The organism is Yoonia tamlensis (genome assembly GCF_900115105.1).
Lineage (GTDB): Bacteria > Pseudomonadota > Alphaproteobacteria > Rhodobacterales > Rhodobacteraceae > Yoonia > Yoonia tamlensis.
The window spans coordinates 1,773,417-1,831,087 of sequence record NZ_FOYP01000001.1; the positions used below are offsets into that span (position 1 = coordinate 1,773,417).

At 57.4% G+C, this 57,671-nt stretch carries 51 protein-coding genes (2 of these 51 cut by a window edge); 14 read left to right on the top strand and 37 right to left on the bottom strand.

The window, feature by feature from the left end; translation table 11 throughout:
• Nucleotides 1-681: the 3' portion of a ketol-acid reductoisomerase gene (ilvC, locus tag BM320_RS09200; protein WP_090199234.1), read on the top strand. The gene continues 342 nt to the left of window position 1, outside the view; the window shows 681 of its 1,023 coding nt (coding positions 343-1,023); its start codon lies beyond the left edge, outside the window; it ends in the stop codon at nucleotides 679-681.
• Nucleotides 682-733: 52 nt separating this feature from the next.
• On the opposite strand, the gene BM320_RS09205 is transcribed toward ilvC, so the two are convergent.
• Complete coding sequence (locus BM320_RS09205) at nucleotides 734-2,113, bottom strand: aldehyde dehydrogenase family protein (protein ID WP_090199236.1); 1,380 nt, start codon at nucleotides 2,111-2,113, stop codon at nucleotides 734-736.
• 94 nt (nucleotides 2,114-2,207) lie between these two features.
• Here BM320_RS09205 and BM320_RS09210 point away from each other — a divergent pair, with 94 nt between their 5' ends.
• Entirely contained in the window at nucleotides 2,208-3,107 is a 900-nt protein-coding gene (locus BM320_RS09210) for a DMT family transporter (protein WP_090200516.1), read from the top strand.
• On the opposite strand, the gene glmM is transcribed toward BM320_RS09210, so the two are convergent.
• The 8 genes from glmM to BM320_RS09250 all read right to left on the bottom strand — a co-directional run bounded on the left by glmM (nucleotide 3,104) and on the right by BM320_RS09250 (nucleotide 13,521).
• Nucleotides 3,104-4,447: a phosphoglucosamine mutase gene (glmM, locus tag BM320_RS09215; RefSeq protein WP_090199238.1), complete on the bottom strand. Its 1,344-nt coding sequence runs from the start codon at nucleotides 4,445-4,447 to the stop codon at nucleotides 3,104-3,106. The genes BM320_RS09210 and glmM overlap by 4 nt on opposite strands.
• A gap of 3 nt (nucleotides 4,448-4,450) precedes the next feature.
• On the bottom strand, nucleotides 4,451-5,455 hold the full coding sequence (folP, locus tag BM320_RS09220; RefSeq protein ID WP_090199240.1) for a dihydropteroate synthase: 1,005 nt from the start codon (nucleotides 5,453-5,455) through the stop codon (nucleotides 4,451-4,453).
• The gene (locus BM320_RS09225; protein WP_090200518.1) at nucleotides 5,452-6,369 is read right to left on the bottom strand and encodes a dihydroneopterin aldolase; all 918 of its coding nucleotides are present in this window, start codon (nucleotides 6,367-6,369) and stop codon (nucleotides 5,452-5,454) included. Before BM320_RS09225 ends, folP begins: the two co-directional genes overlap by 4 nt.
• Nucleotides 6,370-6,472: 103 nt before the next feature.
• A complete protein-coding gene (locus BM320_RS09230; protein ID WP_090199241.1) occupies nucleotides 6,473-7,141 on the bottom strand; it encodes a cell wall hydrolase in 669 nt (222 codons plus the stop codon).
• 177 nt (nucleotides 7,142-7,318) lie between these two features.
• The gene (locus BM320_RS09235; RefSeq protein ID WP_090199243.1) at nucleotides 7,319-9,871 is read right to left on the bottom strand and encodes a putative PEP-binding protein; all 2,553 of its coding nucleotides are present in this window, start codon (nucleotides 9,869-9,871) and stop codon (nucleotides 7,319-7,321) included.
• A gap of 88 nt (nucleotides 9,872-9,959) precedes the next feature.
• Nucleotides 9,960-12,077 (bottom strand): glycine--tRNA ligase subunit beta, encoded by a 2,118-nt coding sequence (glyS, locus tag BM320_RS09240; RefSeq protein ID WP_090199245.1) that lies wholly within the window; start codon nucleotides 12,075-12,077, stop codon nucleotides 9,960-9,962.
• A complete protein-coding gene (locus BM320_RS09245; protein WP_242650986.1) occupies nucleotides 12,077-12,565 on the bottom strand; it encodes a DUF6446 family protein in 489 nt (162 codons plus the stop codon). The genes glyS and BM320_RS09245 overlap by 1 nt, the downstream gene beginning before the upstream one ends.
• 35 nt (nucleotides 12,566-12,600) lie before the next feature.
• Nucleotides 12,601-13,521: a glycine--tRNA ligase subunit alpha gene (locus tag BM320_RS09250; protein WP_090199249.1), complete on the bottom strand. Its 921-nt coding sequence runs from the start codon at nucleotides 13,519-13,521 to the stop codon at nucleotides 12,601-12,603.
• Between the two features lie 178 nt (nucleotides 13,522-13,699).
• Between BM320_RS09250 and BM320_RS09255 the strand changes: the two genes are divergently transcribed.
• Entirely contained in the window at nucleotides 13,700-15,427 is a 1,728-nt protein-coding gene (locus BM320_RS09255) for a serine protease (RefSeq protein ID WP_090199251.1), read from the top strand.
• On the opposite strand, the gene BM320_RS09260 is transcribed toward BM320_RS09255, so the two are convergent.
• The 4 genes from BM320_RS09260 to BM320_RS09275 form a co-directional block, all read right to left on the bottom strand.
• Complete coding sequence (locus BM320_RS09260; RefSeq protein ID WP_090199253.1) at nucleotides 15,428-16,876, bottom strand: TrkH family potassium uptake protein; 1,449 nt, start codon at nucleotides 16,874-16,876, stop codon at nucleotides 15,428-15,430.
• Between the two features lie 107 nt (nucleotides 16,877-16,983).
• Nucleotides 16,984-17,748 carry a gamma-glutamyl-gamma-aminobutyrate hydrolase family protein gene (locus BM320_RS09265; protein ID WP_090200520.1) on the bottom strand — a complete coding sequence of 255 codons (765 nt, stop codon included), beginning with the start codon at nucleotides 17,746-17,748 and terminating at the stop codon, nucleotides 16,984-16,986.
• Between the two features lie 180 nt (nucleotides 17,749-17,928).
• On the bottom strand, nucleotides 17,929-18,357 hold the full coding sequence (locus BM320_RS09270) for a GlcG/HbpS family heme-binding protein (protein WP_090199255.1): 429 nt from the start codon (nucleotides 18,355-18,357) through the stop codon (nucleotides 17,929-17,931).
• A gap of 38 nt (nucleotides 18,358-18,395) precedes the next feature.
• Nucleotides 18,396-20,522: a malate synthase G gene (locus tag BM320_RS09275; protein ID WP_090199265.1), complete on the bottom strand. Its 2,127-nt coding sequence runs from the start codon at nucleotides 20,520-20,522 to the stop codon at nucleotides 18,396-18,398.
• A 195-nt stretch (nucleotides 20,523-20,717) separates the two neighbouring features.
• On the opposite strand from BM320_RS09275, the gene pepN reads away from it, so the two are divergent.
• The 3 genes from pepN to BM320_RS09290 all read left to right on the top strand — a co-directional run bounded on the left by pepN (nucleotide 20,718) and on the right by BM320_RS09290 (nucleotide 25,297).
• A complete protein-coding gene (gene pepN / locus BM320_RS09280; RefSeq protein ID WP_090199267.1) occupies nucleotides 20,718-23,270 on the top strand; it encodes an aminopeptidase N in 2,553 nt (850 codons plus the stop codon).
• A gap of 62 nt (nucleotides 23,271-23,332) precedes the next feature.
• Nucleotides 23,333-24,847, top strand: coding sequence for an Asp-tRNA(Asn)/Glu-tRNA(Gln) amidotransferase subunit GatB (gene gatB, locus BM320_RS09285; protein ID WP_090199269.1), 1,515 nt, complete (start codon nucleotides 23,333-23,335; stop codon nucleotides 24,845-24,847).
• Nucleotides 24,848-24,928: 81 nt separating this feature from the next.
• Nucleotides 24,929-25,297, top strand: coding sequence for a hypothetical protein (locus BM320_RS09290; RefSeq protein WP_090199271.1), 369 nt, complete (start codon nucleotides 24,929-24,931; stop codon nucleotides 25,295-25,297).
• Here BM320_RS09290 and BM320_RS09295 read toward each other — a convergent pair whose 3' ends face one another.
• A complete protein-coding gene (locus BM320_RS09295; RefSeq protein WP_090199273.1) occupies nucleotides 25,298-25,549 on the bottom strand; it encodes a BolA family protein in 252 nt (83 codons plus the stop codon).
• A gap of 78 nt (nucleotides 25,550-25,627) precedes the next feature.
• Between BM320_RS09295 and BM320_RS09300 the strand changes: the two genes are divergently transcribed.
• A complete protein-coding gene (locus tag BM320_RS09300) occupies nucleotides 25,628-26,263 on the top strand; it encodes a J domain-containing protein (protein WP_090199275.1) in 636 nt (211 codons plus the stop codon).
• 45 nt (nucleotides 26,264-26,308) lie between these two features.
• Here BM320_RS09300 and BM320_RS09305 read toward each other — a convergent pair whose 3' ends face one another.
• The 4 genes from BM320_RS09305 to BM320_RS09320 all read right to left on the bottom strand — a co-directional run bounded on the left by BM320_RS09305 (nucleotide 26,309) and on the right by BM320_RS09320 (nucleotide 29,208).
• Nucleotides 26,309-26,857: a hypothetical protein gene (locus BM320_RS09305; protein WP_165615017.1), complete on the bottom strand. Its 549-nt coding sequence runs from the start codon at nucleotides 26,855-26,857 to the stop codon at nucleotides 26,309-26,311.
• Nucleotides 26,858-27,152: 295 nt separating this feature from the next.
• Entirely contained in the window at nucleotides 27,153-27,614 is a 462-nt protein-coding gene (msrB, locus tag BM320_RS09310; RefSeq protein ID WP_090199279.1) for a peptide-methionine (R)-S-oxide reductase MsrB, read from the bottom strand.
• 125 nt (nucleotides 27,615-27,739) lie between these two features.
• A complete protein-coding gene (locus BM320_RS09315) occupies nucleotides 27,740-28,309 on the bottom strand; it encodes a fasciclin domain-containing protein (protein WP_090199281.1) in 570 nt (189 codons plus the stop codon).
• Nucleotides 28,310-28,656: 347 nt separating this feature from the next.
• Nucleotides 28,657-29,208, bottom strand: a complete 552-nt coding sequence (locus BM320_RS09320) for a TetR/AcrR family transcriptional regulator (protein WP_090199283.1) — start codon at nucleotides 29,206-29,208, stop codon at nucleotides 28,657-28,659.
• Nucleotides 29,209-29,314: 106 nt separating this feature from the next.
• Between BM320_RS09320 and BM320_RS09325 the strand changes: the two genes are divergently transcribed.
• Nucleotides 29,315-30,244: an alpha/beta fold hydrolase gene (locus BM320_RS09325; RefSeq protein WP_165615018.1), complete on the top strand. Its 930-nt coding sequence runs from the start codon at nucleotides 29,315-29,317 to the stop codon at nucleotides 30,242-30,244.
• A gap of 198 nt (nucleotides 30,245-30,442) precedes the next feature.
• On the opposite strand, the gene BM320_RS09330 is transcribed toward BM320_RS09325, so the two are convergent.
• Together BM320_RS09330 and BM320_RS09335 are read right to left on the bottom strand one after the other, a co-directional pair.
• Entirely contained in the window at nucleotides 30,443-31,117 is a 675-nt protein-coding gene (locus BM320_RS09330) for an anti-sigma factor (protein WP_090199287.1), read from the bottom strand.
• Nucleotides 31,114-31,656: a sigma-70 family RNA polymerase sigma factor gene (locus tag BM320_RS09335; protein WP_242650987.1), complete on the bottom strand. Its 543-nt coding sequence runs from the start codon at nucleotides 31,654-31,656 to the stop codon at nucleotides 31,114-31,116. The genes BM320_RS09330 and BM320_RS09335 overlap by 4 nt, the downstream gene beginning before the upstream one ends.
• Nucleotides 31,657-31,808: 152 nt before the next feature.
• On the opposite strand from BM320_RS09335, the gene cobS reads away from it, so the two are divergent.
• The 5 genes from cobS (at nucleotide 31,809) to BM320_RS09360 (ending at nucleotide 37,482) form a co-directional block, all read left to right on the top strand.
• Nucleotides 31,809-32,795, top strand: a complete 987-nt coding sequence (gene cobS / locus BM320_RS09340; protein ID WP_090199291.1) for a cobaltochelatase subunit CobS — start codon at nucleotides 31,809-31,811, stop codon at nucleotides 32,793-32,795.
• 92 nt (nucleotides 32,796-32,887) lie between these two features.
• Nucleotides 32,888-33,250 (top strand): hypothetical protein, encoded by a 363-nt coding sequence (locus BM320_RS09345; protein ID WP_131802364.1) that lies wholly within the window; start codon nucleotides 32,888-32,890, stop codon nucleotides 33,248-33,250.
• An 81-nt stretch (nucleotides 33,251-33,331) separates the two neighbouring features.
• A complete protein-coding gene (gene cobT, locus BM320_RS09350) occupies nucleotides 33,332-35,212 on the top strand; it encodes a cobaltochelatase subunit CobT (protein ID WP_090199295.1) in 1,881 nt (626 codons plus the stop codon).
• Nucleotides 35,213-35,286: 74 nt separating this feature from the next.
• Nucleotides 35,287-37,071 carry an aminopeptidase P family protein gene (locus BM320_RS09355; protein ID WP_090199297.1) on the top strand — a complete coding sequence of 595 codons (1,785 nt, stop codon included), beginning with the start codon at nucleotides 35,287-35,289 and terminating at the stop codon, nucleotides 37,069-37,071.
• A 69-nt stretch (nucleotides 37,072-37,140) separates the two neighbouring features.
• Nucleotides 37,141-37,482: a DUF427 domain-containing protein gene (locus BM320_RS09360; protein WP_090199300.1), complete on the top strand. Its 342-nt coding sequence runs from the start codon at nucleotides 37,141-37,143 to the stop codon at nucleotides 37,480-37,482.
• Here the strand turns inward: BM320_RS09360 and BM320_RS09365 are convergent.
• The 13 genes from BM320_RS09365 to ftsW form a co-directional block, all read right to left on the bottom strand.
• A complete protein-coding gene (locus BM320_RS09365; RefSeq protein WP_090200522.1) occupies nucleotides 37,479-39,167 on the bottom strand; it encodes a chloride channel protein in 1,689 nt (562 codons plus the stop codon). The two genes, BM320_RS09360 and BM320_RS09365, sit on opposite strands and share 4 nt — an antisense overlap.
• A gap of 671 nt (nucleotides 39,168-39,838) precedes the next feature.
• The gene (gene recN, locus BM320_RS09370; protein WP_090199302.1) at nucleotides 39,839-41,494 is read right to left on the bottom strand and encodes a DNA repair protein RecN; all 1,656 of its coding nucleotides are present in this window, start codon (nucleotides 41,492-41,494) and stop codon (nucleotides 39,839-39,841) included.
• Between the two features lie 24 nt (nucleotides 41,495-41,518).
• The gene (locus BM320_RS09375) at nucleotides 41,519-42,367 is read right to left on the bottom strand and encodes an outer membrane protein assembly factor BamD (protein ID WP_090199305.1); all 849 of its coding nucleotides are present in this window, start codon (nucleotides 42,365-42,367) and stop codon (nucleotides 41,519-41,521) included.
• A 125-nt stretch (nucleotides 42,368-42,492) separates the two neighbouring features.
• Nucleotides 42,493-43,410: a UDP-3-O-acyl-N-acetylglucosamine deacetylase gene (gene lpxC / locus BM320_RS09380; protein ID WP_090199307.1), complete on the bottom strand. Its 918-nt coding sequence runs from the start codon at nucleotides 43,408-43,410 to the stop codon at nucleotides 42,493-42,495.
• 200 nt (nucleotides 43,411-43,610) lie between these two features.
• Nucleotides 43,611-45,188, bottom strand: coding sequence for a cell division protein FtsZ (gene ftsZ, locus BM320_RS09385; RefSeq protein ID WP_090199309.1), 1,578 nt, complete (start codon nucleotides 45,186-45,188; stop codon nucleotides 43,611-43,613).
• Between the two features lie 174 nt (nucleotides 45,189-45,362).
• Nucleotides 45,363-46,697: a cell division protein FtsA gene (ftsA, locus tag BM320_RS09390; RefSeq protein WP_090199312.1), complete on the bottom strand. Its 1,335-nt coding sequence runs from the start codon at nucleotides 46,695-46,697 to the stop codon at nucleotides 45,363-45,365.
• A complete protein-coding gene (locus tag BM320_RS09395; RefSeq protein WP_090199315.1) occupies nucleotides 46,697-47,593 on the bottom strand; it encodes a cell division protein FtsQ/DivIB in 897 nt (298 codons plus the stop codon). Before BM320_RS09395 ends, ftsA begins: the two co-directional genes overlap by 1 nt.
• Complete coding sequence (locus tag BM320_RS16295; protein ID WP_131802366.1) at nucleotides 47,581-47,778, bottom strand: hypothetical protein; 198 nt, start codon at nucleotides 47,776-47,778, stop codon at nucleotides 47,581-47,583. Before BM320_RS16295 ends, BM320_RS09395 begins: the two co-directional genes overlap by 13 nt.
• A gap of 76 nt (nucleotides 47,779-47,854) precedes the next feature.
• Complete coding sequence (murB, locus tag BM320_RS09400) at nucleotides 47,855-48,793, bottom strand: UDP-N-acetylmuramate dehydrogenase (protein WP_090199317.1); 939 nt, start codon at nucleotides 48,791-48,793, stop codon at nucleotides 47,855-47,857.
• Complete coding sequence (locus BM320_RS09405) at nucleotides 48,793-49,050, bottom strand: DUF2484 family protein (protein ID WP_090199319.1); 258 nt, start codon at nucleotides 49,048-49,050, stop codon at nucleotides 48,793-48,795. The genes murB and BM320_RS09405 overlap by 1 nt, the downstream gene beginning before the upstream one ends.
• The gene (gene murC, locus BM320_RS09410; RefSeq protein WP_090199321.1) at nucleotides 49,047-50,450 is read right to left on the bottom strand and encodes a UDP-N-acetylmuramate--L-alanine ligase; all 1,404 of its coding nucleotides are present in this window, start codon (nucleotides 50,448-50,450) and stop codon (nucleotides 49,047-49,049) included. Before murC ends, BM320_RS09405 begins: the two co-directional genes overlap by 4 nt.
• A 15-nt stretch (nucleotides 50,451-50,465) precedes the next feature.
• Entirely contained in the window at nucleotides 50,466-51,566 is a 1,101-nt protein-coding gene (locus tag BM320_RS09415; protein WP_090199323.1) for a UDP-N-acetylglucosamine--N-acetylmuramyl-(pentapeptide) pyrophosphoryl-undecaprenol N-acetylglucosamine transferase, read from the bottom strand.
• The gene (gene ftsW / locus BM320_RS09420; protein ID WP_090199326.1) at nucleotides 51,563-52,732 is read right to left on the bottom strand and encodes a putative lipid II flippase FtsW; all 1,170 of its coding nucleotides are present in this window, start codon (nucleotides 52,730-52,732) and stop codon (nucleotides 51,563-51,565) included. Before ftsW ends, BM320_RS09415 begins: the two co-directional genes overlap by 4 nt.
• A gap of 178 nt (nucleotides 52,733-52,910) precedes the next feature.
• Between ftsW and BM320_RS09425 the strand changes: the two genes are divergently transcribed.
• Nucleotides 52,911-54,086, top strand: coding sequence for a BaiN/RdsA family NAD(P)/FAD-dependent oxidoreductase (locus BM320_RS09425; protein ID WP_090200523.1), 1,176 nt, complete (start codon nucleotides 52,911-52,913; stop codon nucleotides 54,084-54,086).
• Nucleotides 54,087-54,104: 18 nt separating this feature from the next.
• Here BM320_RS09425 and murD read toward each other — a convergent pair whose 3' ends face one another.
• The 4 genes from murD to BM320_RS09445 form a co-directional block, all read right to left on the bottom strand.
• Nucleotides 54,105-55,502, bottom strand: coding sequence for a UDP-N-acetylmuramoyl-L-alanine--D-glutamate ligase (murD, locus tag BM320_RS09430; RefSeq protein ID WP_090199328.1), 1,398 nt, complete (start codon nucleotides 55,500-55,502; stop codon nucleotides 54,105-54,107).
• 124 nt (nucleotides 55,503-55,626) lie between these two features.
• Entirely contained in the window at nucleotides 55,627-56,634 is a 1,008-nt protein-coding gene (locus BM320_RS09435) for an alpha/beta hydrolase (RefSeq protein WP_165615019.1), read from the bottom strand.
• Entirely contained in the window at nucleotides 56,627-56,905 is a 279-nt protein-coding gene (locus BM320_RS09440) for a DUF4389 domain-containing protein (RefSeq protein WP_090199332.1), read from the bottom strand. Before BM320_RS09440 ends, BM320_RS09435 begins: the two co-directional genes overlap by 8 nt.
• Nucleotides 56,906-56,914: 9 nt before the next feature.
• Nucleotides 56,915-57,671, bottom strand: partial view of a Gfo/Idh/MocA family protein gene (locus tag BM320_RS09445; protein ID WP_090199334.1) — the 3' portion only. 212 nt of this gene lie beyond the right edge of the window; the window shows 757 of its 969 coding nt (coding positions 213-969); the start codon falls outside the window, past its right edge; the stop codon is at nucleotides 56,915-56,917.

Sequence of the window (57,671 nt, forward strand, 5' to 3'; positions counted from 1 at the left end):
GGCCTGATCGAGCCAAAAGAAGGCGTCGACGTGATCATGATGGCGCCAAAAGGCCCCGGTCACACGGTACGCGGCGAATATACCAAAGGCGGCGGCGTGCCCTGCCTGATCGCTGTCGACACTGACGCATCTGGCAAAGCCCAAGAAATCGGCCTGTCCTACTGTTCTGCCATCGGTGGCGGTCGTTCCGGCATTATCGAAACCAACTTCCGTCAGGAATGCGAAACTGACCTGTTCGGCGAACAAGCCGTTCTGTGTGGCGGCATCGTTGAACTGATCCGCATGGGCTTTGAAACCCTGGTCGAGGCTGGTTACGAACCTGAAATGGCTTACTTTGAGTGCCTGCACGAAACCAAGCTGATCGTTGACCTGATCTATGAAGGCGGCATCGCGAACATGGATTACTCCATCTCGAACACTGCAGAATACGGTCAATACGTCACCGGCCCACGCATCCTGCCATATGACGCCACAAAGAAAGCGATGAAAGAAGCGCTTGCTGACATTCAGTCCGGTAAATTCGTGCGTGACTTCATGCTTGAAAACGCCGTTGGCCAGCCAACAATCAAAGCATCCCGTCGTGCCAACGACGAGCACCAGATCGAACAGGTCGGCGCAAAACTGCGCGCAATGATGCCTTGGATTTCCGAAGGCAAAATGGTCGACAAATCAAAGAACTAATCCGGTTCAGACTGGATTTAAGGGGCTGGCGGAAACGCTGGCCCCTTTTGCATTACCGCCGCACAAACCGAACCACAAACTTCACCAATTTTTCGACAGTCGCCGTATAGGGCGGGAATATCAGGGGTAGCGGGATGAAGCGATTGCGCAGCAATGGGCGCATATGGCTGAATGCGTCGAACCCGTGTTTTCCATGCGCGGCCCCCATCCCTGAATTCCCGATGCCCCCAAAGGGCAGGTTTGGATGGATAAAGGGCAGGATTGTCAGGTTGACCCCAACAGACCCCGAGGTGGTCGCGGCTGTGACCTGATCGGCAAGGGATTTCCCGCCAAACACATACAGCGCCAGCGGATGCGGCGCGTCGTTGATCTGCCCCAGCACGCTGTCCAAATCATCGTAGCTGAGGATAGGTAACACAGGCCCAAAAATTTCTTCTTTCATGATCTCCATATCAGGGGCCGCACCCGTCACGATGGTTGGCATGATCCGCCGCGATTCACGGTCGGTATCGCCGATCACCGTTGCACCCTTGGCCTTGGCATCCTCGATCAGCGCTGTGATCCTGTCCCAATGGCGGGCGTTGATGATCTTGGCCAATGCCGCGTTGCCTGCGTACATTTTGGCGATCTGCGCGTATAGTGCTGCGACAAATTCATCATGCACATCCGCATGCACATAGGCATGGTCGGGCGCGACGCAGGTCTGCCCCGCATTGAAAAACCGCCCCCATACGATCCATTTGGCAGCCTTGGCGATATCGGCATCCGGCCCCACGATAACGGGCGATTTTCCCCCAAGCTCGAGCGTCACACTGGCCAGCGTTTTCGCGGCTGCGGCCATGACAATTTTGCCAACCGCGGGGCTGCCAGTGAAAAAGATGTGGTCGAATGGCTGCGCCAGCAATGCATTCGCGACATCCGGCCCGCCTTGCACCACAGCCACCAGTTCAGGATCGAAATTGTCGGCAATCATTTCCGCGATCAGCGTCGATGTCGCAGGCGTCATCTCGGATGGTTTGACAATCGCAGAACAGCCCGCGGCAAGCGCCGAAACCAGCGGGCCAAGCGCGAGATTAAACGGAAAATTCCACGGCGCAATGACCAGCGCCACCCCTTTGGGCGTCGGGCGCAACCGTGCCGAAGTGCCGATCATTGTCAGGCCAGGCATGACCCGCTTGGGCCGCATCCAGCGGCTCAGATGGCGCAGGGCATGGTTAATCTCTTGATAGACAGGCAGAATTTCTGTCAGCCGGACTTCGGCGGGATGTTTCCCAAAATCAGCCGCAAGCGCCGCGATGATCGCATCTTCGCGCGTATGTACCGCATGCTTCAAACGGCGCAGGGTATCACGCCGCGCTGCAAGGTCAAAATGCACCCTGCGGTGGGCGACGCAAGTTTTGTGGCGTGCAAAAAGGTTTTCGATGTCAGTCATTGGTTCAGATTGTCAAAGCATGCTAAGGACGCAAGCAGAACGCCGCGTCACGCGGCGCGCACCGAGCACCAACCATTTTTTCGCGGACACCCCTATGACCACCCAGCCCAGCCTGTCAAACTGGCTTTCCATTCTTGCGCTTGGCCTGATTTGGGGCGGCACGTTTATGGTCGTATCTATCGCCTTGCGCGGATACGGTCCGTTAACTGTCGCCTGCGCGCGCACGACATTGGGGGCCGTGGCGCTTTTGACATTGATGGGGGCGATGCGCCGACCGCTGCCCGCATTCACCCCGAGGATGATCAAATATCTGGTCGTAATCGGGCTGCTGAACACGGCTATTCCCTTTGCCTTGCTCAGTTGGGGGCAACAATATGTGCCTTCTGCATTTGCGGGCATTTCAATGGCCGCTTTGCCACTTTTTGTGCTGCCGCTGTCACATGCGTTTACCGATGAAAAGATGGACCTGCGCAATAGTCTTGGCGTGGTGCTTGGGTTTATCGGGGCAGCGGTACTGATCGGCCCGGGGGTCTTGCGGATTGGCACCGGACTGGAACCGCTGGGGCAGATTGCCTGCGTGCTTGCGTCGTTTTCCTATGCGGTGTCCAGCATCATGACCCGCCGCTGCCCGCCCATTGACCCGATCACGCTGGCCGCACTTTTGCTGGTGGTCGGCGCCTGCGCGCTGATCCCGGCGATGTTGATCGTCGAAGGGGTGCCGCAAGTGGCGGATATGACAACGACGTTTGCGATCATTTTCCTTGGCTTCGTGCCAACAGCGCTGGCCGCATTGATCCGGGTCACGGTGATCCGGTCGGCAGGCAGCATATTCATGACGCTGGTAAACTACCAAGTTCCGGTATGGTCGATGATTTTCGGCGCGCTGATCCTAAGCGAAACCCTGCCGCTGCGATTCTTTGCGGCGCTCGGGTTAATCATGTGCGGGCTTGTAATCAGCCAGTGGAACAGCCTGCGCAAATTGCGCAGGGCCTAGATCACGGCGGCGACCTCGGCGCAGATGCCGTCAACGACCTGCACCAGAAGCGCGTCATCTTCGCATTCTGCCATCACGCGGATCAAGGGTTCCGTGCCGGATTTGCGGATCAACAAGCGACCCTTGCCTTGCAATGACGCCTCTGCCGCTGCAATCGCATCGCGCACGGATTGCGCCGCAAGCGGGTCCTGCCCTGCGCCATAGCGCACGTTCTTAAGCATCTGCGGCACGGTTTCAAAGCTTTTGCTGAGCGCGCTGGCCTTTTTGCCTGTCTCGATCATCGCGGCCAGATATTGCAGCCCCGCAAGCAGCCCGTCACCCGTGGTTGCATAATCGGTCATCACGATATGACCTGATTGTTCGCCGCCAAGATTCCAGCCGTTCGCGCGCATTGCTTCGACCACATAGCGGTCACCAACGGCGGTGCGCGCAAGGTGTAACCCGCGCCCTTCAAGGTGGCGTTCAAGCCCGAGGTTCGACATCACTGTGGCCACCAATGTGCCACCGTTCAACCGCCCCTGATCCGCCCAACGCCCCGCCAAAAGCGCCATCAGCTGATCGCCATCCGCAACCTTGCCAGTTTCGTCGATCATCATCACGCGGTCGGCGTCACCATCCAGACAAATGCCGACATCTGCACCGGTTTCCAAGATCTTGGCAGCGGCCGCCTGCGGGCTGGTTGACCCGCAATTTTCGTTGATATTCAGACCATTGGGGGCAACCCCGACAGGGATCACCTCGGCGCCCAATTCCCACAACACTTCGGGGGCAACGCGGTGCGCAGCCCCGTTGGCGCAGTCAATCACCACTTTTAGGCCGTCCAGACGCATCCCGCTTGGGAAGGTGGATTTGACCCGTTCCGCATAGCGGAAACGCCCGTCATCAACACGTTTTGCGCGCCCGATATTTTCAGCCTTAGCGGGGATGATTTCGCTTTCGATGAGCGCTTCGATCTCGGCCTCGGCTGTATCGGACAGTTTGAACCCGTCGGGGCCAAAGAATTTGATGCCATTGTCGTGGTGCGGGTTGTGGCTGGCGGAAATCATGATGCCCAGATCGGCGCGCATAGACGTGGTCAACAACCCCACGGCTGGCGTCGGCACTGGCCCCAGCAACAGCACGTTCATGCCCGTACTGGTCAGCCCTGCAGTCAGCGCGTTTTCGAACATATAGCCCGACAGCCGCGTGTCTTTGCCAATTACAACGCGGTGCCCGTTGGACCCGTCATTGCGGAAATAACGGCCCGCCGCCGCACCGATTTTCAACGCCATATCCGCCGTCATCGGATAGATGTTTGCCTTGCCGCGCACGCCATCCGTGCCAAAGAATTTACGTGCCATGATCTAACTGCCTTGGTTAATTGCCCATTCCAGGTCAAGCGCCTGTTTGGTTGCACTTATATCGTGAACCCGCAGCAGTTGCACCCCTTGGCGTGCGCCGTGCAGCGCCACCGCGACCGACCCCGAAGTGCGATCCGCTGACAGATCGCCGCCAATCGTGCCGATGAATTTCTTGCGCGACGCCCCCAGCAAAATCGGGCATCCCAGCGCATGAAACAGCGACAGACCGCGCAAAAGCGCCAGATTGTGGTCCAGCGTTTTGCCAAATCCGATACCGGGATCAATCACGATCCGGTCGCGCGCGATCCCTGCGGCGGTTGCATGGGCAATGCGCTGTTCCAGATAATCATAAACATCCAGCAGCACGTCGTCATAGGCCGGATTTTGCTGCATGGTCGCGGGGTCACCTTGGGCATGCATCAGGCAAACGGGGGTGCCCGCCGTTGCGGCGACCTGCGCGGTGCCGGCGTCATAGCCAAGCGCGGAGACGTCATTCACCAGATCGGCGCCCGCCGTGATGGCGGCCTGTGCTACGGGGGCTTTGCGCGTGTCGATCGAAATCGGGATCGGGCTTTGCGCACGAATGGCAGTGATCACCGGTAGAACGCGGGCGATTTCATCGGCAATGGGGACAGTCTTGGCGCCGGGGCGCGTGCTTTCGCCGCCGATATCAATGATCGCGGCACCCGCCTGCACCATGGCAAGCGCATGGGCCACGGCAGCCTTTGTGGCTGCGAACTGCCCGCCATCCGAAAAACTATCGGGCGTGACATTCAAAATGCCCATCAGCTGCGGGCGATCCATCGCCATGCCCGCAATCGGGGCCCGCGGGCGCGTGAGCCGGTCCAGCACATCAGCTGGAACTGCATCCGCCGTGATCCAGCGATCCACCTGCCCCCGTGCGCGCAAGGTGACACGATCAAACCAACAGAAACCACCCGCAAGCGGGTAAGCCCCCGCAGGCCGATCCGCGCCCCAACGCACCGCCGGCTGGTAGTAGCGGCTCACAACAATACCTTTGACTGCCCGTCGCTCATGCGGGTGGGCAGATCGGAATCAGGGGCTGGCGCGCCAATGACCAACAGTTCCTTTGCGGTGATTTCCTGCGCGAACCACGCAGCAAGCCGCGCGGCATCACGGGGGCTGACCGATGGGCTTTCGACCGCATCAAGCACAATTTTTGACGGTGCCCAGATACAAATCTGGCCGTTTTTCATTGCCCAATCCAGTTCCGTGCGGGTGCCAACGACCATGCAGCGGCTGTCACGGCTGGCCAGCGCCCAAGCATTTTGTTCGATGGCGAGCAGATCAATACGGCGCTGTGCAAGCGCGTTTTGCGACTGCGGCGCAGGCACATCAGCGGGACCGACGCAGATAATCAGGGGCGCAGCGCGATCGACAAGTTGGTCGATCCACGCGCTAAAATGCGGTGATTGCATCGTATCATTTGACAGGTAGACAACACGCGGATGCGGGGTTTCGACATGGGTCTGCCCCGCGCGCGCCACACCTTCGCGCGCACGCATGATTTCGACACCAAGCGAAAACGGCCCGCGATCCAGCTTTTCAATGCGCACAAAGACCCGTTCGGCTTGGGGCTCCAGCAAAATCCGTTCTGCAACACGCGCGGCAAGCGTTTCAAGCAGATTGATCCGCTCTGCCTCTAGCTCGATCCCGATGGCTTCGGTGACTTTATCGTATGAAAGGATGCGGTCGACATCATCGTCAATCACGCCCAAAGGCGAGACTTCGACGACCACGTTAAAGCGCACCCGCTGCAAATGCCCGCGTTCTTGCTGGAACGCGCCGATTTCGACCTGCACAACATAGTCACGCAGGGAAATACGGTCACAAGGGGTTTGGCTGCTGGCCTCTGCGCGTTCGCTGGGGTGTGCAAACGCAAGCCGGATTTCATCAGTCATTTGCGCGCGCGTCCCGTCTATCAGCATGTGTTGCGGATCAATTATAGATCAAACGCCGTGCCGACAACCGTTAGCCACGACACGCGCCGTGACAATGGCGACGTTATTTCGACGCTGTACGCACAGGCTGGCGATAGAAATAATGCGACCCGATAGATGCAGTCCGCGGGAAACGCTGCGCCCAAGAAGGGTTAACCGCCTTTGTGTGGTAATGCGTTGCACCGCCGGTCAATACGCGCGGCGCGCCGTCGATCAATATCCGTGCGACCTTGCCAACGCGTTCCCATGCGCGCGGTTCATTGATGACCTCGGCGCGGCCATCACAGGTATAGGTAAACTGGCAGGCGTATTGACGCCCCGTGCCTTGGTTAATCACACCGCACAGCGTGGCCGGATAATCACTGCTATCGACGCGGTTCAAAATCACTTCTCCGACGGCAAACAAACCTTCAACAGTTTCGCCGCGCGCCTCGAAGTAGAGCGCCTCGGCGAGGCATTGCCATTGGTCGCCGCCCTGTGCTTCGGCTTGTGCGGCAAGATATTCCGCGCTGTAAATTTCGTCGGTAAGGGTTGGCACGCCACGTTCATCAGCTGGGGGCAGGCTCGTCAACAGGCTCAGACGTGTATCGGGCACAATCGATAGCGCATCGCGCTCTTGTCCCAAAATCGCACCCAGGCGGCTTGCCAATACTTCGTCCGCAAACGCCGCAGGTGCGCCAAAGGATACAGATGCCGCAATAACCGCGGCCCAAACTGATTTCGAAAACGTCATGGTGATCCATCAAAGCGACTACGCAGAAAAGCCCCACGCCAGCGTCGGTTTCTTTAGGGGAAAGAATGCAATCCGTCTACCCCTGGGTCAGGGCGCGCGCGAAAAGACGCCGCGGAAAAGCAACATTTGCCTTGATGGACGTAATAATTGAACTATTTCAACGGGATTGCAACAACATTATGTGTCAGTTTTGTTGTTAACGCGCGCAGCAAGCGCCAGTTGTGCGGCAGTTAGTCGCGCAACGGGCACACGAAAAGGTGAACAGGACACATAGTCGAACTTGTGTTCGCGGCAAAACGCGATCGCCGTCCGGCTGCCCGCGTGTTCCCCGCAAATCGACAGGGTCACATCCTTGCGCCCCTTACGCCCGCGCTCGGCCCCCATGGCCACCAGTTCACCGACACCTTCGACATCCAGCGTGTGAAACGGATCTTCGGCATAGACGCCCTGCTGCACATAGGCCGACATGAACCGCCCAGCATCATCGCGCGACAAACCATAGGTCATTTGGGTCAAATCATTGGTACCAAAAGATAAAAATGATGCGTGTTCCGCAATATCTTCGGCACGCAAGGCCGCGCGCGGTGTTTCCACCATCACCCCGAGCCGGTAATCGAGCGCCGATTTGCTTTTGCTAAGCACGGTATTGGCAACCGCATCGACGCGGGCCTTAACCAGTTCGACCTCGCGCATCGCGCTAACGAGCGGGATCATGATTTCGGCGGAAATGGCAACACCCGCTTCGCCGACGGCGACCATCGCTTCAAAGATGGCCTGCGCCTGCATGTCGTAAATCTCGGGGATCGCGATCCCCAGCCGTACGCCACGCATCCCCAGCATCGGGTTATATTCAGACAGCGCATGCACGCGATCCGTCACATCCGACAGCGGCAGCGCAAGCTGCTCGGCCAGATCACGCAGCCCCGCCTTGTCCGAAGGCAAGAATTCATGCAGCGGCGGGTCAAACAGGCGCACGCAAACGCTTTTGCCGGCCATGATGGTAAAGAGCGATATAAAATCGTCACGCTGCATCGGCAACAGCCGCTCAAGCACCGCGCGCCGGTCGTCAGAGCTTTCGGCAAAAATCATTTCCCGCATCACGCCCAAACGATCGCCGTCAAAGAACATATGTTCCGTGCGGCAAAGTCCGATACCTTCGGCGGCAAAATTCTGGGCCGCTTGGGCATCGGCGGGGGTATCCGCATTTGCGCGCACCCCGATATCACGAAACTCGTCCGCCCATTCCAGCAGGGTTTGAAACGCGCCATCAAGTGCGGCCTCGAGCATCGCGGGCGCGCCTGCCAGCACCTGACCGGTCGTGCCGTCCACCGTAATCACATCGCCCACGGCAAATTTGCGCCCGTCCGGCCCGCTGATTTCGGATTTCTTGCGATCAATTGTCAGATCAAACGCCCCCACGACACAGGGCAGACCCAAGCCCCGCCCGATCACCGCGGCATGGCTGGTGACACCGCCGCGCATGGTTAATACGGCTTGGGCGGCATGCATACCGCGAATATCTTCGGGGGTGGTTTCACGGCGCACAAGCACACAAGGCTCTCCGCGCGCGGCACTTGCCTGCGCTTCGGCGGCGGTCAGCACAATACGGCCCGACGCAGCACCGGGGCTAGCGGCAATACCGCGCACGATAAGATCGCGTTTGGCCTTCGGGTCCACCTGACGGTGCAGCAATTCGGACAGGGCCGCAGGTTCGACCCGCATCACGGCTTCTTCGCGCGGAATGATCCCGTCATTAGCCAAAGCCACGGCAATCCGGACCGTTGCACGCGATGACCGCTGCACGCGAATACCGTCAAGAATATGCAAGACACCGCTTTCCATGGTGAATTTGATCTGCATTTCCTCGCGCAACTTACGCCGGATCAGCGCGCCATATTCGATCAGCTCGGCAAAGGCTTCTGGGCATTGTTCCTCGAACGAAGGACCACGATCATCGCGCGTCAAATAGATCGCACCGGCGACATCCTGAATACGTTCGCGCCCTTGGCTTTGGTTCACGTAGCGGCCGACAATTTTGGGCAGTCCGGAATTGGCGTCAACAAATTCGATCACGCCGGTGCCACAATCGCCCTGCCCCACGCCCAGCGCCATACGCTGCACAACGAGCCCAAGCCCCGCGTCAACCGGCGCGCCTTTGGCCTGCCGCAAAAGCCGCGCAGTGGTGCCATCCCATGCCCGCGCCATGGACCGCAAAACTTCGCCCAACTGCACTTTGGCCTGTTGGGGAAAGGGTTCGTCTGTCTCGAATTCATAGGTTGCCAGCATTGCGTGCAGGCTTTCTACGGTGGCCACATCGGGCAGATAGAATTCATCCGGATCCAGACGCGCAACATGGATCGCATAGGATTGCACAAACCGCATGTAAATTGCGGTTGCCGCCGTGACGCCGATGTCTTTGCATAACTGCGCATAACGCGCGTCATTCATGCCAACATTCAGTACCGCACTAGGCCCGCCCCAATCGGGGTTCAGGCTGGACGGGCGCACCGACAAGAGCGGCTGATCCCCGAACGGGGCCATCAGCGCCTCCATATCGGGCATTTGCCCGTGGGCAATTCCGTTCACCGCCCCGAACGACAGCGCCACGGTCGTGGGCACCGGCATTTCCAGACGGATCAGCCGTTGCAGGCATTTCGCGCGCCCCCCATGCACACCTGCCGACATCGGTGCCGTCGGCGTGATCAGGGTGAGTGGCTGTATATCCGTCATTTGCTGCACTGCGGCGCACCTCCATACTGTGGATGCAGCATAGAGGGTTGCCTACCGATTAAGCAAAGGAAACTTAAACGTTTTGTAACTAACCTTCGATCTTGGTCAGATCGGCAACCGAAAGACATAGATTGCGGATGCGCGACAAGAGGTTAAGCCGGTTGCGGCGCAGCACTTGGCTATCCGCATTGACCTGCACATCGGTAAAGAATGCATCAACAGCGGGCCGGATTGCCGCCATCGCGGCCATGGCAGTGCTGAAATCTTCAGCAGCCATCGCAGGGGCGATTTTTGCATCTGCGGCATCAAGGGCAGCAAACAGCGCCTTTTCGGCGTCGTCTTCGGCGAATTTGATGTCAGCGCCATAGGAATATTCAACACCGTCTTTTTCTTCGGCCTGCGTCAGAATGTTATTGGCGCGCTTGAACCCTTGAATAAGGTTTTCACCATCATCCGTGGCCAGTGTTTCCGCCAAAGCCTCTGCCCGTTTAACCAACAACGTCAGATCATCATTGCCCGGCATCGCAATGCAAGCGTCGATGATGTCGTGACGAATGCCTTTGTCTTTGAGGAAGACTTTCAGGCGGTCATGGAAGAACGAGAGGAGGTCAAAAGCGTTCGCAGAAATTGTTTCAGTCAGCGATCGATCTTTGTGTAAAGGGATTCCGACCATACTAAAGCGTTGCTGGCCGTGCCCGTCAATCGCAGCAGTTAAAGGAACTTTATTGCCATTTTCCAAAACCAATCGAATAACACCAAGCGCAGCCCTACGCAGCGCAAACGGGTCTTTTGACCCTGTCGGCTTTTCATCAATCGCCCAGAACCCGGTCAGCGTGTCGACCTTATCGGCGAGCGCCACGGCCACGGATAAAGGTGCCGTTGGCACATCATCTGATGGACCAAGCGGGGAATAATGTTCTTGGCAAGCGGCGGCGACGGATGCGTCCAGCCCTGCTTCGGTTGCGTAGTAGCGGCCCATCAACCCTTGCAGTTCAGGGAATTCATAGACCATTTCAGACGACAGATCGGCCTTGGCCACACGTGCGGCCTGTTCAGCCAAATCCGGGTCCGCGCCAACGGCTGGCGCGATTTCGCGCGCAAGTGCCGCGATGCGCTCAATCCGGTCTTTCTGGCTGCCCAGTTTGTTGTGGAATGTGACGTTTGATAGGCCTTCCAGCCAAGGCTCCATCCCCGCCTTAGCCACGCGCAGATCATTTTCCCAAAAGAATTTTGCATCCGCCAAGCGGGCGAACAGCACCTTTTGGTTACCTGCAAGAATGGTCGCGCCATTGTCCGCTGTGACCATATTGGCGACGGTCACGAACCGTTCAATCCGGCCCGTTTTCGGGTTGCGCACGGAAAAGAACTTTTGGTGTTCTTTCATGGATGTTTGCAGCACCTCGGGCGGCAGCCCAAGGAAATCATCGGCGATCTGCCCCAGCAGGACAACGGGCCATTCAACCAGTCCTGCAACCTCTGCCAACAATCCGCGATCTTCGACCACCTCAAGCCCCAGCGCAAAGGCTTGGTTTGTGGCGTCATGCCAAATGAGTTCGGCGCGTTCATCGGCGCGCAGGATCACATTGGCGCGCTTCAGCTTTGCCTCGTAATCGTCAAACCCGTTGACCGAAAACGCATCGGGCGCAAGAAAGCGGTGCCCGCGCGTCGTATTGCCCGCACTGATGCCGTCAATATCCAGCGGCACAACCTGCGCGCCGCCTTCGTCCGATAGGATACAAATAATCGAATGCAGCGGGCGCACCCATTTCAGCGGAGCGTCGCCCCAGCGCATGGATTTCGGCCAAGGGAAATTGCGGATCGTGTTGTCCAGCACTTCGGCAATGATATCGGCCGCCAAACGCCCCGGTTTTTCGATCACGGCAAAGTACACCTGACCTTTTTTGTCGTCGCGGATTTCAAGCGCGTCGCGTGTCACCCCTGCCCCGCGCAAGAACCCTTCGATCGCTTTATCAGGCGCGCCGACCTTTGGGCCTTTGCGTTCTTCGCGGGTGGCTTTGCTTTCTGCTGATAACCCGTCAAGCGACAGCGCAAGACGGCGCGGTGTCGAAAACGCCGCGGCACCCGCATAGGTCAATCCGGCCTCGACCAGACCATCCGTGACCAGTTTTTTCAGATCATCCGCCGCGCGCGTTTGCATACGGGCGGGAATTTCTTCGGAGAAAAGTTCAATCAGCAGATCAGGCATCAGTTCTGGCTTTCGGGTGGGCAGGTTTCGGGGGCTGGGTTTCCGTCAAAGACGACCTCGCCACATGCATTGATTTGGTGCCACGCATAGGCGCGGCCATCGGGGTAGACGGCAACAATGCGGTCGATCCCGTAGTGGATGTTTTCGGTTCCCAGAAACGCAATCGCATTTCCGGTTTCAAGGTCCGCGCCGATTTGTTCGGCGTCAAAGCAATCAAACCAATCGGGTGCGATGCGCGGCTCTGCTTCGTCGACAATGACATAGGTTTCGGTCAGCATGGCCTGGCTTAACACGGTGGTAAAACAGGCGCGGTAGCGGATCGGGCTGCTGTCGGAATCGATGGCGTCAAAGCTGTCATAGATGATCGGCTCTGCCTCTCCGGTCACGACAGAGGTCAGTTCGACCTGCGCGTCTGCCGCGTCAACTTCGACGTAATAAGCGTAAACCTGAAGGTAATAAAGCGCGGCACCTGCGATCAAAGCTGACATGACAATCCCCACAATTGCGATACGGACCCCCGACATCAGGCCGCGGCCCCGGCGGCACCGGTTTGCATAAACGCGTCGGCGCATTGTTTGGCCAGCGCGCGCACGCGTCCGATATAGGCTTGGCGTTCGGTGACCGAAATCACGCCGCGCGCGTCAAGCAGGTTGAACAAATGGCTGGCCTTGATGCATTGGTCATAGGCGGGGTGCGCCATGATGATGCGTTTGCCGGTTTTGGGGTCTTGGGCAGGTTGTTCAAGGATACGTTGGCATTCGGCTTCGGCGTCTTTGAAGTGCTGCAGCAGGATATCGGTGTCGGCCACGTCAAAATTCCAGCGCGCGTATTCTTCTTCGGTCTGTTTGAACACATCGCGGTAGGTCAGCGGGTTTGGCGCGTCGGGATCGTTGAACGGCATGTCCATCACATGATCCACGCCCAGAATATACATCGCCAGACGTTCCAGCCCGTAAGTCAATTCGCCGGACACAGGTTTGCAGTCATAGCCGCCAACCTGTTGGAAATAGGTGAATTGCGAGACTTCCATCCCATCGCACCAGACTTCCCAGCCGAGGCCCCACGCGCCCAATGTCGGGCTTTCCCAGTCGTCTTCGACAAAGCGGATGTCATGCAGGGATGCATCAACCCCAATCGCCTTGAGCGAGCCAAGATAGAGTTCCTGCAAATCCGGCGGGCTTGGTTTGATCAGGACCTGATATTGGTAATAATGCTGCAAACGGTTCGGGTTTTCGCCGTAACGCCCATCTGTCGGGCGCCGTGAAGGCTGCACATAGGCGGCGGCCCATGCTTTGGACCCAAGCGCACGCAGGGTTGTGGCCGGATGGAACGTGCCCGCGCCGACTTCCATGTCGTAGGGTTGCAAGATGGCACAGCCCTTGCTGGCCCAATAAGTCTGAAGCCGCAGGATAATGTCCTGAAAACTGCGTGGTTTGTCTGCCATGGTGCCCCTCGTCTACAATCATGCGTTCAATAGGCTGCTGCGCCCAAAGGGTCAATTGGGCAACGGGTTGCAAGAAAAAGTCATAATTGTGTAAAAACTGTGGCAACACGTCTTGCACCGAACATGATCCCACGCCAGTCATGGGGTATTGGTTCCAAAATTTGCCTGCGGAGTAGAAATGATCAAAGTAATTATTGCATTTGTGCTATTCAGCGTTTCAGCGGTTTCCGCGACAGCACAAGACAATTTTTGGGTTCAGGTCGAAGCCCAGACATCGTTGACCGGCGCGCAGGACCGCGCCCGCGATTATGCGGGCACGCTTGACAGTGTGCATGGATATTATCTGGGCAACGGCTTTTATGGCATCTTTATCGGCCCCTATTCCGAAACCAATGCTGAAACCGCGCTGCAAACATTGCTCAGCCTTGGCGTGATTCCTTCAGACAGTTTTGTAAAAGAAGGAAGCCGGTTCCAACAGCAATTCTGGCCAATCGGCGGGCGCACGGTCCAGTCGGTGCAAACCACGGCTGACACGCAACCGACCCCAACGGATACGGCTGTTGCGATTGCCGCCCCTGCCGATGAAACCGTCGCCGAAGCCCGCGCGAGCGAGGCCGCACTTGACCGCCCCGCCAAGGAAGACTTGCAAATCGCGCTGCGCTGGGCGGGTCATTACGATGCGGCAATCGACGGTTCATTCGGGCGTGGTACCCGCGCGGCAATGGAAGCATGGCAAATTGCCAACGGCGAAGAACCGACAGGTGTTTTAACCACGCGCCAGCGCGCCAGATTGCTTGAACAATATGACAGCATTCTCGAAGGAACCGATTTGCGTCTAGTGCGCGATGACGCCTCTGGCATCCAGATGCAAATCCCGACAGGGCTTGTGGCATTTACCGAATATAAACCGCCTTTCGTGCGCTTTGACCCCAGTGCTGATGAACCGCATGCGCAAGTCTTGTTTATTTCGCAAACCGGCGACGCGGGCCGGCTTGTCGGGCTCTACGAGATCATGCAGGTGCTTGACATCGTGCCCACCGAAGGCCCGCGCAATCTGACCAGCACAGGGTTTGAAATCGAAGGCATCGACACTGAGCGCCATTCTTACACATCGGTCACGCTGGAAGGTAACGATATCAAGGGGTTCACGCTTGTCTGGCCTGCGGGCGATGACGCGCGCCGCATCCGCGTTCTTGAGATCATGAAAGACAGCTTTGAACGGCTGGACGGCACGCTTGATCCGGCGATTGCCCCCCCGGGCGAAGACCAATCCATTGATCTGGTTTCAGGTCTGACCGTGCGCCAGCCCAAGCTTTCACGTTCGGGGTTCTATGTCTCTGACGACGGGGTAGTCGTCACCACAGACGAGGCGGTCGCGCAATGCGCGCAGATCACCGTGGACCGCGATACCGATGCAGAACTGATTGCAATGGATGCCGACCTTGGCATCGCGCTGTTGCGCCCGACCTCGGCGATCACGCCACATGGCACCGCCGCGTTCCAAACCGGCACCCCGCGTCTGCAGGATCAGATTGTTGTCGGCGGCTACCCCTATAGCGGCGCACTTAGCGCGCCAACGCTCACCTTCGGGCAGGTCGTTGATATCCGCAGCCTGACCGGCGACGACCGCCTTGTGCGCCTGTCGATTTTGCCGCAACCCAGCGATGCTGGCGGTCCGGTGTTCGATAAATACGGCGCTGTCATTGGCATGCTCTTGCCACGGATCGACGGCAATTCGCAGGTGCTCCCGCCCGAGGTCAATTTTTCCGCAGATGCGGCGCAAATCATGGCACTGCTCGAGACCAACGCAGTTTCAGCGCAGGTCAGCACAGACCTGACCGAAGTCGGCCCCGTACAAATGACCCGCCACGCGGCAGATATCACTGTTTTGGTCAGCTGCTGGTAATCAGTTTTTCCAGAACTTGATCGAAAGAATGGTCAGCACGACCATAATCTCGAGCCGCCCCACAAACATCGCAATGGACAATATCCATTTTGCGCTGTCGTTGATGTGCACAAAATTGCCGGCGGGCCCGATTTCAGAGCCAAGCCCCGGACCGATATTTGCAATTGCCGTCGCGGCACCTGAAATCGACGTGATAAAATCAAGTCCAGTTAGCGCAAGCAGCGTGGCAGTAACCCCCAAAAGCAATACAAAAGCCACAAAAAACGCCATAACAGAGTTCATGACATCTTCGCTGATGGCGCGCCCTTCAAACCGCGGCGTGAATATGCCGTGCGGTGAATGGATCTGACGGATATGAGATTTGATCGACGCAAAAAGGATCTGGTAGCGAAAAACCTTGACCGAACAGGCCGTCGACCCCGCGCAGCCGCCAATCAGGCCGACAAAAAAGAATAGAACCACGGGAAAAGTGCCCCAAGTCATATAGTCCGCGCTTGAATAGCCGGTGCCGGACATCACCGAAACAACGTTGAACAGCGCTTCACGAAATGCGATTTCGGTAAATGTGCCTTCGCGCCCCCAAACCCAAGCCGTTGTGAGCAGCACGCAAACGCTGATAACCGATAGAAAAGCACGTATCTGGCTATCGCGCATCAGCGGCTGCGCAGTGCCTGCCATCAGTTGCACAAAGCGCACGAATGGCAGCGCCGCGAGGATCATGAACACGGTTGCAATATAGTGCGCTGCGGCACCAAAGCCACCGAACGAACTATCGTAGTTGGCCATCCCTCCTGTCGAAACAGTTGTCATCGCATGGACCATTGCATCAAACGGTTCCATTCCGGCGAACCCATAAGCCAACCCGCACGCAACGGTTAACCCGATATAGATGACAGAAATACGGCTCGCAATTTCACCTGCGCGCGGCAAGATTTTCCCCATTGTATCAAAGGCTTCTGACCGGAAAATTTGCATACCCCCAACCCGCAGTTCGGGCAGGAATACCATTGCGACAACGATGATCCCGACACCGCCCAACCATTGTAGGATTCCGCGCCAAAGCTTGAGCCCGTCAGGCAACGCATCAAGCCCTTCAAAGGTTGTGGACCCTGTTGTCGTCAGCCCTGACATCGCCTCGAAAAACGCGTCTGTAAAGCTGGCTTCGGGCACGCCCAACATGAAGGGCAAAGCGCCAAAAATCGGCAAGGTCAACCAGACCAGCGATGTCAGCAAGAATGTCTGGCGCAGCGACAACCCTTCCCCGACCCCGTTGGCACAGGCCATGGCCATCACGCCGCCGGTCAGGATTGTAATGATCGCGCATTCAAAAAACACCGACCAATGCCCGTTTTGCGCCACCAGATCCGCAGCTAGTGCAGCAAGCATGGTCACACCAAGTGCGGCAACCAGCAGCCCGACAACATATCCAATGGGTCGAAAATCAATCATAATGCAGCGTTGGACTGACGCGGCTTGCGTGTCAAGAATAGGTCGCAAAATGACAGGCAAACGCTGTCGCTTGGCCCGCGCAAGATGGGTTGACGCAACAGCTTTGCCTAAATTGCCATCGGCACCGGACGCGCGGCCCAATCACGACAGGCCGCGCCAAAGGCTTCGAACAAGGGGCGCGAAACCGGATCATCACCCGCATTCCATTCAGGATGCCATTGCACCGACAGGGTGAACCCAGGCGCATCGGCGATGTAGATCGCTTCGGGGGTGCCGTCGGGTGCATGCCCGTCGATAATCACGCGCGCACCGGGCTGCTTGATCCCCTGACCGTGCAGCGTATTTGTCATCACCTCTTGCGTACCCAGCAATGCGCGAAACGGGCCGTCGTGGGTGAATGCAACCTTATGGCGGAGCGCAAATTTCTCCTCCAACGTCCCGTCTGGGGGCATGCGGTGATTATCGCGGCCCGGCAGATCGCGGATTTCGGGATAAAGTGTGCCGCCCATGGCAACGTTAACCTCTTGAAAGCCGCGACAAATTCCCATGATTGGCTGTCCGCGTTCAACACAGGCGCGGATCAAGGGCAAGGCGATCCCGTCGCGCGCACGGTCAAACAGCCCATGCGCGGGGGTTTCTGGTTCGCCGTATTCTTCGGGATGCACATTGGGCCGCCCGCCGGTAAACAAAAAACCGTCGCAACGCGCCATCAGTGCTTCAAGACAGACCATCCCCGCGCCCGCGGGTACGATCAAAGGCAACCCTTGCGCCACATCCGCGACAGCCCGCACATTCATTTCAGCGGCTGCATATGCAAGATATTCATCATTGATCATATGGCTGTTGCCGATAATTCCGATCACTGGTTTCATGACGCCTGCCCCTTCTTTCAGGGATTCAATACCGCGCCCGTCAAAGCAACAAAAGAGGTTTGCGCGCACAACCGGCCCGTCCGAAATGCACAGCCAACCCTTTGGGCAGCCATCCGCAGAAATGCTAAAAGCCGCGCCTTTTTGCAAAAAGCGCGGCCTATCTCGTGTGGTTCGGGTGGATCAGGCTTCTCCGGTCAATCCGGCCCCTTCGAGCCCCGCCAGCCCTGCGATGACATCATTGTCAGATGTATCACCGGTAACGCCGATCGCGCCAATCACAGCACCGCGTTTGTCGCGCACCAGAATACCACCCGGTACAGGCACAACCTGTCCGCCGTAAACACCGTTTACCGCTGCCATGAAATAGGGTTGCTGTTCGGCGCGCGCCATTTGGGCCGTGCCCGCCATGCCCAGCATCACAGCGCCATAAGCCTTGCCATGCGCGATGCCAAAACGCCCGGGCGCAGACCCATCCGCGCGTTCAAACGCCTTCACATGCCCGCCCGCATCCAGCACCACAATCGACAAGGGCTTAAGCCCCATTTCGTCACCCTTTGCCATTGTCTTGCGGATAATTGTGCGGGCTTTACTGGCTGAAATCTCTGCCATTTCTCTCTCCTCGTAGGGTGGATCTTGATCCACCCGCGTTAATGGTTGCGTTGCGCTTTCAGTTCAAGCCGACGTTGATGCAACACAGGTTCGGTATAGCCCGAGGGCTGGATGCGCCCTTTGAACACCAGATCACAGGCGGCTTGAAACGCGATCCCGTCAAAATTTGGCGCCATCGGACGATACGCCGCGTCCGCGACGTTTTGCCCGTCAACAACCACAGCCATTTTGCGCATGGCATCCATAACCTGCTCTTGGGTCACAACATCGTGGTGCAACCAATTGGCCAAAGCTTGGCTCGAAATCCGGCAGGTTGCGCGGTCTTCCATCAGCCCAACATCATGAATATCGGGCACTTTGGAACAGCCTACCCCCTGATCCACCCAGCGCACAACATAGCCCAAGATACCTTGGGCGTTGTTTTCAATCTCTTGGGTGATCACATCCTCCGGCCAATTGGCATCAGCCGCAAACGGAATAGTCAGAAGATCAGTCAATGTGCCACGCGCACCGCCTGCCTTGATCTCGTCCTGGCGGGCGATCACGTCAATGGCGTGATAATGTGTAGCATGCAGTGTGGCCGCCGTGGGCGACGGCACCCACGCACAATTCGCGCCCGCATTCGGGTGGCCAACCTTGGCCACCAGCATATCCGCCATCAGATCAGGCATCGCCCACATGCCTTTGCCGATCTGCGCCTTGCCCTGCAAACCGCAGGCAAGCCCGATATCAACATTGCGATCCTCATAGGATTTGATCCATGCGCTGTTTTTCATCTCGCCTTTGGGCACCATTGGACCGGCTTCCATACTGGTGTGGATTTCGTCACCCGTGCGATCAAGGAACCCTGTGTTGATAAAGGCGACCCGTGATTTCGCCGCGCGAATGCATTCTTTCAGGTTCACCGATGTGCGGCGCTCTTCGTCCATGATCCCGAGCTTGACGGTATTGGCAGGCAGGCCCAACGTGGCCTCTACACGGTCAAAAATTTCGCAGGCAAATGCGACCTCTTCGGGGCCATGCATTTTAGGTTTCACCACATAGACCGATCCATGCAATGAATTGCCACCATCGCGCTGCAAATCATGCATCGCAATCAGGGTTGTGCACATGGCGTCCATCAGGCCTTCGCCGACCTCATGCCCGTCAGCGTCCAGAATGGCGGGGTTGGTCATCAGATGGCCCACGTTGCGCACCAACATGAGCGAACGGCCCTTATGTGTCTGTGCGCTGCCGTCGGGGGCCGTATAGGTCACATCGGGGTTCAGCTTGCGGGTAAATGTCTTGCCGCCCTTGCTGACCTCTTCCTCAAGATCGCCGCGCATCAGCCCCAGCCAGTTGCCATAGGCTGCGACCTTGTCTTCGGCATCCACAGCCGCAACGGAATCCTCGCAATCCATGATCGTGGACAGCGCCGATTCCAGCACGATATCAGAAATCCCTGCCCCGTCCGCGCTACCAATCGGGCTGGTCGGGTCAACGACAATCTTGATTAGCAGGCCGTTGGCGCGCAGGAAAATTTCCGCATCGGCGTTATGGCCCGCAAATTGGGTCACGTCCTTTAGCGCAGGCGTCAATGCGCCACCCGCAACCGACAGGCCGCTGATATCGGCCCAAGACCCGTTTGCCAGCGGCGCAACCTTATCCAGATGCGCACGCCCCCAAGCAATCACACGCGCGCCGCGCGCGGCGTCATAGCCTTTGCCGCTTGGCAAATCGCCCAGCGCATCTGTGCCATATAGCGCATCATAAAGACTGCCCCAGCGCGCATTGGCGGCATTCAGCGCAAACCGCGCATTGGTAATCGGCACCACAAGCTGCGGCCCCGGCAATGTTGCGATTTCAGGATCGACATTGACGGTTTCAATTGCAAAATCAGGGCCTTCGGGAACCAGATATCCACTGGTTTCCAAAAATGCCTGATATGCAGCCGCATCATGGGGTTTGCCCCGATGCGCCACATGCCAGTCATCAAGTGCGGCCTGCATATCTTCGCGTTTTTGCAGCAGATCGCGCCCGCGCGGCCCCATTTCGGCGACAAGTCCGGCAAAACCCTGCCAGAACGCATCCGCGCTGACGCCTGTCCCGACAAGCGCCCTTCCATCGATAAACTGCGCAAGTTCGGCTGCAACCTGCAACCCATGCTTTTCAATCCGGTCTGTCATGGTGTTCCCCCGTTTTGCGGCGCGCGCAGGCTTTTTGCGCGCTTTCCCAACGAAGTAGAACAGATATCGCGCAAGAACAACAAGCCCGCAATTGCTGCAGCACTTATCGCTAAGGCCGATAAATCATTTCTGCGGTGGGTTCTTGCGGGCAATGGTGCGCGCACATATCGTCTGCGCAAAGAATAAGGAAACCAGATGCAAAACGCCGCGCCACAAACGATTTATCTCAAAGATTATACGCCGCCCGCCTATCTTGTGGACTCCGTGCATCTGACGTTCAAGCTCGCGCCGACAACAACGCGGGTCATCGCGCGGATCGCGTTCCGGCCTAACCCGCAGGCGCAATCGCGTGAATTCTTTTTGCACGGCGAACAGCTGCGGCTGATTTCGGCGGCGATTGACGGGCAGCCGGTCACCCCTGATGTGACGCCGACAGGATTGACCTGCGCGGTGCCAAACACGCCATTCATTTTTGAATCCGAGGTCGAAATCAGCCCGCAGACCAACACCGCGCTTGAGGGGCTATATATGTCCAACGGCATGTATTGCACCCAATGCGAGGCCGAAGGGTTCCGCAAGATCACCTATTATCCCGACCGCCCCGATGTGATGGCCGTATTTACCGTGCGGATTGAAGGCGACCTGCCGGTCCTTTTGTCAAATGGCAATCCGGTGGCAAAGGGCGAAGGTTGGGCCGAATGGCACGACCCTTGGCCGAAACCGGCCTATCTGTTTGCGCTTGTCGGTGGCAATCTGGTGAACCACGCGGACAGTTTTACCACGATGGAAGGGCGCGACGTTGCGCTCAATATCTGGGTCCGGCCAGGTGACGACGAACATAAATGCGCCTTTGGCATGGGCGCGCTCAAAGCATCGATGAAATGGGACGAAGATGTTTACGGGCGCGCCTATGATTTGGATATTTTCAACATCGTCGCCGTTGATGATTTCAATATGGGCGCGATGGAAAACAAGGGTTTGAATATTTTCAACTCTTCCGCCGTATTGGCCAGCGCCGAAACCGCGACCGATGCGAATTTCGAACGGATCGAAGCGATCATCGCACACGAATATTTCCACAATTGGACCGGCAACCGGATTACCTGCCGCGACTGGTTCCAGCTATGCCTCAAAGAAGGGCTGACCGTGTTTCGCGACCAGCAGTTTACCGGCGATATGCGCGGCCATGCCGCAAAACGGATTGATGATGCCGTCGTTTTGCGCGCGCATCAGTTCCGCGAGGATGGCGGCCCGCTGGCCCACCCTGTACGCCCCGCCAGTTTCGTTGAGATTAACAATTTCTACACCGTCACCGTCTATGAAAAAGGCGCCGAGATTATCGGGATGCTGAAACGATTGGTGGGGGATGACGGATATAAAAAGGCGCTTGATCTCTATTTTGACCGCCACGACGGCGATGCCGCCACAATCGAAGATTGGTTGCGCGTTTTTGAGGATGCAACAGGCCGCGACCTGACCCAATTTGCACTGTGGTACGCCCAAGCAGGCACGCCGCGTGTCACGGTGACGGATGCATTTGACAATGGCAATTATCAGCTGACACTGACCCAAATGACACCCCCGACCCCGGGGCAGCCTGAAAAGGCGGCGATGCATATTCCGGTCGCGGTCGGACTGTTGGATAATGCAGGCAAGGAAATCGTTCCAACACGGATTTTGGAACTGACCGAACCCGTGCAGACCTTTACCTTTGAAGGGCTGGCCGGCAAGCCTGTCGCGTCGATCTTGCGCGGGTTTTCTGCCCCTGTGATCTTGGACCACACACAAACCAATGCGCAGCGCGCGTTCTTGCTTGCCCATGATACCGATCCGTTCAACCGCTGGGACGCGGGGCGCGCGCTGGCACAGGATGTGCTGCATGACATGGTGCGCGACGACAAGGTTCCGGATGCCGCGTTTTTTGACGGGCTTGCGGCGGTGCTGCGCGACGACCGGCTTGATCCGGCGTTCCGTGCGCTAGTTCTTGGCCTTCCGTCACAAGATGACACCGCGCAGGCATTGGTTGATGCAGGTCAAACCCCTGATCCCACAGCTATTTTCCAAGCACACGAAGCTCTCGGGTTGCAGATCGCACAGCATTTGCAAGACACATTGCCGCGCATCTATGCCCAAATGGCGGTCACCGGCCCCTATACGCCCGACGCGAAGAGCGCGGGCAAACGCGCGCTTGGCAATCGGGTTCTGGCGCTCATGTCAAAAATTGACGGCGGAAGGCAGGCAGCGGCGCAATATGCGGAGGCCGACAACATGACCCAACAGCTTGCGGCGCTTGGCGCGCTGCTAAATATCGGCAAAGGGTTGGATGAACTGACCGCGTTTGAAACGCAATGGCAGCATGACCGTCTGGTTATGGACAAATGGTTCGGGCTTCAGGTCACCTGTGCAGGCCCCGAAAATACGGCCAATGTGGCAGCAAGGCTGACAGCACACCCCGCATTTACCATGAAAAACCCCAACCGGTTCCGCGCGGTTTTTGGCGCGCTCAAAGCCAATGCAGCAGGGTTCCACGACCCGTCGGGCGCGTCCTATGACCTGCTGGCCGACTGGCTGATCAAACTCGACGCGCTTAACCCGCAAACCACTGCGCGGATGGTCACATCTTTTGACACATGGAAACGCTATGACACTAACCGCCAAGACAAAATGCGCGCTGCACTGGGCCGGATCGCGGGCACGCCAAGCCTTTCACGCGATACCACCGAAATGGTGACCCGGATCTTGGGCTGATTCACTTGAAGCCCGGCCAAGGTTCTTTTAGACAACTGTGAAACTTGCCAAAGGATGCGCAGATGCTCGACCTGACATATGAAACGCCGACCCCAAAAGTAATTGCAGGTGCCAAGCACGACTGGGAGCTTGTAATCGGTCTGGAAGTCCACGCGCAGGTCGCGACCAAAGCGAAATTGTTTTCAGGCGCATCCACCCTGTTTGGTGCCGAACCCAACAGCAACGTGGCCTTTGTGGACGCAGGCATGCCCGGTATGCTGCCTGTCATCAACGAGGCATGCGTCGCCCAAGCGGTGCGCACGGGGCTGGGGCTAAAGGCCGAAATCAACCTTGTGTCCGCCTTTGACCGCAAAAACTATTTCTACCCCGATCTGCCGCAAGGCTACCAGATTTCGCAGCTTTACCACCCGATTGTGGGCGAAGGCGAAGTGCTGGTTGAAATGGGCGATGGCACCGCGCGCAACGTGCGCATCGAACGCATCCACCTTGAACAGGACGCGGGCAAATCGATCCACGATATGGACCCGAACATGTCATTCGTGGACCTGAACCGGACTGGCGTGGCGCTGATGGAAATCGTCAGCCGCCCCGATATTCGCGGCCCAGAAGAAGCCGCCGCCTATGTGCTGAAACTGCGCCAGATCCTGCGCTATCTGGGCACTTGCGACGGCAACATGCAAAACGGCAACATGCGCGCGGATGTGAACGTGTCGATCTGCCGCCCAGGCGATTACGAAAAATATCAAGCAAGCCAAGACTTTAGCCATCTTGGCACACGTTGTGAGATCAAGAACATGAACTCGACGCGGTTTATCCAAGCCGCGATCGAGGTCGAGGCACGCCGTCAGATTGCCCTGCTTGAGGACGGCAAAGCAGTGGTACAGGAAACCCGTCTTTACGATCCTGACAAAAACGAAACGCGGTCCATGCGGTCAAAAGAAGAAGCGCATGATTATCGCTACTTCCCCGATCCTGATCTGCTGCCGCTCGAGATCGAACAGGCATGGGTTGATGATATCGCGGCGGCGCTTCCCGAATTGCCCGACGCCAAAAAGGCACGGTTTATCGCGGATTTCGGCCTGTCCGACTATGACGCATCCGTGCTGACAGCCGAAGTCACCAATGCCGCCTATTTTGAGCAGGTCGCCGCAGGACGTGACGGGAAACTGGCCGCGAACTGGGTGATCAACGAATTGTTCGGCCGCCTGAAAAAAGACGGTGACAAAGACATCGCCGACAGCCCCGTGAGCGCGGCACAGCTTGGCCAGATTATCACGCTGATCAAATCTGACGTTATTTCCGGCAAAATCGCCAAGGACGTTTTCGAAATTTGTTACACAACCGGCCGCGACCCCGAAGAAATCGTCGAGACCGAAGGCATGAAACAGGTCACCGACACCGGTGCGATCGAAGCGGCGGTCGATGAAATCATCGCAGCCAATCCCGCACAGGTCGAAAAGGCGAAAGCCAACCCCAAACTTGCGGGCTGGTTCGTGGGTCAGGTGATGAAAGCCACAGGCGGCAAGGCCAATCCGGCGGTCGTAAACCAATTGGTTGCGGCCAAGCTGGGGTCATAGACCTGTGATAAGGTCGGTGCGTGCTTGGCAATGCGCACCGTTCGCGTTAACAATCCGGGTCTGATTAATTGAGGTGACGCAATGTCATACGAATACATGGTTGTGCCGGCGCCAACGCGCGGGATCAAAGCCAAAGGTGCCAAAACCGCCCAAGAACGGTTCGCCATTGCGCTTGAGACAAAGATGAACACGATGGCCAATAACGGCTGGGACTACGTGCGCACGGATACGCTGCCGTCCGAGCAGCGCGAAGGCCTGATGAGCAAGACCACCGTTTACCAAAACATGATGGTCTTTCGCCGCGCGAAAAAGGCGCCGCGTAAGGTTGCGCCTACGCCGGCACCCGTCGTTGCGGCACCCCCTGCCCCGCCGCGCCCTGCGCCATCGGTGCGCCCCGCAAGCGAGCCACCAAAGGTCACGGCCAAATCAGAGGATGACGCGGAAGCGTAACTATCTGATATCAATCGCAAGCGCATGAATGCGGTTGATAATATCAGGGCCCAATGCCGCATGAATGGCGCGGTGGCGGGCGATCCGCGACATGTTTTCCAACTGCGCTGCCTTGATCACGATACGCCAATGGCTTTCGCCGGACCCGTCGTCACCGGCATGGCCCGCGTGTTGCGCACTTTCGTTGATCACGGTGACCTCTGACGGTGAAAGTGTCGCCAAAGCTTCGTAAATTTCTGCCTGAATTGCCATTATTTTTCTTCTACCCTCTTCAATCTCTCGCTGTGGGGTTTAAAGTCTGTTGTCCGAGTCGGAAAGGTGAGACGCACCATGAAAAAGAATGACCCCTTTGGTTTTGACATGTCCGTGTCGAGTTCAAAGAAGAAAAATCCGCGTGGGCGGCGTGGCCTGTCGGGGGCTTCGGAAACCGCGCAGCGCGTGTGTTGCCAGGACGGCTGCGAAGAAGAAGCGAAATTCCGCGCGCCGAAATCACCCGATATTCTGGACGACTACTATTGGTTCTGCCAGCAGCATGTGCGTGAATACAATCTCAAGTGGAATTTCTTCGAAACCACGACAGAGGCAGAGCTTGCCGCGCAGATGACCAGCGACCGCGTGTGGGAACGGCCGACAAAGCCCATGAAACGTAGTGTCGAGGAGCGCGCATGGGCGCGCTTGGGCATTGAAGACCCGCATCAGGTGTTGGGTGAAAACGCGACCCGCAATCCCGGCCGTGGCGCGCCAACCGGCCGCAAACTGCCCCCAACCGAACGCCGCGCGATCGAGGTGCTGGATGCCAAGGATTCATGGTCAAAACCGCAAATCCGCAAGGCCTATAAGGCGCTGATCAAGGTGCTGCACCCCGATATGAACGGCGGCGACCGCAGCCAGGAAGAACAGCTTTCCGAAGTTGTCTGGGCTTGGGACCAGATCAAAGCCAGCAAACATTTCCGCGAAAAAGACTAAAAAAGGGGCCTTCTGGCCCCTTTTTTCACGCTAACAGAATAATCGTTAATGTAAGTGATTGCGTTTGCGGTAGAACTGCGCCTGCGACAGGGCGCTTAGCTGGCTCACCGCAGCGATATCGGCCAATTGTGTCATCCGGCGCATATCATTGGCCCGCCGCACCAAAAGCACATGCACCATCAGCACAACCAGCCCCCATGCAACCGCAAGCCAGGGTTTCATCCCGAAAGCCGCGATCACCATGATTGGCGCAAAGAATGTCCCTGAAAGCGGTGCAATCAATGTGCCCGCGATCATGGCCGCAACAAGCGCCATCACGCAGCCGCCGAAAATGGCACGCGCGCCACCAACCCAGCCTGACAGGCCCAACCAACGGCGGGAAATATGCAACGCGATAATACCGCTAAGCCCGCCAACCATCACAAGCCCGGCGTCGGTCCCGAACAGCGAACGCGCAAGCACATCCACATTACCGCCGTGTGAGGTCAATAAATATGTCATCCCCGCAGAGGTTGCGCCAATCGCGGCATAGGCGGTTGCCAGTGCTTTTGCGCTGCGCGAAGGATTGAAAACCTGTCCGAATATTTTTGTCATCATAAGCCCTCTAACACTCGTAATTAAAGGTAACTTACCCTCGGGATGGTCAATGATCCGTGTCGCACAACACAGATAAATAAATTACCTGCCTTTTTTGTGCCATATTTGGCCCGATTTTTCAATAATTAAAGCCGTGTCTGCGATTTCGCAAAAACAGCTAAAAACATAAGCAAGGTCAATTCCCTAGCCTGCGCACCGAAAACCGGTCGAAAAAAATCTTTATCAGTACACAATAGTACACCGTATTTTCGCCACATTCTGCCCGAATATTTGCAACCCCGCGCGCCCGTCGTCAGGCAGCCCCGAACACCAGACTTACCCCGTTCAGGCAATGCCGCTTTCCAGTGGGCTGCGGCCCGTCATCAAAGATGTGACCAAGATGGCTGCCGCAACGCCGGCAATGGCATTCGGTACGCACTGAAAACAGTTTGCGGTCTTCCATTGTGCCAATTGCATTGGGCAGGCTTTCAAAAAAGCTTGGCCAGCCGGTGCCGCTGTCATATTTGGCTTCGGATGCGTAAAGCGGCAGATCACAGCCGCGGCAAAAATAGGTGCCAGCCGCATAATTCTTGTCCAAGGGCGATGATCCGGGGCGCTCGGTCGCTTCCTCGCGCATCACCTGATATTCCAGTTCGGTCAGCATCGCGCGCCACTCAGCCTCTGTGCGGGTGACTTCAAACGCGGCCTGCGCCTGGGCTGTGCGCGCAAGCAGTAAGCTGGCAAATGTTGTGGCGATAAATTCTCGGCGGTGCATGGGTTATCCTTTCAGCGTTTAGGTGGATTGTAATGCACCGCCATGTTTCAGGCGATGCACTTTGCAGTGAGGACGGCGTCAACCTATGCGTTGATACCAACCAAAAATCCGTCTTTCACAACCTCTTAACCTGCAACAGCAGGCAGCATGACAGTGTCGATCACATGGATCACACCATTTGATTGTTTTACGTCCGCAACGGTGACAGTGGCGATCTGGCCCTGCTCGTCCTCGAGCATGATTTCACCGTTGCTATATGTCGCTTGCAATGTGCAACCGCCCAAGGTTGGGACGGGGTGACGGCCGTTGTCATCCGCGATCATACCCTGAATGGCGTCAGACATCGCGTTTGCAGCCACCACATGGCAGGTCAGGATTTGCACCAGACGGTCCATGTTTTCCGGCTTTAGCAGTTCTTCGACCGACCCGGCTGGCAGTTTTGCAAAGGCGTCGTCAGTTGGGGCGAATACGGTGAACGGGCCTTCGCCAGATAGCGTTTCGGCCAATTCAGCTTGCACGACAGCGGCGACCAATGTCGTGTGGATCGGGCTGTTGACCGCGTTTTCAACGATATTCATGGTCGCGAGCATCTCCGCACCGCCAACGGTGGGGTTCATTGCGTGGCTTTCGGCAAATGATGTGCCTGCAATAAATGTCATGGCGACGGACGCTGCGATTGTCTTTGTAAAAGTCATTGTGGTCTCTCCTGGTTAAATCCGTGGCGTGTTTGCCGCGGTCGAGAGAAGCCACGCAGAAAGCGTCTTAAGAGTTTCAAACTTTTATAGTTTTTCTCAAATTATTATTTAAACAACTGAATACAAACAAAAAGTATCCTGTATTTTTACGCTGGCCGCCTTTAAGCCTATCACTTCAATCGGTGTTTTAGAATGTCAGTCGGCTTTGACCTTTACATCATCAACCGCACTAAATTCAGAAAAACCAGCGAAGCTGCCTATCGTTCAAGCCGCAGTGAATGGCAGGAACGAGCCGCGAGCTACCGATGCCGCAGGGGTCATAGATGTCGGCTTTTGCACGCGTATCTCTAAGTCAACAACTGTGCAGCAATCGCTTTTGCGCGGGCATAACCCGCCTTGTCGCCCAAAGACATATGAGTCACCGTTGCGCCCTCGATAAGTAAGAACAGCGAGCGGGGTAGGTTATCTGGCTGTGCCAGACCGAGCGGCAAACAAAGAGAGTACAGGCGATCCAAGAAACGCTTTTTGTATTGCCGTGCGATTTCGCCGATTTCATCCTGAGAATCACCATATTCCGTAAGAGCGCTTACGAAATAACATCCATTGAAATCTGATCTTTCAGCCCAGTCTTGCATCCCGTCAAAGCAGCTTAGAATTTGATCTACCGTTCTAGGGCCTGCGGCAGCAACATATGTTTCAAGATGTGTTGCCAACCGATCGCCGCGTCTTCGTAACGTTTCGCAAATTAGTTCGTGCTTCCCTTTGAAACCCTTATACAGCGTCATTTTCGCGACACCGGCTTCCGCCAGCACACGATCAACAGAAACCCCTTTGAAACCTTCTTTCGAAAAGACGGCTTCGGCAGTCTGCAGTAAAAGTTCACGCTTTGGGGCAGGCATGGGCAAGGCTCCGAACAAGATGCTTGCAAAGGGTAGACTATTTCGTCTACTCAATGCAAGCAAGTGGACGAAATAGTCTACCCTTTTGTTTGCTGAGGAGATGACGGTGAAACGATTTTGGACAAAGGCCCTTGGGACAGTTCTCGCGCTGGTATTAGGTATAGTTGGCGCTTCGGAAATTTGGCCCGAGCGTGCGGCTAAACTACTACTGGCTGGCCTGAATTTGTCAGCAGGCTTGCAAAGCGAAACGGTGGAAACATCCTTTGGTGAAGTGCACTATTTGGAAGGTGGCAAAGGCCAGACAATCGTATTTCTTCATGGCATATATGCTTTGAAAGAACATTGGATCGACACGTCTCGCTACATTTCCGGCGACTACCGTTTGATATTGCTTGATCTACCAGGGTTTGGCCAAAATCAACGGCTTGATCCTGAGCAATACGACTACCAGCGTCAGGCGCATAATGTGCTTGAAACGCTGGATGCCATCGGTGTTGAACAGTTTCATATTGCCGCGAACTCGATGGGGGCACAAATCGCTGGTCAACTTGCTGTGTCGATCCCCGAGCGTGTACAATCGGTTGCTTTTATCGGTAGCCCTGTCGGTGTTAGTTCCCCCACCCCAAGTGACATGGAGCTTGCGATCGAAGCCGGTCATAAGCCATTGGTTGTTACTTCTTATGATGAATATGAAGCCCGTATGTCTTGGTTGTTTCCCAAAGAGCCTTTCATACCGCGGCCAATAGCGCGTTTCTGGGCCTCAAACGAAGTGTCTAACGCGGAAAGCAATGCGGAAATTTGGAACGCAGTTGCCTCAAGTAACGTTCCCAAGCTTGAGGAATTGGCGACAGGCATTGTTCAACCCACACTCGTGCTTTGGTGTGACGAAGACAGAATTTTTCATCCTTCCGGTGCTGCAGTTCTTGCGGAAGCTCTACCAAACGCAACACTTGTCAACGTCTCCGGCTGTGGGCATTTGCCTATGTTGGATAAGCCTGCAGAAACTGCGCGCATCTTAAGTGGTTTTCTAAATTGATGTTTGAAACCAGACCGAGGCGAAACCGCAGCGAAATCCCGCCTTGTCCCGCTCACCTGACCTTGGCCTAGCTCGCGGTGGTCATCCGGTCTGGATCGAAAACGTCTGACGATTAGGTCAACATGCGTGACGCGGCGCGTTCATAGGAATCAGAAAATCCACCGTCTCGAGGCAAATCTGCAAGACATTCCGCAGATATTAGCCGTTTGCAAACGGGGCAACAGCAACCACTGGGCCAGTTGCGACCCCAGTTGGCGACCCTCCGGGGGGCTCGTCACTTAGCGCAATAATGCCACCATCAACCAGAACGGCGAGTTCCGCAGTCAGCTGGACCTGTCCGGTTTTTGCTTCTGGCAATAGGCCCAAAGAAATCGGTGCGGCCTCTCCGGCAATGAGCCATATCTCAAACACGCGCCCTTCTGCGGGAGCGCCTGTAACACGGTCAAAAAGTAGCGTGTTGGTGTCAGGATCAAATGTCGCATCAACGCGCAGGCCGATATCGGCTCCAACCAGACCTGCAACCAGATCATTGCTTGTCGGGTTTGGCACGGGAATCACCACAATCATCACCGCCGCCACCACGATGGCCGCACTGGCGGCCCCCGCAAGCCATCCAAACCAGTTGCGGCGCGGTTTGGGCGCATCAAACAAGCGGGATGTAATCGCGTCAAATGTCGCTTTGGGTGGGGCCACCGGGGCGATGTCATCGGTCAGCGTAACAAGATGCTCTTGCCAATGCGCCAGTTCGGCTCGCAATGACAGGTCACTATTCATCTCGGCCTCAAACGCGCGCGCCTGTGCCGGGGTCAATAGGCCCAGCGCATATTCGGCAGCAGCCGAAAGGGGGGCATCATCTGTGACGTCATCGGTCATTGCGACAGACAGTCCTTTAGTTTGATCAGGCTACGGCGCAGCCAGGTTCGCATTGTATTCAGCGGAACCTGCATCGCGTCCGCAAGATCCTGATAGGTGTCACCATCGAGATAGGCGCGGCGCACCGCTTCGGCGCGGTCCGCTGGCAGCGCGTCCAGACAGTTATTTATTTGCGCACGCGCCGAAGACGCGATTGCTTGTTGTTCGGGGCCGGGTGCCTGATCCGCCAGCTCGGCGACCTCATCCAGACCTGTTTGGCCTTTTTTGCGGGTCCGCAGCCGGTCAATGGCATGGTTGCGTGCGATAGTGATCAGCCATGTCATCGGGCTAAGCCCGTTGGATTGATAACGGTCAGCGGCCCGCCAAACCTTGATATAAACCTCTTGTAATGCGTCGTCAGCTTCGGCGCGGTTATTTAACACACGCAAAGTCACGCCAAATAGTTTCGCCGATGTTGCATTATATAATGCAGCAAAGGCCACGCGGTCGCCCAAGGCGACGCGGTCGATATAGGTTTCGATCTCTTCGCGTGTTGCCAAGGGGGTCTCCGACTTTGGGCAACCAGAACACACATTACGAGCCCCGCCAATCGAAAACGACAAACATACGCGTGACCTCTGGCACTTGCAGTGCAGCGCGATATGTTGCATCCGGTAGCACAACATTCGACGAAAGATGCAAAGGCACGCACATGGCTGACGGTACACTGGATATGAACGCGAAACCGACCGAAGATATTTCGGTACGCGAGGTCTTTGGCATCGACAGCGATATGAAAATCAAAGGCTTTGCCGATCGCACCGACCGCGTGCCTGATATCGACAGCACCTACAAATTCGATCCTGATACCACGCTCGCGATTCTGGCAGGTTTTGGCTATAACCGCCGTGTGATGATCCAAGGCTACCACGGCACCGGAAAATCATCGCATATCGAACAGGTTGCCGCCCGCCTCAACTGGCCAGCGGTGCGTGTGAACCTTGATAGCCATATCAGCCGGATCGACCTGATCGGCAAGGATGCGATCAAACTGCGCGACGGCGTGCAAGTCACCGAATTCCACGAAGGCATCCTGCCTTGGGCACTGCGTAACCCTGTTGCGATTGTATTTGACGAATATGACGCCGGCCGCGCCGATGTGATGTTTGTGATCCAGCGTGTGCTCGAAGCGGACGGCAAGCTGACCCTGATGGATCAAAACGAGATCATCACACCAAATAAATTCTTCCGCCTGTTCGCGACGGCCAACACCGTTGGTTTGGGCGACACAACCGGCCTGTACCACGGCACGCAGCAAATCAACCAAGCCCAGATGGACCGCTGGTCATTGGTGGCGACGCTGAACTATCTGTCCCATGACGCCGAAGCCGCGATTGTTCTAGCCAAGTCGCCCCATTATAACTCCGACAAAGGCCGCAAAATCGTGTCGCAAATGGTAACCGTGGCCGATCTGACCCGCACGGCATTCATGAACGGCGATCTGTCCACGGTGATGTCACCGCGCACCGTTCTGGCATGGGCCGAAAACGCACGTATTTTCCAAAACGTGGGCTATGCGTTCCGCCTGTCATTCCTGAACAAATGCGACGAGCTGGAACGCCAGACGGTTGCCGAATTCTATCAGCGCTGTTTTGACGAAGAACTGCCCGAAAGCGCGGCAAGCCTGAGCCTGGGATAAACGCGCCGCGACGCGAAACTGCCGCGCGCGCGTCACATTCCGGTCTGCTTTGTACGCATTATATCATCCACGAGACTAACCGGGAGCAGACCATGAAAATGAAAATTGGCACCGCGTTGCCCGCAGATTACGTCGTCAGCCACGAAGACCTGACCGATGCGGCAACCACATTGATCGCACAGACATTGTTGCCCCTTTTCGCCGAAAGCATGAGCGAAGAAGTCGCGCGCGCCAATGTCCAAGGCATCGTGACCGAACTTGCCTATCTGTTTGACGAAGGTGCCATTGAAATCGGCGGCAAATCTTACATGCCCCGTCTGGCCTTTGTGGACGAACAAGGTGCTATCTTGCCCGGTGTTGCCGCGCTGACCACTATGCATGAATGCGTCGAGGATCTGTTTGATATCGACCCTGCGGCTCAGATCACCTTTGAAGAACCCGAATACGACGAATAAGGGCTGATCATTTTGACGGTCTTGGCTCTGGTCATTGCGCGGTTGCCTCATTAGTTTGCGCCTTAACAAAGGACGCAGCGCATGAAGAACCCGACCGACAACCCCGCCGATCCGTTTAAAAAAGCGCTGGCCGAAGCGACCAAGGTTCTGGCCGACGATAGTGAACTGTCGGTCACCTATTCCGTTGATCCGGCTGGACAAACCGCCGATAGCATCCGCCTGCCCCAAGTCACGCGGCGCATGACCCGCGACGAGGTGCTGCTTGCGCGCGGGACTGCAGATGCATTTGCGCTGCGCCATAAGTTCCACGACGCGAATGTTGCGGCCCGCTATATGCCCCAAGGGCAGATGGCGCGTGACCTGTATGAGGCGATGGAAACCGCGCGGATCGAAGCCGTCGGCGCACGCCATATGCCCGGCACGGCGGGCAATATCGACGCGAAAATCGCAAACGAAGCTATGCGCAAGGGTTATGACCAGATTTCGAACGCCTCTGACGCGCCATTGGCCGTGGCGGCGGGCTATATGATCCGGCAAATGGCGACCGGGCGCGCGCTGCCCAAAGGCGCGGATAATGTGCTCGAACTATGGCGCGGCTTCATCGAGGAACAATGCGATGGCACGCTTGAAGGATTGGGCGATGTGCTGGCCGATCAAAAAGCCTTTGCCAAACTGGCGCGCCAGCTGATCAGCGATCTGGGCTATGGCGACCAGCTGGGTGATGACCCTGACAGTCTTGATGATGATCAGGACGACACCGCCGAAGATGGCGGCGAAGAAGAACAAGAACCAGATAGCAACGGCGATGATGACGAAAGCGAAGGCGAAGAAGCCGACGCATCGCCCGAGCAATCCCAAGACGAACAGCAAGACGCCAATCAGGCGCAGGTCAGCATGGATGATCAGGCTGATCAGGAAATGGGCGAAGAGGCAGAAATGCCCGAAGGCGAAGCCCCGCTTGACCCGCCCGCGCCGCAACCCGTATCGGACGCGGACCCTGACTATACCGTTTATAGCACTGAATTTGATGAAGAAATCGGCGCCGAAGATCTGGCGGAACCGGCTGAACTGGAACGGCTGCGCGCCTATCTGGATCAGCAGCTTGAACCGCTCAAGGGCGCAGTTAGCCGCTTGGCGAATAAATTGCAGCGCCGCCTGCAGGCCCAGCAAAACCGGTCGTGGGAATTTGACCGCGAAGAAGGCATTCTGGATGCCGGACGGCTTGCGCGGGTGGTGGCATCGCCGACCACGCCCTTGTCGTTCAAGGTCGAAAAAGACACCGAATTTCGCGACACTGTCGTGACATTGCTGCTTGATAACTCGGGGTCCATGCGGGGTCGCCCGATTTCTATCGCGGCAATCTGTGCCGATGTCATGGCGCGCACGCTGGAACGCTGCGACGTCAAGGTCGAGATCCTTGGCTTTACCACCAAGGCGTGGAAAGGCGGCATGTCGCGCGAAAAATGGCTGGGTGACGGGCGTGCCGCAAAACCCGGACGGCTGAACGATCTGCGCCATATCATCTATAAATCCGCCGATGCGCCATGGCGGCGGACACGGCCCAATCTGGGTCTGATGATGAAAGAAGGGCTGCTGAAAGAAAACATCGACGGCGAGGCGCTTGAATGGGCGCACCGGCGCACTGTGAACCGGCCAGAGGCGCGCAAAATCCTGATGGTCATCTCGGACGGGGCACCGGTGGATGATTCTACACTTTCCGTGAACCCCGCCAATTATCTGGAAAAACACCTGCGCGACGTGATTGCGATGGTCGAAAAGCGCAAGGCGGTGGAACTGGTCGCAATCGGGATCGGCCATGATGTGACCCGCTATTATGACCGCGCCGTTACGATTACAGATGTTGAACAGCTTGCCGGTGCGATGACCGAACAGCTTGCCAGCCTGTTTGACAGTGATCCGCGCAAACGGGCGCGGGTGCTAGGCATGCGCAAGGCAGGCTAGCGGCATTCAAATTTCGCGAAATTTGATTTACGTCCTGCGCCGCGTCTTTGGCTGCATAACAAATAGGGTAGATAATGTTCCAAACTTTTGCTGCACAAACGACCCCTGACCAAGGCCCGCCAAGGCTGGCAGCCCTACGCGCGCTGATGCGCGACCGGAGCATTGATGCGTTTATCGTGCCGCGTGCCGATGCGCATCAGGGCGAATATGTCGCCCCGCGCGACGCACGGCTTGCGTGGCTGACGGGGTTTTCAGGCTCGGCAGGGTTTTGTGTGGTGCTGCGCGATATCGCGGGTGTCTTTATCGACGGGCGTTACCGCGTGCAGGTCCGCGCAGAGGTTGCGGATGTGTTCACCCCTGTGCATTGGCCGGAAACGCAACTGGCCGATTGGGTCTTGGATCATCTGCCCAAAGGTGCGGTTATCGGCTTTGACCCTTGGCTGCACAGCGCGGCTGAGATTGCCCAGCTTGCAGATAAGCTAGAGGGTTATGAACTGCGCGCCACCGATAATCTGGTCGATGCAATCTGGCCCGATCAGCCACTTGCCCCCGCAGCACCATTCACGGTGCAAGCGCTTGAATTTGCAGGCGAACCCCATGCCGATAAACGCGCGCGGCTGGCGAATGCGCTAACAGCGGATGCCGCGGTGCTGACCCAGCCCGATAGCATTGCGTGGCTGTTGAACATTCGCGGCAGCGATATTGAGCGCAATCCTGTCCCGCAAAGTTTTGCGATCCTTTATGCATCTGGCAAGGTTGATCTTTTTGCAGGTGCTGGCAAAGCGGAGAGCATCCGCGATCATCTTGGGACTGATATCGGGCTGCACGCGATTGACCAGTTTGAAACGGCGCTTGGGCAGATCTCGGGTATGGTGCAAATCGACCCGAAATCCTGCCCCGAACACATTGCGACGACGCTGCAGAACGCGGGTGCAAGCGTCAAACATGCGCCCGACCCCTGTTTGCTGCCCAAAGCGATCAAGAACCCGACCGAAATCGCAGGCGCCAAAGCCGCCCACCACCGCGACGGGCTTGCGATGGTGCGGTTTCTGGCGTGGCTGGATGCCCAAGCCCCCAAGGGCCATCTGACCGAAATCGATGTTGTGACAGCGCTTGAAGGGTTTCGCGCGCAGACAAACGCGCTGCGCGATATCAGCTTTGAAACCATTTGCGGCGCGGGGCCAAACGGGGCCATCGTGCATTACAGGGTCAGCGCGGACACCAACCGCGCGGTGAAATCCGGTGAATTGCTGCTTGTCGATAGTGGCGGCCAATATATCGACGGCACCACCGATATCACCCGCACCGTGATCATAGGCACCCCAACCGAAGACCACCGCCAATGCTATACCCGTGTGCTGCAAGGGGTGATTGCAATCAGCCGCATCCGGTTCCCCAAAGGCGTCGGCGGGCAGCATCTGGATGCGCTTGCACGCGCGCCGCTTTGGCTGGCGGGGCAGGATTATGACCACGGCACCGGCCACGGCGTCGGCAGCTACCTGAGCGTCCACGAAGGCCCGCAAGGGATATCGCGGCGTTCGGATGTGGCGCTCGCGGCGGGTATGATCCTGTCGAACGAGCCGGGCTATTACCGCGAGGGGGCCTTTGGCATCCGCATCGAAAACCTGATCGTGACGGTCCCTGCCCCCGCATTGGCGGGCGCGGATGCGCGTGACATGCTGGCCTTTGACACGCTGACCTATGTGCCCTTTGACCGGCGGTTGATTGATGTGGCGCTTTTGTCGGATGCAGAACGGGACTGGATCGACCAATATCACAGGCAAACGATTGGGCTGTTGGCGTCGGACCTTGACGAAGCAACGCGCAGTTGGTTGACTGCGGCCTGCGCGCCGCTTTGACATCATCCTGTCACATCGCCCAACAACTCTCTGGCGGCAAACCTGCCGCCACCACCAAAGGAATCGTCCATGGCTGATCACATTCAAATTCGTCCGGCAACGGGAACATGGGTTGTCCGCGCCGGCGGGGCGGTTCTGGGCGAAAGCCAGGACGCGCTTGAATTGACCGAAGGCGACAATGCGCCCGTGATCTATTTCCCGCGCAGCGATATCGCCATGGCCTTTCTAGAGCCATCACAGACCACAACCCAATGCCCGTACAAAGGCACCGCATCCTATTTTTCAATCGTCGCGAAAAGCGGGCCGATAGCTGACGCCGTCTGGTCCTATGAAAACCCGAACCCGCAGGTCGCGCAAATCAAGGACTACCTTGCCTTCTATGCCGAAAAAGTAGCGGTCGAGCAGGTCTAAGAATGTTCCTCGGCGGCTGTTTCAGATAGCGCGCGGTTCATCGCTTTTAGTGCATCCACCTGAAACAGCGCGCCCCACAGCGCGGGCGGGCTATCTTCGCCACCCAATGTGACAACAGGGATAAATGTCTGACCAGCCTGGTCAAACATCGGCATCGCCTGTTCCAGCGTGGCATTGCCATCAATATAGACCCCGTCGCGGATCAGATCCCAGCAGATTTCCTCTGGAGCGGCGCGCGGCGTATCCGTGGGGCGCATGATAGTGGACACTTTGAACGTCGCCAAAAGATAGGCTTGCGGCCCTGCCGCCAAATGCACATTGCGCCGTTCGAGCTGCGTAAGGAAAAACGACCGGTCCACCAGCCGCGACGACAGTGCCGTTGACAGTGACACAGCCACCATAACCGCAAGCCCTGTCTGCCAGTCCCCAGTCAGTTCAAACACAATCAATGTGGTCGATATCGGCGCGCCCAGTACGGCGGCGGCAACCGCCCCCATCCCCGCCAGCGCATAAAGCGTGCCTTCGCCAGAAACGGTTGGAAAAATTGCCGTGGCAATTGCGCCAAAAGCCAAACCTGTCAGCGCCCCCACCATCAACGAGGGCGAAAACACACCGCCGCCCATGCGGCCGCCCATGGTAATCGCCACCGCCACGACTTTGAGAATGCCAAATGTGATCGCCTCATGCAGCAGCAACTGCCCCTTGAGCGCGGCTGACGTGGTTTCATAGCCCACCCCGATCACATGCGGCCACCAGATTGCGAGCATCCCCACAAGCCCACCCGCAATGGCCGGGCGCAAGAATCGCGGCAGCCCAATTTCACGCTGCACATAGGTGCCAAAATCATCGGCCCAAAAAATGGCCTTCATCAAGATGACGGCCACGAGGCCACAAACCATGCCAAGAATCAAGAAAGCGGGCAGTTCGACATAAAAAGCAAGCGCCTGCTGCGTGGGCAGCACAAATTCCGTCACATCGCCAAACGCCAGCCGGTTAATCACCGTGCCCGCCACCGATGCAATGACAATCGGGGCAAAGGCATGCACTGCAAAATGGCGCAACACGACCTCGAGCGCAAAAAGCGCCCCTGCGATTGGTGCGTTGAAACTGGCCGAAACCGCCGCCGCCACCGCACAGCCCAACAGGTCGCGCCCCGTAATCCCGTTGGCATTGATCCAGCGGCAAACCACGGTCGATATCACCGCTGCCAGATGCACCACGGGGCCTTCGCGCCCTGTCGATCCACCCGATGACAAGGTAATGAGCGAGGCCAGCGCCGAGGCAATCCCCCTGCGCGCTTCGACCCGCCCTTCGAAAAGCGCGGCAGACTCGATGACATCCCCGACCGAACGCGCCCGCCCGTCATCGGTAAACCTGTCCAGAATGATCCCGACGATCAGCCCGCCAATCACCGGAATCGCGACGATCTGATACCAAGCAAGCCCCGCTACAAAACTATGCAGGTTGCGCACATCATCGGTGCCATAAAGGCTCGACTGAATAAATGTAATGCCAAGACGGAACAGCAGCGCAGCCAGCCCGGCACCAATGCCAATCGCCAGCGCAATAAACCAAAACTGAACTTGCGTAGGGCCGCGGGTCTTGATCACGCGCGCCGCGTCGAAACAGGCTGTCTTAGCCTCATCGACCCCTTGCCGTATCAGTTTCTTGATCGGCTCGCCCATGCCGCTGATCATCCCAAATCGCCCATCGGCGCGCTGCGCCTTAATCTTTGGTGTATGCGATCCGTAGCGCTTGTCCAAGCGCGAAGGCGCGCGCTGCAGTTTTCATTGCATTTGCACAAAACCGAATCAGTTTTGGCAAATTTTGAATCATCGCACCCGCAGTGGATGTACACAAATATCGACGTCAGCACTGGGCGCAAATTCGTTAGCGCAAGCACAGAACCCTCATAGATTGTATTTTGCCGTCTTCCGCACTATGATGGACATTTCAGCAAATCATCTTTTTTGCATTACTATCAATACATAATGTATCTGAAATCGATTACGTAAAATTTCCGCAAAAATGCAAGAATTTCGGACCACTCCGCAGGGTTGCGGCGATTGCTTTGCAATTTAGGTCAGAATTAGTGACATACTTTGGTACAGGTTGATCCACCCCTTCTCGCTCTGGTAGATTGATATTCAGAGGCTATTTGTCCTCGTGTTTTTGCCAGTAAAAAAAGATCATTTGTGTGTTTGTTAACGATCATCGCGCTGAGTGTGAGATCAGTTTTGTCTCGATCAGCGATTGTGTGAGATACGCATCTTTGACGTGAGTGGAAAAGATGCGGTGTAGTGAGTGGGTCGGGTAACAATTTCTAGGGGTGGAATGTTTGCATTCCGCCCCTATCTTATTTCTGGCCCGCGATAAGCGCTTGCGCCGCAGCACGGGCGGCATCGGTCACACGGTCCCCCGAAATCATGCGCGCGATTTCATCCACCCGCGCCGCCGCATCAAGTGCCACAACCGTTGATGTTGTTGCCGTATCATTCTGCCGTTTTTCAACCCGCCAATGATGCCCGCCCAATGCGGCCACCTGCGGCGAATGGGTCACGACCAAAACCTGCCCGCCATCCGCCAGCTCCGCCAGCCTGCGCCCGACGGCATCCGCAGTGGCACCGCCAACGCCGCGGTCGATCTCGTCAAAGATCATGGTAAGCCCGGCATCGGCTTGGGTAAGGCAGACCTTCAAAGCAAGCAAAAACCGGCTGAGTTCCCCGCCCGATGCGATTTTGTTGAGCGGCCCCGCAGGTGCGCCGGGGTTCGTGGCCACGGTAAAGGCCACCGCGTCCTGCCCTGTCGGGCCGGGATCGGCGGTATTGATATCGGTAGCAAAAACCGCGCGCTCCATCTTCAGCGGTGCCAGTTCTGCCGCCATCGCCTGATCAAGCGCTTTGGCCGCATTCTGCCGCTTTTGGGTCAGCTGTGCGGCGGCTTCTGCATAGATCGCCTGCGCCGTCTGCAAATTTCCGTTCAGCACCTTAAGATCACGCGCACCATCATCAAGCACCGCAAGCCGCGCGCGCAGATCATCGGCAAAGCCGCGCAGATCATCGGCCAGCACCCCGTGCTTGCGCGCAAGCCCGCGAATGGCAAACAGCCGTTCTTCGACGTTCTCAAGGTCGGTCGTGTCGAACGACAGCGCGTCCAAACAGCGTGCAACGCCGTTTTGCGCATCATCCAGCGCCAGTTGTGCGCGCTCAATGGCGGCCAGCGGTTCATCAAGCTGCCCTTCGGCCTTGCCTGCCACGCCGATCAGCCAGCGCGAGGCATCGCTAACCATGCCTTCGGCACCGTTGAGCCCCAAGGCCTCGCCTGCTTTGCTGATGTCTACACGGATCTTTTCGGCGGCTTGCATCATGCGGCGCTGCGTATCAAGCGCGGCTTCCTCGCCTGCTTCGGGCGATAGCGCATCAAGCTCGGCTACCGCGTGGCGCAAATATTCTTCTTCGGCTTGGGCGGCGGCAATGCGCGCCTGCGCCGCAGCAAGCGCCTTTTGCGTCTCGGCCAGTTGCCGCCATGCCGCGCGGGTCTTGTCCAGATCAGGCGCAAGACCTGCATAGGTATCCAGCATATCCTGATGCCCGCGCGGGTTCAGCAGCCCGCGATCATCGTGCTGTCCGTGCAGTTCGACCAAAGTTTCCGACAGGTTGCGCAAAACCTCACCGCTGACGCGGCGGTCGTTGATCCATGCAGTTTTGCGCCCGTCGCGGGTATTGACGCGGCGCAAGATCAATTCATCCTCGGCACTGATCCCCGCATCGGCAAGAACGGCAAAGGCAGGGTGCCCAGCGGGCAGGTCGAACCATGCTGTGACCTCGCCCTGATCGGCACCTTGGCGCACCAATTCGGCGCGCCCGCGCCAGCCCAGGACAAAACCAAGCGAATCAAGCAAGATAGATTTCCCGGCGCCGGTTTCGCCGGTCAGCACATTCAGCCCCGGTTGAAACGCAAGTTCCAGCCGGTCAATGATCAGCATATCCCGGATATCAAGACCGCGCAGCATATCAGCCCCCGAGCCTCGCGGTGATTACAGCCATTCGCCGCGCAAAACCTGCCGGTAAATCGACGCCAGCCAATTGTCTCCGGACACATCCGCTGCCAGCCCTTGACCCGTCAACAGCGCATAGCTGGATTCGTACCATTCGGTTGACCGGTAGTTGTGGCCCAGAATCGCGCCTGCGCTTTGGGCTTCGGCGGTCAGACCAAGCGACAGGTAGGATTCGACCAGCCTGTGCAAGGCCTCGGGCGTATGTACGGTAGTCTGGAAGTCTTCGACCACGGTGCGGAAACGGTTGGCGGCAGCCGCATAATGGCCCCGCTTAAGGTAATAGCGACCGATCTCCATTTCCTTGGCGGCCAGATGATCAAAGGCCAGATCGAATTTTAGCACGGCCGAACGTGCATATTCACTATCGGGATACCGCTCGATCACGGTGCGCAAGGCTTGCAACGCCTGAAAGGTCAGCCCCTGATCGCGGCCGATGTCGTCAATCTGGTCATAATAGGACAGCGCCAACAGATAGGCCGCATAGGGCGCATCCTGTTCGGCCGGATAGAAATCCAGAAAACGCTGCGCCGAGGCGCGGCTGTTTTCATAGTCTTCGTCGCGGTGGTAGGCATAGGCCTGCATGACCAGCGCTCGCTGGGCAAATTCCGAATAAGGGTACAAACGCTCGATTTCGCCAAAGGTAAAGGCGGCATCATCTTGCCTGCCGCTTGCCAGTTGCTGTTCGGCGCGGGCGAAAATCTGGTCAGCGGTCATATCGTCCAAAGGGGCAGTTGCGTTACCGGCCCCACATGCGGACAAAACCACAAGCGCCAGAGCGGCACCCATCTGTGTTGTCCGAAAACGGAGTGTGTCCAAGCTGACTGACATGAAGCGACCTCATTACTAGACGGCGCGCGCAGGGCAGGCACCAATTGTTAGGCATTGGTCTAGCATAGAAAAATCTGGTGCAAAATGCCTTTTGAGCGACCAGTGATCAACTGTGTGATGTGCGCCTAGGCAACTGCGTGCAGATCGGCCGCACTTACCCCGACACCAGGCAGGCGCGCCGCAATTTTTGCGTCGCAATTGACCCAGCGCCAAGCAGAAGAATCGGCAAAAAGCGCGTGCAGCAGCCGATTGGTCAGCGCATGCCCCGCGCGATTACCCGTATAGCGCCCCAAGATCGGACCGCCTGCGGTATAAAGATCGCCCAATGCATCCAGCATCTTGTGACGCACGGCCTCGTCTGTGTGGCGCAGACCGCCGGGGGTCAGCACCTGTGCGCCATCAACAACCACTGCGTTTTCCATCGACCCGCCAAGCGCCAGACCATTGGCATGCATCGCATCCACATCCGCAGAGCGGCAAAATGTCCGGCTGTCGCAAAGTTCGCGCACAAATGTGCCATTGGCCATATTTAGCGTCTTATGCTGCTTGCCAATCGCCGCATCGGCAAAATCAATTGCAAAATCGATTTGCAAAGAGGTCGCGGGCGAAAGCTGCGCAAAGGACGGACCTTCGGAAACTGAAATCTCCTTGAGAATTTCGATCGCTCGCAAAGGTGCGGATAGACGGGTCAGCCCCGTCTTTACAATGCCCCGCACAAAGGTTGCAGCGCTGCCGTCAAGAATAGGCACTTCGGGCCCATCAATATCGATCAGTACGTTATGCACGCCACAGCCGGAAAGTGCGGCCATCAGGTGTTCGATCGTCGAAACGATCACCCCGTCCGCATTCTCGAGCCGCGTGTTCAAAGGCGACACAATCACCCCGTCCCATTTTGCAGCCAGACGCGGCATATCGGGCAAATCAACCCGCCGGAACACAATACCGGCATTTGCCGGCGCCGGATGCAATACGACTGAAACAGGCGCACCCGAATGCAGACCCGTGCCATCAAAGGCAACTTTGGTTTTCAGTGTCGTTTGCACGGTTGTGTGGCGCCTTTGGTGATTCCTGTGGTTAACAATAGACCTAAGGCCAAGGGCTGTGCGGCTCAACTCACTCTTTGTAACGGGTTGAAACATCACATGGCAATTCTGTGGCACCCCAACTAACCCATTACTATTAAACGAAAAAGGCCGCCCGAGGGCGACCTTTCCAATTCACTAACGCAACGTCACGGCGGCTCTTAATTGGCCTGACGACGCAAGAAAGCAGGGATTTCGATGCGATCTTGATCTTCGTTCGCTTCGGGTTCCTGGTGCAGCGGTGTGACCTGCGGCTGGGCGCGTACGGGTTGGCCGGCTGCGGCTTCTGCATGTGCGCCAGTCATCCGGTTGATCAGGGAATTGATCCCAAAGCGCGGCTTTTCAGCCTCTTCGCGTGCGGTCGCGACCTGTGCTTCGGCCTGTTGTGGCTTGGGCGCGCGGTTCACGGCGGCTTGCAAGCGGGCAAGCGCCTCTGGCGATGGGGTGCCAGGCGCACGGGGTGCCACAAATCTGTCGGCTTCGGTCACGGTTGGTTCCGCGCGCGGCGTATAGGCAGGCGGTGGCAGATCATCCGCTGCTGCGGCCTGCTGTGCGGGCCGCGCTGGCGTGGCGGGCATGTCCAGATCCTGGAACAATGTCCGTTCTTCGACTTGTTGCTGCGGTGCAGGTGCAGGTGCGGCCACTTGCGCGGCAGTTTCCTGTACAGGTGCCGGTGCGGGCGCAGGCACAGGCGCAGGCATTTCCGCTGCGGCTGGTTGCGCCAATGGTGACGCCATGCTGCGGCGTGGCAATGGTGCGTCGGCGCTGCCTTTCGCGGCATCGATCCCTGTGGCAACCACAGAAACGCGCATCCGGCCTTCCATGCTGGTATCAAGCGTAGAGCCGACAATGATGTTTGCTTCTGGGTCGACTTTTTCGCGGATCTTGTTGGCCGCTTCGTCCAGTTCGAACAGGGTCAGATCGTGTGAACCGGTGATGTTGATCAACACGCCCTTCGCGCCTTCGAGGCTGATTTCATCCAGCAGCGGATTCGCGATCGCTTTTTCAGCGGCTTGAATTGCGCGGTTTTCGCCTTCGGCTTCGCCTGTGCCCATCATCGCCTTGCCCATTTCGTCCATCACGGCGCGCACATCGGCAAAATCAAGGTTGATCAGGCCCGGACGGACCATCAGATCGGTCACGCCTTTGACACCCTGATACAGAACGTCATCTGCAAGTGCGAAGGCTTCGGTGAACGTGGTGTTTTCATTGGCCAGACGGAACAGGTTCTGGTTCGGAATGATGATCAGCGTATCAACAACCTTTTGCAGGGCTTCGATACCTGCATCGGCTTGCTTCATACGCTTTGCGCCTTCGAACTGGAACGGTTTGGTGACGACACCAACAGTCAGAACACCCAGTTCACGGGCTGCTTGTGCAATGATCGGGGCCGCACCGGTGCCGGTGCCGCCACCCATACCTGCGGTGATGAAACACATATGTGCGCCCGCAAGGTGATCAACGATTTGTTCAATGCTTTCTTCGGCAGCGGCCGCACCGACGGTTGCGCGCGCGCCAGCACCCAGACCTTCGGTCACTTTCAGACCCATCTGGATTTTTTGTTCAGAGCGCGACTGCTGCAATGCCTGCGCATCCGTGTTGGCCACGACGAATTCAACACCCTCAAGCGCTTTTTCGATCATGTTGTTTACAGCGTTGCCGCCAGCGCCACCCACACCAAATACAGTGATACGTGGTTTCAGTTCGTCATGCCCTGGAAGGGAGAGGTTCAATGTCATTGCTCAATCCGCCTGTTTTTATGAGCCCGTCCCACCGGGCGCTGACTGCTTATTCCCCCTATCCTATCGGGGTGATGCCGAAAGGTCACGGGAAAAACACAAAATCGCCACCAAATATGGACAAAAATTGACAGATAACCGCTTGATTTCGGCCTGTCGGCAAAATGTTGCGCATTACCAGTTATCCTTGAACCATTTTACAGCACGTTTAAGAGACCGCGCAGGGTAGCGATCGGCCGGAATTTCGAAATCCCACCATTCGTCTTGCGGGTTCGACGCAAATAGCGACAGCCCGACGGCGCTTGAAAACGCAGGGCCAATCGCGGCTTGCGGCAAGCCTTGCACCCGCAACGGGCGTCCCAGTCGCACTTGCTGGCCAAGAATTTTGCTGGCCAACCCGTCAAGACCCGGGATCTGGCTACCGCCGCCTGTCAGCACAATCTGCTGGCCTGCAAGATGTTCAAAACCGGCAGCATCCAGCCGCGCGCGGACCTCTTCAAGGATTTCTTCGACGCGCGGACGCATGATGCCGATCAGTTCGGCGCGGCTTACAGTGCGCCGGTCATGTTCCCAATCACCCGTCTCACCGCCGGTTTCGATCATTTCGCGGTCATCCATGCCTGTGGCAACAACCCCGCCATAAAATGTCTTGATCCGTTCGGCGGTCGCCGTCGGGATCTGCAAACCCATCGAAATATCCGAGGTAATATGATCCCCGCCCATCCGCACAGAATCCGCATAGATCATGTGCTTTTTCATGAATACCGAAATGCCGGTCGATCCGCCGCCCAGATCAATGCAGGCTGCGCCCAGTTCCTGTTCGTCCTCGACAAGCGAAGACATCCCCGAAACATAGGCCGAAGATGCCAGCCCCGCGAGTTCAAGATCGCAGCGTTTGATACAGTAAAACAGGTTTTGCAGCGTCGCTGTATCGACCGTCAGCATATGCATGTCCGTGGTCAGCCGGTGGCCGATTTGGCCGCGCGGATCCGCCAGACCAGAACGCTGGTCGAGCGCAAAATTGACCGGCTGCGCGTGCAGCACTTCGCGGTCCGCACCGTAATCGGGCACTTCGCAATTGGCCATTACCTGACTGATATCTTGTTCAGTGACCGCGCCACCGGACACATCAAGCGCCCCTGCTAGCCCGTAAGAACGTGGATGCCCGCCCGAAAGCGATGCAATCACGTGATCCACGCGCACTTTGGCCATTTTCTGGGCGGCCTGCACAACCGTGCGCACGGCGCGTTCGGTTTCTTGCATTGCGTCAATTTCGCCAAAACGCACGCCGCGCGACCGTGTGGTCGCAGCACCGATCACGCGAAATTGCGACTGACCGGCCATCGAGCCGACACCATCCACATTGCGGAACCGTTCCGGCCCGTCAAAACGCAGGACCAAACAGGCGATTTTCGAGGTGCCCACGTCGAGAATGGCCACAACACCGCGCTGCATCGCCGCTTTGCGCATTTGGCGCATCGCGCGCTGATTGTCGTAGAGATCGCCCATTAGTTCCCTGCCCCGTGTGTCGCTACTGTTTCATTGGTGCGGCGCATCGCTGCGACGGCTTCATCATTCATGCGCAATGTGGGTCGGTCAGCATTGCGCATATCCACAACCGTCACATCGCGATCCAACATGTCTTGGGCCGCATTCAACGCGACCACACGGTCAAGCGCGGCGACCGCCCCTTCGCTGGGCAGGAAAATGCGCTGCCCGCGATCCAATACGATATCCCAACGCCGTTCGCCCATGCGCACAAGGCCGCGCACACGCGGACCCAATGGTCCGGCTGCGGCAAACAGCGCAAGCGCCTCTGCGATATGCTGTTCGGCCCCGTCGCCCGCGATCAATGGCAAATCAAGCCTTTCCGAGCGCGCGGCAACAACGCCCGAAACGACGCCTTCATCATCGATCAGCCGCAAAACCGCACCGTCGCGCCATAGCGCCGATGGCACGCGCGGCACCAGCCGCACCTCAAGCGTGCCGGCAGCGCCCACGCGGACACTTGCCGATTTAATGGGATCAAGCGCCTCGATCGTGCGGCGCGTCTGTTCAAGATCAAGATCAAAAGACGACACCGGATAATCGCTGGGCAACAGACCGATAACCGCCGTCATCGTGGCCTGATCTGCGCCTGTGATTGTCATGGCTTTGACCATGAATTGCGGGCGGTCCTGAAACTGCTGTTTGACAGATTCAATTTGCGCGACAACCGCGGCGCGGTTTTCCGGTTTGGAAAAGTATGTGCCTGCAATAATGGCGATAAGCGCTAAGGGCACACCGATGCGCATGGTCGCCCGAAATCCTGGCGTCAAAAGCAGACGCTGCCAGCGATAGCCCAGCTTTGAAGGTGCCGGATCATGCGGCGCAACATATGCCGGACGCCGGATCAGGCGTCGCATTTTACGACCTCGGCAACCCAGACGCCTGACGACGCCGCCAATTGACCTTCGCCGGTGACGATCACTTCACATTGTTTGCCCCGAAAATTCGCCCCCGAATCCATGCCCGCCGCAGCAACGCCTGCCTGCGCTGCCATCGGCTGTTCAAAAATTCTCGCGCTTTCCGGGTTTGCCCTGCTCGACATACCCAACCACCTTATTGCGGATCTTGGTGACCCGTCATTTTGTGACCCGTTGCGGGCCTAGCCATTATTTGGCCGATTATTTTGCGGGATCATTGCCTGTGCGTTCGCCGACCCGCATAATTTCCCACTCTAGTCTAATTGCTTGCGAATCGTAAACCTTTTTCCGCACCAGCTCGCCCAAATCTTCGAGGTCGGCGGCCGTTGCCCCGCCCGCATTGGTCAAAAAGTTGGAATGTTTCATATTCATCACAGCGCCGCCAAGCGTGGCCCCGCGCATACCTGCATCATCAATGACCTTCCACGCCTTCAGGTCATGCACATCATCGGCGCGGCCGGTGGATGAAAACCCCGCGGGGTTGCGAAAGGTCGATCCGGCGGTGCGGTCTTTGGTCGGCTGGGTTTCATCGCGTTTGGCAAGCTGTTCGGCCATGCGCTGCGCAAGTGTTTCAGGATCGCCTTGCGGCGCGGCAAATGTGGCGCTCACGATAATCGCACCGTCCGGCAGGTTGCTTTGGCGATAGGCCAGTTGCAGATCGCTGGCAGGCAGATCCACCACAGCACCATTGCGCATCACCACGGTCACAGAAATCAGGACATCAGCAACATAGAACCCGTAGCAGCCCGCATTCATCCGCACAGCGCCACCGATGGTTCCCGGGATTGTGCGCAAGAATGTCAGATCAAATCCGGCGTCTGCAGCTTTGCGCGCCACATGCGCATCCAAAGCCGCAGCGCCTGCGACCACATGTTCGCCGCTGGTATCAATACTGTTGAACCCGCGCCCCAACCGGATCACGACACCGCGAATACCGCCGTCGCGCACGATCAGGTTGCTACCGACGCCCATCGCAAAAACGGGGACATCAGCAGGCAGCGCCGCCAGAAAATCCGCCAGATCATCCAGATCGGCCGGTTGAAACAACAGATCAGCAGGCCCGCCCACGCGCATCCATGTCAAATCCGCCAAAGCACGGTTTGCGGTCAGGGTGCCGCGCACCTGTGGAAGATCATGCATCACAAATCCTTTCGCCCGCGCAATTTAGCGCCCAGCCAGAGATAAAGATAGTAAAGCGGCCAGCGAAACACGGACGCGCCCAAAACAAGGACCGCCAAGCCAATCCAGATGCCATGGACAAAAAACGCCCAGATCAGGATCGGCGCACCAAGCGCCATCAGCACATAGGCCCGCCGCCAGTGATTGTCGTCAGACGGGATCGATTGCAGCACAAAGGCCAGAACGGCCCAAAGCGCTGCAGCAACAAGCGGCATCATTTTGCCAAAAGCCGCGCAGGCAGCCGGTTGGCCCAAGTACTGATCGTCCCCGCCCCCAGACAGACAACCATATCACCCGGTTTGGTGGTTTCACGCACCAGCTTTTCCAGATCATCTTCGCAGGTGACGCTGCGCGCATCGCGGTGCCCGTGGCGTTTGAGCCCCGCAACCAGATCATCGCGCCCTGCACCCGGGATCGGGTCTTCGCCAGCCGAGAAGATATCGGAAATGCCGACAACATCCGCGTCATTAAAGCAGGCACAAAAATCGTCAAAGTGATGGGACAGGCGGCTAAAGCGGTGCGGTTGATGCACGGCAATCACGCGCCCTTGGGTGGCTTGACGGGCCGCTTTCAGAACAGCCGCAATTTCAACCGGATGGTGACCATAGTCGTCAATGATGGTCACGCCATCCACTTCGCCAACTTTGGTAAAGCGGCGGTTCACGCCTTTGAACCCTTTCAGGGCGGCGCGGATTTCATCGCGTTTCATCCCCAGATGCCGCGCCACAGCAACGGCAGACAGCGCGTTGGACACGTTGTGATCACCGGGCATGGGCAGTTCGCAGCCGTCGATTGTGGTGCCTTCGTCCTGAAGCGCGATGTCAAAATGCGCAACGCCCGCGATATATTTCAGGTTGATCGCGCGCACATCGGCCTGTGCATTGAACCCGAATGTGGTGACGCGCCGGTCGGTGATCCGGCCAACCAGAGCCTGCACAGCCGGATGATCGGTGCAACAAACGGCCAGCCCGTAAAACGGAATATTGGACACAAAATCGTCAAAGCCTTTGTGCAGCGCTTCTTCGGTGCGCCAGTGTTCCATATGCTCTGGGTCGATATTGGTTACAATCGCAATGGTCGCAGGCAACCGGTTAAAAGTACCGTCGCTTTCATCTGCTTCAACCACCATCCATTCGCCCTGCCCCATGCGCGCATTAGACCCGTAAGCATGGATGATCCCGCCGTTGATCACGGTCGGATCAATACCGCCTTCGTCCAGCAGGGCCGCAACCATCGTTGTGGTCGTGGTTTTGCCGTGGGTGCCAGCAACGGCGATATTGGATTTCAGGCGCATCAGTTCAGCCAGCATTTCCGCGCGGCGCACCACCGGCAGCCCGCGCGCGCGCGCGGCATCAAGTTCCGGATTACCTGGCTTGATCGCCGATGAAATCACGACCACCGCAGCATCATCAAGATTTTCGGCGCGCTGACCTTCAAAAACCGTCGCGCCAAGCGATTGCAGGCGGTCGGTGATTTTCGAAGTCTTCAGGTCGGATCCCTGCACCGTATAACCGTGATCCATCAGCACTTCGGCAATGCCGGACATGCCGATGCCGCCAATCCCGACAAAGTGGATCGGGCCAATATCAAGCGGCAGTTTTGTTGCAGCAGCGTTCATCGCGTCAGTTCCATTTTATTTTTGGGCCGGATTGGCCAGTTCTTCGACAAGTGCGACCAAACGGTCGGTCGCGTCCGGCACGCTACAGGCAATTGCAGCCTGCGACATTTGCAGCGCGCCAGCCTCATCGGTCAGCAGTTTTTCAAGCATCGCCGTCAAAGGCGCCACATCAAATTCGGCTTCGGTCATCATTACGCTCGCGCCGCTTTCGACAAGCTGACGGGCGTTTGCGGTCTGCTCGTCGCGGATGGCGCCGGCATAGGGCACCCAAATTGCGGGGCGGCCAATGATGCTGACATCGGCAACAGTGGACGCGCCCGAGCGCGAAATCACCAGCTGCGCTTGGGCCATGCGGTCAGGTACATCTGCAAAAAACGTCTGCACATCGGCGCTGATAACCTCATCCGCGTAATATTTCGTAACCCGGTCAAGATCTTCGGGACGGGCCTGATGGCTGACGCGCACATTGCGGCGGATATGTTCGGGCAGTGCCGAAATCGCTGGCGGCACACAATCGGACATGATCCGCGCGCCCTGACTGCCGCCCAGCACGACAACCGACATCGGGTAATCGCCCGGCGGGATATAGGGCGCGCCTGCGCGTTCCAGCACGGCCGCACGCACGGGGTTGCCGGTGTGTTCGCCTGTCACGCCCTTGGGCAGGGCCGTGGGCCAGGTACCGCAAGCGACCTTGTTCACCCTCTTGGCAAACAACTGGTTCACGCGGCCCAAAACGCCATTTTGTTCATGGATCATCCGCGGCACGCGCAAGGCCCATGCCGCCGCCATCGCCGGAATCGCAGGGTAGCCGCCAAAGCCCACAACCACCGCAGGCCTATCAAACAGCATCCGCCATTTTGCAGCGGCAATGCCCCCCAGAATGCGAAACGGCACGGCAAGCTTTGCCAGAATGCCGCCGCGCGCGAATGTGGCGCTGCCGACAACGTTGACTTCGACCGCGTCAGGAAATCCGCCCGCGTATCGTGCGCCGCGCGCGTCCGTGGACAGGCGCACGCGCCAGCCCTTTTGCAACATTGCCTCGGCCAGCGCCTGTGCGGGAAACATATGTCCGCCCGTGCCGCCCGCCGCAATAATCATCAGTGGAGATGCTGTCATCTATCTGCCCTACGCCGCAAAATATCTTCCATCTCGCCTTGCGGGCGCGCGCGGGTAAATGCAAGCAACATTCCGACCGTAATCCCCCCCGCAATCAGCGATGATCCGCCATAAGATACAAACGGCAGGGTCATGCCCTTGGCTGGCAGCAACCGCACGGCCACGCCCATGTTGATCATCGCCTGCACACCGAACACGCAGGCCAGACCCGTACCGGCAAGCCGGATAAACGGGTCGCGTTCTTTCATCAGGCGCAAAAGCGACCGCACGACGATGATGCTATAAAGCGCGATAATCACAAGCACGCAGATCAGCCCGTATTCTTCGGCGGCCACGGCAATAATGAAATCCGTATGGGCATCGGGGAGCGACCATTTCACTTGGCCCTCGCCAACGCCGACGCCAAAAAACCCGCCTTCGCGGATGGCATTGGTGGCATAGCCAAGCTGTGTTGTCGGGTCCAGGTCAGCCGACAGAAAACCGTCAATGCGGCGGGCAAAATGTTCCGAACCGTTATAGGCGACCATCCCCCCAAGGATCACCAATCCGGCCAGCATCAACAGCAACAGCATCGGCGCCCCAGCCACAAAATACATCACCCCCCATGAAAACAGGATCAGGCAGGCCTGACCAAAGTCGGGCTGCATCGCCAGCAAAAGGACAATGACAATCGTCAGGACAAAAGAATACAGCTTGCCCGGCGGTGCGCCCAACTGCTGCGACGCGGCCAGCAGCCACGCGGACATGACGATAAAGCCGGGTTTGAGAAATTCGGAAGGTTGCACCGACACAAAGCCAAGCGAAAACCAGCGGGTCGCGCCTTTGCCAAAATCCGTCCCGAAGACAGGCAGCATAACCAATGCCGCAAATGCGCCCATAAACCCGAGAACCGCCAAACGACGCGCCATTGTCGGTGACATCATCGACACGACAAACATGACAAACATCGCCGCGCCGCCAAATATCGCCTGACGGGTGACATAATGGAACGGGTCAAGCCCGTTTTTGGCAGCCAATGGCGGCGAAGACGCAAGGCCGAGCAGCAATCCGATCCCGAACAGCACCAGAATGCAAGACAAGGTCCACTTGTCAATTGTCCGCCACCACCGTGGGATCACAGGGTCGCCGGATTGCACCGGAACCGCACCATAGACCATTTCCGTCATGGATCACCGCCTTATTGCCTCAACCGCCCGTTTTCCGGGTCTCGCTACAGCATAGCCAGCAATTGCGTGTGATTCTACTGAAAATTACGCAGGCCACAAATGGCCGGACGCACCGGACCAAATTTCGCGAAATTTGATCGCGCTTGCATGGTGCGCCGATCCAAGGCACATGCAAATGATGAATATCAACACTTTGATCATTGGTGCAGGTGCCGCTGGCATGATGTGTGCCGCCCATGCCGGGCCTGGCACTTTGGTGGTCGATCACGCCAAAGCGGCAGGCGAAAAGATCCGCATTTCGGGCGGCGGACGCTGCAATTTCACAAACATGCATGCAAGCGCGGCCAATTTCATCAGCCGCAACCCGCATTTCTGCAAATCCGCGCTCAAACGCTATACGCAGTGGGATTTCATCGCGCTGGTCGATGCCTACCGGATTGCGTGGCACGAGAAAACGCTGGGGCAGCTGTTTTGTGATGACACCGCAAAGGACATTGTGGCGATGCTGCGCGCCGAGATGGACAAGGCGCGCGCGCAGCTTTGGCTGCAAACATCCGTCGGCGCGTTGCACCATGACGGGACGCATTTTCATGTGCAGCTGATCCGTGACGGGCAGATGACACAGGTGGTTGCAAAAAACCTTGTGGTCGCTTGCGGCGGCAAATCCATCCCCAAGATGGGCGCAACGGGGCTTGCCTATCAGATCGCCGCGCAATTTTCAGTACCGGTGGTTGAAACGCGTGCAGGGCTTGTGCCGTTTACCTTTGGCGAAGACCGTTTCAAACCGCTTGCCGGCGTTGCACTGCCTTCGCGGATCAGCGCCGATGGGCCAGCATTCGACGAGGCACTTTTGTTCACGCACCGCGGGCTTTCGGGCCCCGCAATCCTGCAGGCGTCATCCTATTGGCAACCGGGCAATTCCATCTGTGTCAATCTCGACCCGCACGGCGGGTTGCTGGCATTTCTCAAAGAGCAAAGACAGGCGCAAGGGCGCAAGGCCCTGACTACGGTGATGGGGCAATATCTGCCCGCGCGGTTGGTCGACTATCTGTCGGCAGAGCTGCAACTGGCCGGCAATATCGCCGATCAAAGCGACGCGCGACTGCAAGACATCAGCGAAGGGATCTGCCGCTGGATCCTGCCCCCGACAGGCACCGAAGGCTACCGCACAGCCGAGGTTACATTGGGCGGGATCGACACCGATGCGCTATCGTCACGGACAATGGGCGTAAAATCTTTGCCCGGGCTCTATTTTATTGGCGAAGCTGTAGATGTGACGGGCTGGCTTGGCGGCTATAATTTTCAATGGGCATGGTCGTCAGGCTGGGCCGCCGGTCAGGCAATTGCAGCGTAGGGTGGATCAAGATCCACCTTACATTGTTTCAGCTTCTACACAGGCGATAAAATCGTCGCCGCGTCGTTCAAAACTGTCATATTGGTCAAATGACGCTGCCGCCGGTGCCAACAGCACCACATCTCCCGGCAGGGCATCTTTGGCAGCTTGTGCCACAGCCGCTGCCATTGTGCCGCAAATCGCGGCGTCGACGCCATCCAGCTGGCGTGCGAATTCGGTTGCTTCGCGGCCGATCACATAGGCTTTGGCAACATTGCCCAAATGCGGGATCACCGCGTCCAGACCGCCTTCTTTTTGCAGCCCGCCGCAGATCCACCGGATGTTGGTAAAGGCCTGCAACGCCTTGGAAGCGCTATCGACGTTGGTCGCCTTGCTGTCATTCACATAGCGCACGCCGTTATGTTCCTTGATCAGCTGCGAGCGATGCGGCAGCCCCGGATATGAGCGCATCGCGGCCTCGATCCCCTTCGGGCCAAGCCCGAGACTGCGGCAGACCGCATAGGCCGCACAAGCATTCTGGTGATTATGCGCACCCGGAAGCCCCGCAATTTCGCGCAGGTCAATTGACCCGACCTGCCGGCCCTTGCGGACCTCGCTTAGAAAACCTTTGCGGGCAAACACGCACCAGCCTTGCGACAGTTTGCGCCCCGATGAAATCCGGATTACGCGGTCGTCGTTTGCACCTTCGCCCAATTGGTTGGCAAGATAGCAGCCTTCCGGCTCGTCCACGCCGATAATCGCGCGGTCCGGCCCGCCTTCGGCAAACAGGCGCCGCTTGGCCGCGAAATAGCCGCCCAAACCGGCATGCCGGTCGAGATGATCAGGCGAAAGATTGGTAAACACCGCGATATCAGGGGTAAGCGCGCGCGCAAGATCGGTTTGATAGGACGACAGTTCAAGCACAACAATTTCGCCGTCATGGGCAGGGTCGATATCAAGCACGCCGCGCCCGATATTGCCCGCCAATTGCGCCGGACGCCCGTTTTCCACCAGAATGTGATGGATCAGCGCCGATGTCGTCGACTTTCCGTTTGATCCCGTCACCGCCACAATCCACGGGGCGACATCAAAACCGTCCCATTCTGGTGTCGCAAAGGACTGGAAGAACAGGCCGATGTCATTGTCGACACTAACGCCCGCATCCCATGCGGCCGCGATCACAGGATTGGGACGCGGGTAAAGATGCGGAATGCCGGGGCTGACGACCAGCTTGGCAACGCCGTCGAATGCGCCTGCTTTGGTCAGATCGCGGATTTCAAACCCATCTTGCGCCGCCAGATCGCGCGCTGGCACGCTATCGTCCCAAACAACAACATCTGCGCCGCCTGCGCGCAATGCCGCAGCGGTTGCGCGGCCGGATCGCCCCAAGCCGAGCACGGCAACTGATTGGCCCACATAGCCCTGAACTGGAATCATCCTTGCCTCTTTCAATATGCGCCCCGACTTTGCCCTGCTTGGCGGCGCAGGTGCAAGGGATCGCTGCATTTTCCAACCCCTTATCCGGTTTATGCGAGCGCTTGCAATTCCCGCCGTCCGCGCATCATTGCAAGCCTGCGTCAAGCGTGGCCAGATCGCCGGTTTCACTGATCTGGCGCAACAGGCGAATAGCGCTCGGCGAAGTCGCGGCGACCATATGGCCCAAGTGCGCAAGCGAACTCATCTGGGTCAAATCAATGATCACAACATCCAGATCCGCAATTGCATCCGATTCCGCCAACTGCCCCAGCTTTGTGCGCCCCCCAACCAAAAGCGACGACATACCAAGTGCCTGATCGGCACTATTTGTCAGCATGATATAGGGGTTGCGGCGCGCGCCGATCGTTGCAACCTGCCTGCGGAAAATATCCGGATCAATGTCGGGCGAAAACAGCACAACTGTGCCGATATCATCCAAAACAGACGTTTTTCCGGCAATTGCCAGCTGGCGCATGGTTTCCATGATCAATTGCGATCCCAATGAATGCGCAATAATTGTGATCGACTTGTTGGAAAAACGCGAGATGTCAGCCAACAGACCGGCCAGATCGTCACGGGCAAAAAGCACGCTATCGCGGTCATACACATAGCCCGCAGGCACCCCTGCAGATGCCCAAGAAAACACAGCCGTCGTATTTTCAAACCCGAAATCATGGCTCATCTGTGCAAAGCGGAACACCGCCTCGGTGGTCGTGGTATTGTAGCCGTGGACATAAATAAGGATCTCGTCGCCCGGACCTGCGTCAAGTGCTGCAATAAATGTGTCACGGTCCTGCGGCGTGTATCGGGGCATCGTAAAGCCCCGCGACGGGTCATAAATATTCTCGATTTCGCCAATCACATGATCGGGCGGAATGGCCACTGCAATCTGCGCGAATGCTGCGGCTTCGGGGCGATCATCATATGTGATGTCTCCGGTCGGCGATACACGCTGCTGCGTTGCGACAAAAACCGTCTGCAATGTCGCGCCCGGTTCTGCGGGAGATACGGTAATTGTATAGGGACGCGCGCAGGCGCCAAGCGCCAGCAAACAGACCGCGACGCGCCAAATGCGCGGAATGCGTTTAATCAAGTTCGGTCCACGGCCATGGTTTGACTTCGCTTGCGGCCACCTGATAGCGCGCGGCCTTGGCCATCCAGACACCCATTGTTGTGCCGATTTCGGCCAATTGTTCATTGGGTTCGCGTTTTTTCACCAGCATGATGACAAACTGCCCGACGGTCAGCAGGCCCAGCAGTGAGCTTGCCATGCTCATCATCACAGCGATGATCACCATATGCACAAGGCGCAGCCACATGCTTTCGAAATCGGATTCGGCTTGTGTGTTGTTTTCTTCGGACATGCCGATCTCCTACTTGTTGCCGGCGGCAAAAACCATATCCATCATCTTTTGCGTTCCGCGCGAAAATTCAAGGGGGCACGGGTATTTCGCGCCAGATTCGACGCAATTGCCAAAGTTTTCAACCTGCTGCACATAATGATTAACAGCCGGAAACCTTTCAATGGTCACAGTGCCAGCCGTGGTTTCCAGTCGTAGGCTTGCCTGATCAAACACGCCCGCATTGAACGGGCAGGTCATTTGCAGCAGGCCCTTTTCGCCGTGGAATACAACTTGTTGGCGGTTAAACAGCCGCATGGAAACAATTGCCGCATATGTGAATTCCGGGAAATCTGCGGCCACTTGCGCAAAGACATCGACATCGTTCTCAAGCCGGAGATTGGCATAGGGCACCGCCAAAGGTTCTGCGCCTGTGACAAAGCGGGCCGCGCCAAACGTATAAACGCCAATATCACGCAGACCGCCGCCGCCCGCGTTGGCCTGATTGCGAATGTTACCCGCATCGTCATTGTAATAGGAAAACACCGCATCCACATGGCGCAGCGCACCAATCGCGCCGCCTTGTACCAATTCACGCGCGCGTTGGAATTGCGGGTGATGCACGATCATGAACGCCTCGGCGGCCAGTTTGCCCGATTTGTCGCGGGCCGCAATCAGCGCATCAAAATCGGCATCCGACAGCGCAATCGGTTTTTCGCAAAGCACATGCTTTCCCGCTTGCAGCGCCTTGATCGTCCATTCCACATGGAGATGGTTGGGAAGCGGGATA

Bases quoted from the DNA above. Each gene is read 5' to 3' on its own strand.
- ftsZ (WP_090199309.1), bottom strand. From the start codon at position 45,188: ATGACATTGAACCTCTCCCTTCCAGGGCATGACGAACTGAAACCACGT.
- BM320_RS09295 (WP_090199273.1), bottom strand. From the start codon at position 25,549: ATGGCAATTCAGGCAGAAATTTACGAAGCTTTGGCGACACTTTCACCG.
- BM320_RS09235 (WP_090199243.1), bottom strand. From the start codon at position 9,871: ATGACGGATATACAGCCACTCACCCTGATCACGCCGACGGCACCGATG.
- recN (WP_090199302.1), bottom strand. From the start codon at position 41,494: ATGCTGCGCGGTCTTGATATCCGGGATATGCTGATCATTGACCGGCTG.
- BM320_RS09405 (WP_090199319.1), bottom strand. From the start codon at position 49,050: ATGATGCCGCTTGTTGCTGCAGCGCTTTGGGCCGTTCTGGCCTTTGTG.
- BM320_RS09345 (WP_131802364.1), top strand. From the start codon at position 32,888: ATGAAAATGAAAATTGGCACCGCGTTGCCCGCAGATTACGTCGTCAGC.
- gatB (WP_090199269.1), top strand. From the start codon at position 23,333: ATGCTCGACCTGACATATGAAACGCCGACCCCAAAAGTAATTGCAGGT.
- BM320_RS09305 (WP_165615017.1), bottom strand. From the start codon at position 26,857: ATGACAAAAATATTCGGACAGGTTTTCAATCCTTCGCGCAGCGCAAAA.
- BM320_RS09360 (WP_090199300.1), top strand. From the start codon at position 37,141: ATGGCTGATCACATTCAAATTCGTCCGGCAACGGGAACATGGGTTGTC.
- glmM (WP_090199238.1), bottom strand. From the start codon at position 4,447: ATGGCACGTAAATTCTTTGGCACGGATGGCGTGCGCGGCAAGGCAAAC.
- BM320_RS09265 (WP_090200520.1), bottom strand. From the start codon at position 17,748: ATGAAACCAGTGATCGGAATTATCGGCAACAGCCATATGATCAATGAT.
- BM320_RS09395 (WP_090199315.1), bottom strand. From the start codon at position 47,593: ATGCGACGCCTGATCCGGCGTCCGGCATATGTTGCGCCGCATGATCCG.
- murC (WP_090199321.1), bottom strand. From the start codon at position 50,450: ATGAACGCTGCTGCAACAAAACTGCCGCTTGATATTGGCCCGATCCAC.
- BM320_RS09225 (WP_090200518.1), bottom strand. From the start codon at position 6,369: ATGACTGATGAAATCCGGCTTGCGTTTGCACACCCCAGCGAACGCGCA.
- BM320_RS09260 (WP_090199253.1), bottom strand. From the start codon at position 16,876: ATGATTGATTTTCGACCCATTGGATATGTTGTCGGGCTGCTGGTTGCC.
- msrB (WP_090199279.1), bottom strand. From the start codon at position 27,614: ATGCACCGCCGAGAATTTATCGCCACAACATTTGCCAGCTTACTGCTT.
- murD (WP_090199328.1), bottom strand. From the start codon at position 55,502: ATGATTCCAGTTCAGGGCTATGTGGGCCAATCAGTTGCCGTGCTCGGC.
- BM320_RS09210 (WP_090200516.1), top strand. From the start codon at position 2,208: ATGACCACCCAGCCCAGCCTGTCAAACTGGCTTTCCATTCTTGCGCTT.
- BM320_RS09255 (WP_090199251.1), top strand. From the start codon at position 13,700: ATGATCAAAGTAATTATTGCATTTGTGCTATTCAGCGTTTCAGCGGTT.
- BM320_RS09315 (WP_090199281.1), bottom strand. From the start codon at position 28,309: ATGACTTTTACAAAGACAATCGCAGCGTCCGTCGCCATGACATTTATT.
- cobT (WP_090199295.1), top strand. From the start codon at position 33,332: ATGAAGAACCCGACCGACAACCCCGCCGATCCGTTTAAAAAAGCGCTG.
- pepN (WP_090199267.1), top strand. From the start codon at position 20,718: ATGCAAAACGCCGCGCCACAAACGATTTATCTCAAAGATTATACGCCG.
- BM320_RS09250 (WP_090199249.1), bottom strand. From the start codon at position 13,521: ATGGCAGACAAACCACGCAGTTTTCAGGACATTATCCTGCGGCTTCAG.
- BM320_RS16295 (WP_131802366.1), bottom strand. From the start codon at position 47,778: ATGTCGAGCAGGGCAAACCCGGAAAGCGCGAGAATTTTTGAACAGCCG.
- BM320_RS09415 (WP_090199323.1), bottom strand. From the start codon at position 51,566: ATGACAGCATCTCCACTGATGATTATTGCGGCGGGCGGCACGGGCGGA.
- cobS (WP_090199291.1), top strand. From the start codon at position 31,809: ATGGCTGACGGTACACTGGATATGAACGCGAAACCGACCGAAGATATT.
- BM320_RS09375 (WP_090199305.1), bottom strand. From the start codon at position 42,367: ATGTCAGTCAGCTTGGACACACTCCGTTTTCGGACAACACAGATGGGT.
- BM320_RS09365 (WP_090200522.1), bottom strand. From the start codon at position 39,167: ATGGGCGAGCCGATCAAGAAACTGATACGGCAAGGGGTCGATGAGGCT.
- BM320_RS09230 (WP_090199241.1), bottom strand. From the start codon at position 7,141: ATGACGTTTTCGAAATCAGTTTGGGCCGCGGTTATTGCGGCATCTGTA.
- BM320_RS09290 (WP_090199271.1), top strand. From the start codon at position 24,929: ATGTCATACGAATACATGGTTGTGCCGGCGCCAACGCGCGGGATCAAA.
- BM320_RS09300 (WP_090199275.1), top strand. From the start codon at position 25,628: ATGAAAAAGAATGACCCCTTTGGTTTTGACATGTCCGTGTCGAGTTCA.
- murB (WP_090199317.1), bottom strand. From the start codon at position 48,793: ATGCATGATCTTCCACAGGTGCGCGGCACCCTGACCGCAAACCGTGCT.
- glyS (WP_090199245.1), bottom strand. From the start codon at position 12,077: ATGCCTGATCTGCTGATTGAACTTTTCTCCGAAGAAATTCCCGCCCGT.
- BM320_RS09320 (WP_090199283.1), bottom strand. From the start codon at position 29,208: ATGCCTGCCCCAAAGCGTGAACTTTTACTGCAGACTGCCGAAGCCGTC.
- BM320_RS09205 (WP_090199236.1), bottom strand. From the start codon at position 2,113: ATGACTGACATCGAAAACCTTTTTGCACGCCACAAAACTTGCGTCGCC.
- BM320_RS09270 (WP_090199255.1), bottom strand. From the start codon at position 18,357: ATGGCAGAGATTTCAGCCAGTAAAGCCCGCACAATTATCCGCAAGACA.
- BM320_RS09440 (WP_090199332.1), bottom strand. From the start codon at position 56,905: ATGTCCGAAGAAAACAACACACAAGCCGAATCCGATTTCGAAAGCATG.
- ftsA (WP_090199312.1), bottom strand. From the start codon at position 46,697: ATGGGCGATCTCTACGACAATCAGCGCGCGATGCGCCAAATGCGCAAA.
- BM320_RS09355 (WP_090199297.1), top strand. From the start codon at position 35,287: ATGTTCCAAACTTTTGCTGCACAAACGACCCCTGACCAAGGCCCGCCA.
- BM320_RS09330 (WP_090199287.1), bottom strand. From the start codon at position 31,117: ATGACCGATGACGTCACAGATGATGCCCCCCTTTCGGCTGCTGCCGAA.
- BM320_RS09425 (WP_090200523.1), top strand. From the start codon at position 52,911: ATGAATATCAACACTTTGATCATTGGTGCAGGTGCCGCTGGCATGATG.
- BM320_RS09275 (WP_090199265.1), bottom strand. From the start codon at position 20,522: ATGACAGACCGGATTGAAAAGCATGGGTTGCAGGTTGCAGCCGAACTT.
- BM320_RS09245 (WP_242650986.1), bottom strand. From the start codon at position 12,565: ATGTCAGCTTTGATCGCAGGTGCCGCGCTTTATTACCTTCAGGTTTAC.
- ftsW (WP_090199326.1), bottom strand. From the start codon at position 52,732: ATGACGGAAATGGTCTATGGTGCGGTTCCGGTGCAATCCGGCGACCCT.